General features: G+C 65.2%; 59 protein-coding genes and 3 pseudogenes (2 of these 62 cut by a window edge). 38 read left to right on the top strand and 24 right to left on the bottom strand.

Going from position 1 to position 54957, the window contains the following annotated elements; genetic code table 11:
• Positions 1-586, top strand: the 3' portion of a protein-coding gene (locus tag H5J25_RS16045; protein ID WP_202092786.1) for a trimeric intracellular cation channel family protein. The gene continues 44 nt to the left of window position 1, outside the view; 586 of the gene's 630 nt are visible here — the last part of the coding sequence; the start codon falls outside the window, past its left edge; its stop codon occupies positions 584-586.
• A gap of 55 nt (positions 587-641) precedes the next feature.
• Positions 642-1307 (top strand): hypothetical protein, encoded by a 666-nt coding sequence (locus H5J25_RS16040; RefSeq protein WP_225883182.1) that lies wholly within the window; start codon positions 642-644, stop codon positions 1305-1307.
• 32 nt (positions 1308-1339) lie between these two features.
• Here the strand turns inward: H5J25_RS16040 and H5J25_RS16035 are convergent, their stop codons facing one another.
• Positions 1340-1888 (bottom strand): GNAT family N-acetyltransferase, encoded by a 549-nt coding sequence (locus H5J25_RS16035; RefSeq protein WP_318781327.1) that lies wholly within the window; start codon positions 1886-1888, stop codon positions 1340-1342.
• Positions 1885-3793: pseudogene (gene sppA, locus H5J25_RS16030) on the bottom strand (signal peptide peptidase SppA). The gene H5J25_RS16035 and the pseudogene sppA overlap by 4 nt, the downstream one beginning before the upstream one ends.
• Before the next feature lie 169 nt (positions 3794-3962).
• On the opposite strand from sppA, the gene H5J25_RS16025 reads away from it, so the two are divergent.
• The 3 genes from H5J25_RS16025 to groL all read left to right on the top strand — a co-directional run bounded on the left by H5J25_RS16025 (position 3963) and on the right by groL (position 7533).
• Positions 3963-5378: an MATE family efflux transporter gene (locus H5J25_RS16025; protein WP_202092783.1), complete on the top strand. Its 1416-nt coding sequence runs from the start codon at positions 3963-3965 to the stop codon at positions 5376-5378.
• A 137-nt stretch (positions 5379-5515) separates the two neighbouring features.
• Positions 5516-5803, top strand: coding sequence for a co-chaperone GroES (groES, locus tag H5J25_RS16020; protein ID WP_202092781.1), 288 nt, complete (start codon positions 5516-5518; stop codon positions 5801-5803).
• 83 nt (positions 5804-5886) lie between these two features.
• Positions 5887-7533 (top strand): chaperonin GroEL, encoded by a 1647-nt coding sequence (gene groL / locus H5J25_RS16015; RefSeq protein WP_202092779.1) that lies wholly within the window; start codon positions 5887-5889, stop codon positions 7531-7533.
• A gap of 457 nt (positions 7534-7990) precedes the next feature.
• Here groL and H5J25_RS16010 read toward each other — a convergent pair whose 3' ends face one another.
• The 11 genes from H5J25_RS16010 to coxB form a co-directional block, all read right to left on the bottom strand.
• Positions 7991-9187: an acetyl-CoA C-acyltransferase gene (locus tag H5J25_RS16010; protein ID WP_202092777.1), complete on the bottom strand. Its 1197-nt coding sequence runs from the start codon at positions 9185-9187 to the stop codon at positions 7991-7993.
• Between the two features lie 61 nt (positions 9188-9248).
• A complete protein-coding gene (locus H5J25_RS16005) occupies positions 9249-10118 on the bottom strand; it encodes a class I SAM-dependent methyltransferase (RefSeq protein WP_202092775.1) in 870 nt (289 codons plus the stop codon).
• A 1-nt stretch (position 10119) separates the two neighbouring features.
• On the bottom strand, positions 10120-11523 hold the full coding sequence (thrC, locus tag H5J25_RS16000) for a threonine synthase (RefSeq protein ID WP_202092773.1): 1404 nt from the start codon (positions 11521-11523) through the stop codon (positions 10120-10122).
• 60 nt (positions 11524-11583) lie between these two features.
• Entirely contained in the window at positions 11584-12228 is a 645-nt protein-coding gene (locus H5J25_RS15995) for an SURF1 family protein (protein WP_202096428.1), read from the bottom strand.
• A gap of 4 nt (positions 12229-12232) precedes the next feature.
• Entirely contained in the window at positions 12233-12589 is a 357-nt protein-coding gene (locus H5J25_RS15990; protein WP_225883539.1) for a DUF983 domain-containing protein, read from the bottom strand.
• Positions 12590-12645: 56 nt separating this feature from the next.
• Entirely contained in the window at positions 12646-13575 is a 930-nt protein-coding gene (locus tag H5J25_RS15985; RefSeq protein WP_202092770.1) for a cytochrome c oxidase subunit 3, read from the bottom strand.
• 34 nt (positions 13576-13609) lie between these two features.
• Positions 13610-14143: a cytochrome c oxidase assembly protein gene (locus H5J25_RS15980; protein ID WP_202096427.1), complete on the bottom strand. Its 534-nt coding sequence runs from the start codon at positions 14141-14143 to the stop codon at positions 13610-13612.
• 26 nt (positions 14144-14169) lie between these two features.
• Entirely contained in the window at positions 14170-14319 is a 150-nt protein-coding gene (locus H5J25_RS15975) for a hypothetical protein (protein ID WP_202092768.1), read from the bottom strand.
• 4 nt (positions 14320-14323) lie between these two features.
• Positions 14324-15217 (bottom strand): heme o synthase, encoded by an 894-nt coding sequence (locus tag H5J25_RS15970; RefSeq protein WP_202092766.1) that lies wholly within the window; start codon positions 15215-15217, stop codon positions 14324-14326.
• A gap of 240 nt (positions 15218-15457) precedes the next feature.
• Entirely contained in the window at positions 15458-17122 is a 1665-nt protein-coding gene (ctaD, locus tag H5J25_RS15965; RefSeq protein WP_202092764.1) for a cytochrome c oxidase subunit I, read from the bottom strand.
• 3 nt (positions 17123-17125) lie between these two features.
• Complete coding sequence (gene coxB, locus H5J25_RS15960; protein WP_225883181.1) at positions 17126-18265, bottom strand: cytochrome c oxidase subunit II; 1140 nt, start codon at positions 18263-18265, stop codon at positions 17126-17128.
• Positions 18266-18459: 194 nt separating this feature from the next.
• On the opposite strand from coxB, the gene pyrE reads away from it, so the two are divergent.
• The 6 genes from pyrE (at position 18460) to maiA (ending at position 23034) form a co-directional block, all read left to right on the top strand.
• Positions 18460-19044, top strand: a complete 585-nt coding sequence (gene pyrE / locus H5J25_RS15955; protein ID WP_202092762.1) for an orotate phosphoribosyltransferase — start codon at positions 18460-18462, stop codon at positions 19042-19044.
• On the top strand, positions 19041-19769 hold the full coding sequence (locus tag H5J25_RS15950; RefSeq protein ID WP_202092760.1) for a pyridoxine 5'-phosphate synthase: 729 nt from the start codon (positions 19041-19043) through the stop codon (positions 19767-19769). Before pyrE ends, H5J25_RS15950 begins: the two co-directional genes overlap by 4 nt.
• 196 nt (positions 19770-19965) lie before the next feature.
• A complete protein-coding gene (gene acpS / locus H5J25_RS15945; RefSeq protein ID WP_202092758.1) occupies positions 19966-20382 on the top strand; it encodes a holo-ACP synthase in 417 nt (138 codons plus the stop codon).
• Positions 20379-21329 carry a signal peptidase I gene (lepB, locus tag H5J25_RS15940; RefSeq protein WP_202092756.1) on the top strand — a complete coding sequence of 317 codons (951 nt, stop codon included), beginning with the start codon at positions 20379-20381 and terminating at the stop codon, positions 21327-21329. The genes acpS and lepB overlap by 4 nt, the downstream gene beginning before the upstream one ends.
• Positions 21326-22408, top strand: a complete 1083-nt coding sequence (locus tag H5J25_RS15935; protein WP_202092753.1) for an AI-2E family transporter — start codon at positions 21326-21328, stop codon at positions 22406-22408. The genes lepB and H5J25_RS15935 overlap by 4 nt, the downstream gene beginning before the upstream one ends.
• Positions 22405-23034, top strand: a complete 630-nt coding sequence (gene maiA, locus H5J25_RS15930) for a maleylacetoacetate isomerase (protein WP_202092751.1) — start codon at positions 22405-22407, stop codon at positions 23032-23034. The genes H5J25_RS15935 and maiA overlap by 4 nt, the downstream gene beginning before the upstream one ends.
• Here the strand turns inward: maiA and H5J25_RS15925 are convergent.
• Positions 23031-24116 carry a glycosyltransferase gene (locus H5J25_RS15925; RefSeq protein ID WP_202092750.1) on the bottom strand — a complete coding sequence of 362 codons (1086 nt, stop codon included), beginning with the start codon at positions 24114-24116 and terminating at the stop codon, positions 23031-23033. The two genes, maiA and H5J25_RS15925, sit on opposite strands and share 4 nt — an antisense overlap.
• A gap of 190 nt (positions 24117-24306) precedes the next feature.
• Here H5J25_RS15925 and H5J25_RS15920 point away from each other — a divergent pair, with 190 nt between their 5' ends.
• Genes H5J25_RS15920 through H5J25_RS15910 form a run of 3 tightly spaced genes read left to right on the top strand, consistent with a single transcriptional unit; the run spans position 24307 to position 26990 of the window.
• Positions 24307-25242 (top strand): hypothetical protein, encoded by a 936-nt coding sequence (locus tag H5J25_RS15920; protein ID WP_202092748.1) that lies wholly within the window; start codon positions 24307-24309, stop codon positions 25240-25242.
• On the top strand, positions 25239-25778 hold the full coding sequence (locus H5J25_RS15915) for a DUF2141 domain-containing protein (protein ID WP_202092746.1): 540 nt from the start codon (positions 25239-25241) through the stop codon (positions 25776-25778). Before H5J25_RS15920 ends, H5J25_RS15915 begins: the two co-directional genes overlap by 4 nt.
• 3 nt (positions 25779-25781) lie before the next feature.
• On the top strand, positions 25782-26990 hold the full coding sequence (locus tag H5J25_RS15910; RefSeq protein WP_202092744.1) for a glycosyltransferase: 1209 nt from the start codon (positions 25782-25784) through the stop codon (positions 26988-26990).
• 206 nt (positions 26991-27196) lie between these two features.
• Here the strand turns inward: H5J25_RS15910 and H5J25_RS15905 are convergent, their stop codons facing one another.
• Both H5J25_RS15905 and ubiG read right to left on the bottom strand, forming a co-directional pair.
• The gene (locus tag H5J25_RS15905) at positions 27197-28654 is read right to left on the bottom strand and encodes a glycosyltransferase family 39 protein (protein ID WP_202092742.1); all 1458 of its coding nucleotides are present in this window, start codon (positions 28652-28654) and stop codon (positions 27197-27199) included.
• A 3-nt stretch (positions 28655-28657) separates the two neighbouring features.
• Positions 28658-29407, bottom strand: coding sequence for a bifunctional 2-polyprenyl-6-hydroxyphenol methylase/3-demethylubiquinol 3-O-methyltransferase UbiG (gene ubiG / locus H5J25_RS15900; protein ID WP_202092740.1), 750 nt, complete (start codon positions 29405-29407; stop codon positions 28658-28660).
• A 51-nt stretch (positions 29408-29458) separates the two neighbouring features.
• On the opposite strand from ubiG, the gene H5J25_RS15895 reads away from it, so the two are divergent.
• The 11 genes from H5J25_RS15895 to H5J25_RS15845 all read left to right on the top strand — a co-directional run bounded on the left by H5J25_RS15895 (position 29459) and on the right by H5J25_RS15845 (position 37911).
• On the top strand, positions 29459-30730 hold the full coding sequence (locus H5J25_RS15895; protein ID WP_202092738.1) for an aspartate kinase: 1272 nt from the start codon (positions 29459-29461) through the stop codon (positions 30728-30730).
• 51 nt (positions 30731-30781) lie between these two features.
• Positions 30782-31813, top strand: coding sequence for an NAD(P)H-dependent flavin oxidoreductase (locus H5J25_RS15890; protein WP_202092736.1), 1032 nt, complete (start codon positions 30782-30784; stop codon positions 31811-31813).
• A gap of 58 nt (positions 31814-31871) precedes the next feature.
• Positions 31872-32339 carry a YbgC/FadM family acyl-CoA thioesterase gene (locus H5J25_RS15885; RefSeq protein WP_202092728.1) on the top strand — a complete coding sequence of 156 codons (468 nt, stop codon included), beginning with the start codon at positions 31872-31874 and terminating at the stop codon, positions 32337-32339.
• Positions 32339-33031 carry a protein TolQ gene (gene tolQ / locus H5J25_RS15880; protein ID WP_202092726.1) on the top strand — a complete coding sequence of 231 codons (693 nt, stop codon included), beginning with the start codon at positions 32339-32341 and terminating at the stop codon, positions 33029-33031. Before H5J25_RS15885 ends, tolQ begins: the two co-directional genes overlap by 1 nt.
• Before the next feature lie 10 nt (positions 33032-33041).
• The gene (tolR, locus tag H5J25_RS15875) at positions 33042-33533 is read left to right on the top strand and encodes a protein TolR (protein ID WP_202092725.1); all 492 of its coding nucleotides are present in this window, start codon (positions 33042-33044) and stop codon (positions 33531-33533) included.
• A 16-nt stretch (positions 33534-33549) separates the two neighbouring features.
• Positions 33550-34452, top strand: a complete 903-nt coding sequence (locus tag H5J25_RS15870; protein WP_202092722.1) for a cell envelope biogenesis protein TolA — start codon at positions 33550-33552, stop codon at positions 34450-34452.
• Positions 34453-34463: 11 nt separating this feature from the next.
• Positions 34464-35849 (top strand): Tol-Pal system beta propeller repeat protein TolB, encoded by a 1386-nt coding sequence (gene tolB / locus H5J25_RS15865; RefSeq protein ID WP_225883180.1) that lies wholly within the window; start codon positions 34464-34466, stop codon positions 35847-35849.
• An 81-nt stretch (positions 35850-35930) separates the two neighbouring features.
• Positions 35931-36434: a peptidoglycan-associated lipoprotein Pal gene (pal, locus tag H5J25_RS15860; protein ID WP_202092719.1), complete on the top strand. Its 504-nt coding sequence runs from the start codon at positions 35931-35933 to the stop codon at positions 36432-36434.
• Between the two features lie 120 nt (positions 36435-36554).
• Positions 36555-37454, top strand: a complete 900-nt coding sequence (locus H5J25_RS15855) for an SPFH domain-containing protein (protein ID WP_404829547.1) — start codon at positions 36555-36557, stop codon at positions 37452-37454.
• Between the two features lie 9 nt (positions 37455-37463).
• Positions 37464-37682, top strand: a complete 219-nt coding sequence (locus H5J25_RS15850; protein WP_202092716.1) for a toxin-antitoxin system HicB family antitoxin — start codon at positions 37464-37466, stop codon at positions 37680-37682.
• On the top strand, positions 37672-37911 hold the full coding sequence (locus tag H5J25_RS15845; protein WP_202092714.1) for a hypothetical protein: 240 nt from the start codon (positions 37672-37674) through the stop codon (positions 37909-37911). Before H5J25_RS15850 ends, H5J25_RS15845 begins: the two co-directional genes overlap by 11 nt.
• Positions 37912-37913: 2 nt before the next feature.
• Here the strand turns inward: H5J25_RS15845 and H5J25_RS15840 are convergent, their stop codons facing one another.
• The 3 genes and pseudogenes from H5J25_RS15840 to H5J25_RS15830 form a co-directional block, all read right to left on the bottom strand.
• Complete coding sequence (locus H5J25_RS15840; protein ID WP_202092712.1) at positions 37914-38759, bottom strand: S1/P1 nuclease; 846 nt, start codon at positions 38757-38759, stop codon at positions 37914-37916.
• A gap of 10 nt (positions 38760-38769) precedes the next feature.
• Positions 38770-39718, bottom strand: a pseudogene (locus tag H5J25_RS15835) (isoaspartyl peptidase/L-asparaginase family protein).
• Between the two features lies 1 nt (position 39719).
• A complete protein-coding gene (locus tag H5J25_RS15830; protein ID WP_202092710.1) occupies positions 39720-40889 on the bottom strand; it encodes an acyltransferase family protein in 1170 nt (389 codons plus the stop codon).
• Between the two features lie 91 nt (positions 40890-40980).
• On the opposite strand from H5J25_RS15830, the gene ispG reads away from it, so the two are divergent.
• From ispG to H5J25_RS15795, 7 genes are all read left to right on the top strand, one after another.
• Positions 40981-42105, top strand: coding sequence for a flavodoxin-dependent (E)-4-hydroxy-3-methylbut-2-enyl-diphosphate synthase (gene ispG / locus H5J25_RS15825; RefSeq protein ID WP_202092708.1), 1125 nt, complete (start codon positions 40981-40983; stop codon positions 42103-42105).
• Between the two features lie 36 nt (positions 42106-42141).
• Complete coding sequence (locus H5J25_RS15820) at positions 42142-42387, top strand: AbrB/MazE/SpoVT family DNA-binding domain-containing protein (RefSeq protein ID WP_202092705.1); 246 nt, start codon at positions 42142-42144, stop codon at positions 42385-42387.
• The gene (locus tag H5J25_RS15815) at positions 42384-42764 is read left to right on the top strand and encodes a type II toxin-antitoxin system VapC family toxin (RefSeq protein ID WP_404829546.1); all 381 of its coding nucleotides are present in this window, start codon (positions 42384-42386) and stop codon (positions 42762-42764) included. The genes H5J25_RS15820 and H5J25_RS15815 overlap by 4 nt, the downstream gene beginning before the upstream one ends.
• Before the next feature lie 68 nt (positions 42765-42832).
• Positions 42833-43660 carry a DMT family transporter gene (locus H5J25_RS15810; protein WP_404829545.1) on the top strand — a complete coding sequence of 276 codons (828 nt, stop codon included), beginning with the start codon at positions 42833-42835 and terminating at the stop codon, positions 43658-43660.
• The gene (locus H5J25_RS15805; protein WP_202092700.1) at positions 43657-44154 is read left to right on the top strand and encodes a GNAT family N-acetyltransferase; all 498 of its coding nucleotides are present in this window, start codon (positions 43657-43659) and stop codon (positions 44152-44154) included. Before H5J25_RS15810 ends, H5J25_RS15805 begins: the two co-directional genes overlap by 4 nt.
• Complete coding sequence (locus tag H5J25_RS15800; protein ID WP_202092698.1) at positions 44154-44474, top strand: DMT family transporter; 321 nt, start codon at positions 44154-44156, stop codon at positions 44472-44474. The genes H5J25_RS15805 and H5J25_RS15800 overlap by 1 nt, the downstream gene beginning before the upstream one ends.
• Position 44475: 1 nt before the next feature.
• Entirely contained in the window at positions 44476-44835 is a 360-nt protein-coding gene (locus tag H5J25_RS15795) for a TfoX/Sxy family protein (RefSeq protein ID WP_202092696.1), read from the top strand.
• Between the two features lie 61 nt (positions 44836-44896).
• Here the strand turns inward: H5J25_RS15795 and ppa are convergent, their stop codons facing one another.
• The 3 genes from ppa to H5J25_RS15780 all read right to left on the bottom strand — a co-directional run bounded on the left by ppa (position 44897) and on the right by H5J25_RS15780 (position 48117).
• On the bottom strand, positions 44897-45445 hold the full coding sequence (gene ppa, locus H5J25_RS15790) for an inorganic diphosphatase (protein ID WP_202092694.1): 549 nt from the start codon (positions 45443-45445) through the stop codon (positions 44897-44899).
• A 39-nt stretch (positions 45446-45484) separates the two neighbouring features.
• Positions 45485-47392 (bottom strand): M61 family metallopeptidase, encoded by a 1908-nt coding sequence (locus H5J25_RS15785; protein ID WP_202092692.1) that lies wholly within the window; start codon positions 47390-47392, stop codon positions 45485-45487.
• 89 nt (positions 47393-47481) lie between these two features.
• Entirely contained in the window at positions 47482-48117 is a 636-nt protein-coding gene (locus tag H5J25_RS15780) for a DUF1345 domain-containing protein (RefSeq protein WP_202092690.1), read from the bottom strand.
• Positions 48118-48258: 141 nt separating this feature from the next.
• Here H5J25_RS15780 and hisS point away from each other — a divergent pair, with 141 nt between their 5' ends.
• From hisS to H5J25_RS15760, 4 genes and pseudogenes are all read left to right on the top strand, one after another.
• Positions 48259-49584, top strand: a complete 1326-nt coding sequence (hisS, locus tag H5J25_RS15775) for a histidine--tRNA ligase (protein ID WP_225883179.1) — start codon at positions 48259-48261, stop codon at positions 49582-49584.
• Positions 49581-50654, top strand: coding sequence for a peptide chain release factor 1 (gene prfA / locus H5J25_RS15770; RefSeq protein WP_202092688.1), 1074 nt, complete (start codon positions 49581-49583; stop codon positions 50652-50654). Before hisS ends, prfA begins: the two co-directional genes overlap by 4 nt.
• Before the next feature lie 145 nt (positions 50655-50799).
• Positions 50800-51566 (top strand): annotated as a pseudogene (prmC, locus tag H5J25_RS15765) (peptide chain release factor N(5)-glutamine methyltransferase).
• Positions 51567-51843: 277 nt separating this feature from the next.
• Positions 51844-52899 (top strand): DUF4167 domain-containing protein, encoded by a 1056-nt coding sequence (locus H5J25_RS15760; RefSeq protein ID WP_202092686.1) that lies wholly within the window; start codon positions 51844-51846, stop codon positions 52897-52899.
• Between the two features lie 105 nt (positions 52900-53004).
• Here the strand turns inward: H5J25_RS15760 and H5J25_RS15755 are convergent, their stop codons facing one another.
• Positions 53005-53850, bottom strand: coding sequence for an SDR family oxidoreductase (locus H5J25_RS15755; RefSeq protein ID WP_202092684.1), 846 nt, complete (start codon positions 53848-53850; stop codon positions 53005-53007).
• An 89-nt stretch (positions 53851-53939) separates the two neighbouring features.
• Here H5J25_RS15755 and H5J25_RS15750 point away from each other — a divergent pair, with 89 nt between their 5' ends.
• Entirely contained in the window at positions 53940-54326 is a 387-nt protein-coding gene (locus tag H5J25_RS15750) for a winged helix-turn-helix transcriptional regulator (RefSeq protein WP_202092682.1), read from the top strand.
• 153 nt (positions 54327-54479) lie between these two features.
• Entirely contained in the window at positions 54480-54908 is a 429-nt protein-coding gene (locus H5J25_RS15745) for a CBS domain-containing protein (protein ID WP_202092680.1), read from the top strand.
• 6 nt (positions 54909-54914) lie between these two features.
• Here the strand turns inward: H5J25_RS15745 and H5J25_RS15740 are convergent, their stop codons facing one another.
• A protein-coding gene (locus H5J25_RS15740; protein WP_202092678.1) for a lipopolysaccharide biosynthesis protein crosses the window boundary here: on the bottom strand, positions 54915-54957 show its end. Its footprint extends 1445 nt past the window's final position; the window shows 43 of its 1488 coding nt (coding positions 1446-1488); its start codon lies off the right edge, out of view; it ends in the stop codon at positions 54915-54917.

The following is a 54957-nucleotide window of genomic DNA, read 5'->3' as shown; positions in this document are numbered from 1 at the left end:
CGATCTGGCCGGCCTTGCCGTGTTCGCCGCATCGGGCGCGCTGGCGGCGGCGAAGCGCGCACAGACGATGGTCACGCTCGCCTTCTTCGCGCTCGTCACGGGTGTAGGCGGGGGGACGATGCGCGACCTGCTGATCGGCGCGCCGGTATTCTGGACGCATGACAGCCGCCCGGCCGCGATCTGCCTGATCGTCGCCTTCGCGATCTGGGCGACGCCGGAACGCTGGTGGAAGGGTGCGGCGCTCGACTGGTTCGATGCGGTCGGGCTCGCCGCCTATGCGGTGTACGGCGCGGCAAAGGCGCTGGGCTACGGCATCCCGCCCGTGCCCGCCTTCGTCATGGGCGTCGTCACCGCCTGTGTCGGCGGTATCATCCGCGACGTGTTGGCGGGCGAGCCGTCGATCCTGATGCGCCCCGAACTCTACGTCACCGCCGCCGCGCTTGCCTCGGCACTATACGTCGTATTGTTCCTGCTCGGCGCGCCGATCGCGATCGCCGCAGGGGTCGCCGCCACGGCCGGCTTCACGCTGCGTGCCGCCGCGATCCACTACCGCCTCGCGCTCCCGGCCTATCGCGGGCGGCGCTGACGGGTTGTTAACCCGCCGCGCGGTACCGCCTCGCGTCACCCGGGGGGAATCGATCATGCGCATCTGGCCTAGTCTGTTGATGGTGATCGGTCTGTCATCAATGCCGGCCTGGGCGTCGGACGCGCCATATTACGGGCCGATGAAGCCTTTGAGCCTCTTCAGCTACGAAGTCGGATATAAGGACAATCTGCAAAAGGACGGGTCGTACCGCATCGTCGCGTCGGTTCGTTCGGGCCAGGCGATCGACATGGCGGTGTATCGTGCAGCGGAACTTGCGGGCCAGCTCGGCTATTCGCATGTTGAAATGCTGGGCGGATCGGAAAGCGCGACGCCCGGATACAGGTCCGCTACGCTCTACGCTCGCCCCAGTCGCAGCGCGGCCGCGCCCACTACGTGCCGATCGAAGCGTCCGCACACATGTTACACCGCCGACGTGCGGCAGGTGTTGCGCACCCTGTCCGGGCCGGACGGTTTGCAGCCGGGCGTGGCGATCGTCGACCACGTCGACCGGTATGGACGTTCGGTCTATCGCGGCGGATACGGCGCAGGTGCGACCTCGCCCGCGCCGCCGGTGCCCATTCCGTCGCGAGCAGCGCCGGCGCTACGGGGTGTCCCCGCCGCGCTGCCTATCGATCCGCAGACCAGGCTCCGTGCCGCATTGCAAGCGGCCAGACCGGTCCAGGGCCGGGACCAGAAACAGGGGTGGACGGTCAGCGACTAGAGATTGGTCGCCGGTCCGAACCTACGCCCGGATCACGCCCACTTCGCTGAACGGCTTCGGCTCGACCGGGGGATCGTCGACCGATTCAGTTCGCATTGCCAGAATCCGACATCGATCCAGCGCCCGTTCTTGTATCCGATCTCGCGGTATACGCCCTGACGCCGGAACCCGACCGCTTCGTGCGTCGAGATCGATGCCTCGTTCGGGAGCGAGATCACGCCGATCGCCTGCGTGAAGCCCTGTTGTCGCAGCGTGTCGATCAACGCCTCGTACAGCAGCCGCCCGGTGCCCTGCTGTTGCACCATGCCGCTGACATAGATCGATGTCTCGACGGCATATTTGTACGCCGGGCGATCGCGGAATTTGGTCGCATAGGCATAGGCCAGCACGCCGCCTTCGGCATCGCCATTGGTCGCGACGATCCACGGATACAGCCCGTCCGACGCCGCCATGCGGTTGCGCATCGCCCGCGCGTCGGGCGCATCGCTTTCGAACGAGACGGTCCCGGTCAGCACGTACGGCGCGTAGATTGCGGCGATGGCGGCGGCATCCTCGGGCCGCGCGGCGCGGATCGCGATCATCGGCCGAAGCCTCCCGCGACCTTCGCCATCAACAGGTCGAGCAATGTCATGTCGCCCTGTAGCGGCGCCGGCACCGGACCCAGCCCGGCGCATTCCAGACAGCGCGCCTGGATCGACGATGCCCGCGTCAGCCGCTGCATGTCACCCAATGCGCGCGCCAGCACCGCCTTGCGATCCGCCGAGACGCGCGCGAACACGTCGCCGCCGGCCGCCGCATCCTGCGTCATATCGTCATCGTCGCTGCCCGCGGCCAGCTGCGCCGCGAACCGCGCCAGCCAGCTCGGCTGGCGTTCCAGATACACCGTCTGCACCGTGGCGGGGTCCAGCCCGGCACGCTTCGCCGCTTCCGCCACGGCATCCGACAGCCCGCCGAAGCGATCGACCAGCCCGATCTGCCGCGCCGTACCGCCGTCCCAGACGCGCCCCTGCGCGATCTCGTCGACCCGCGCGGGCGTCATCTTGCGCGCCGCCGCGACGCGCGCGATGAACTGCGCATAGCCATGCTCGATGCCCGATTGCAGCAGCCGGTCCATTTCCGGCGTGGTGCCGGCCAGAACGTCTGGCTGCCCCGACAGCGGCGTCGTCTTCACGCCGTCGGTGGTCACGCCGATCTTGGCCAACGTGTTTTCGAACGTCGGGATGATGCCGAAGATACCGATCGACCCCGTGATCGTCGTCGGTTCGGCGAAGATCATGTCGCCCGCCGTCGCCACCCAATATCCGCCGCTCGCCGCGATCGACCCCATCGACACGATCACCGGCAGCTTCTGCCGCTTCGCCTCCAGGATCGCGGTGCGGATCTTCTCGGACGCGAGCGCCGACCCGCCGGGGGAATCGACGCGCACGACCAGCGCCTTCAGCTTGTGCTTGGACAGCCCGTCCAGCACCGCCTTGGCGATCGTGTCTCCGCCCGCCGTGCCGGGCTTGGCGCGTCCGTCGACGATGTCGCCCGCAACCGTCAGCACGCCGATCTTCTCCCCGCTGGCCGGCAGCGGATTGGCGGCAAGATAGGTTTCGTACTTGATCGCGTTGAAATTGCCCGCAGGCTTTTTCGCGTCGAAGCCCGCGATCTTGGCGACCCTTTTGTCGAAATCGACGCGCTCGGCCAACTGGTCGACGATCCCCGCAGCCAGATTGGCCTTGGCGATATCGCCCCCGGCGGCGGCGATCGTCGCATCGGGCGCGGTCAGCAGCGGCATGACCTTCGCCTTGGGCCGCAACTTCGCGATCTGCTCCTGCCACTGGCCGAACAGAACGCCCTGCAATGCTTGGCTTGCCTCCTTGGCTTCGGGCGACTGGTCGGCGCGCGTATAGGGTTCGACGAACGACTTGTACTTGCCGACGCGGTAGATGTGCGCGTTGACCCCCCAGTTTGTCGATCAACCCCTTATAATACAGCTGCGATCCGCCCGGGCCGGTGAACACCGTGCCGCCCATCGGGTTCATCCAGATCTCTGACGCCGCCGCCGCCAGTCGGTATCCGGAATCGGTGTAAGCCGTCGCATAGGCCAGCACCGGTTTACCGCTGTCGCGCACGCCGCGGATCGCATCGGCGACCTCGGTCAGCGCGGCGGGATAGCCGCCCGCGAATGTGTTCAGGTCCAGCACGACGACCTTCACCGCCGGATCGGTCCTGGCGCGGTTCAACAGCCGGATCACGTCGCGCAGGCGGTATTCCCGCAGCGGCGCATTCCCGCCCAGTGCCGCGATCGGATCGCTCTCGCTCGGCTGCTCGACGATCTGGCCGTTCAGGTCGAGGACCAGTGCGCCGGTCTTCACGGTCGCCGGGCTGGGCCGGGTGTTCAGCCCCGCGAACAGCAATCCGAAGAACAGCAACATGGCGGCCAGCACCAGCGCGTCCTTGATCCCGACCAGAATCTTCCACGCTCCCCGAACGAGTCTCACGAAAACAGTCTCCTCGAACGGCCCCCCAGGCGGCCGCCTAAGCTTCAGCCTTAGCCCGGCGTGTATCGTTTCAGCAATACGGCTTTCCCCCGGAGCCCCGAACCGGTGTCAGCCGAACCGGTCGGAGACACGGTGACGAAACTCCCGCACCGGGCTAAGGCCGGCCACAATGGACACCCCCGTCGCCATCCCGGTCCTCAGTGGCCCGCCACCTGCGAGCGCGGGCGACGAACTGCGCGCTCTGCTGCGGCTCGCCATCCCGCTGGCGGCGGCGAACCTGTTGCAGATGGCGGTCTATGCGATCGACGTGATCTTCGTCGCGCGGCTGGGGCCGGTCGAACTCGCCGCGTCGACGCTCGGCGTCTATCTCTATTCGGTGATGATGTGGGCGATGTCGGGGCTGGTCGGGGCCTGCGCGCCGGTCATCGCGGCGGAACTGGGCGCACGGCGGCATGCGGTGCGGCAGGTGCGCCGATCGTTCCGCATGGCGATGTGGTTGTCGGTGCTGGCGACGCTGCCGTTCATCGTCGTGCTGGCGATGGGCGAGCGGTTGATGCTGCTGGCCGATCAGGATCCGGTCGTCGCCGCGCGCGCGGGGGCGTTCCTCGACATCCTGTTGTTCGCAATGATCCCTGCGGTCGCCAGTACCGCGATGCGCGTCACCGCATCCGCGCTCGGCCGCGCAGGCTGGGCGACGGCGGTGACGGCGATGGCGCTTGCGGTCAATCTGGCGGGCAACTGGCTGCTGGTCTTCGGCAATGCCGGCTTCCCCGCGCTCGGTCTCGAAGGATCGGCGATCTCCAGCGTCGTGACCAGCGTGGCGATGATGCTCGCTTATGTCGCGATCCTGCGCTTCGATCCGAAGATTCGCCGCTACCGCCTGTTCGGCAATTGGTGGCGCAGCGAATGGAGCCGCCTGCGCGAAATCGTCAAGCTGGGCGTCCCGATCGCCCTGATCTTCACGCTGGAAGGCGCACTGTTCAGCGCCGCCGGCTTCCTGATGGGGCTGATCGGCGTCGAACAGGTCGGCGCGCATGCCCTCGCGCTACAAATCGCTGCGATCGCGTTTCAGGTGCCGTTCGGCGTTGCGCAGGCGGCGACGATCCGCGTCGGCATGGCGTACGGCGCGGGCGATCATCGCTGGGTCGGCCGCGCGGGGTGGGTCGCGCTGGGTGTCGGGATCGGCTTCATGGGCGTCACCGCCAGCCTGCTCTGGGGATTCCCGCGGCTCGCGCTCAGCCTGTATATCGACGTCGATGCGCCCGCCAACGCCGCGCTCGTCGGACTGGCATTGCAATATCTCGTCATCGCAGCGCTGTTCCAACTGTTCGACGGCGCGCAGACCGTCGCGGCCGGCGTGCTGCGCGGCGTGCAGGACACGCGTATGCCGATGGTCATCGCGGCGTTCGGCTATTGGGTCGTCGGGTTCGGCGCCTGCATCTGGCTAGGCTTCGGATTGCACTGGCAGGGGATCGGCATCTGGATCGGCCTGGCGATCGGCCTGGCGGTGGTTTCCGCGCTGTTGGTCTGGCGCTGGTCCTCGCGCGAACGGCTCGGCCTGCTCCCGGCACCCTCTGCCCGCTAACGTCGCACCCCTGTAATTTTTGACTGGCAAGCATGTTGACGATCCATCGCGTCCACCACATATGCGCCGTGCTGGCACTCGACTCATTTGAGTGCTAACACCGATTTACACGACCACAGAAGTAAGGACTGGCACGCATGAACTTTCGTCCATTGCACGACCGCGTCCTCGTCCGCCGGGTAGAGGCGGAAGAGAAGACGGCAGGCGGGATCATCATCCCGGAAACCGCCAAGGAAAAGCCGCAGGAAGGCGAAGTCGTCGCCGCGGGCTCGGGCACGAAGGCCGAAGACGGTTCCGTCACGCCGCTGGACGTCAAGGCCGGCGACAAGATCCTGTTCGGCAAATGGTCCGGCACCGAAGTGAAGATCGACGGTGAAGACCTGCTGATCATGAAGGAAAGCGACATCCTCGGGATCGTCGGCTGATCTTCCGGGTCGCACACACGCACATGCGCATAGTGTGACCCTAGTGTGACCTTATAAACTCATTCAGAAAGGGTAGCCTCAACATGGCAGCCAAAGACGTAAAATTTTCGCGTGACGCACGCGAGCGCATCCTGCGCGGCGTGGATATCCTTGCCGACGCCGTGAAGGTCACCTTGGGGCCGAAGGGCCGCAACGTCGTGATCGACAAGAGCTATGGCGCACCGCGCATCACCAAGGACGGCGTCACCGTCGCCAAGGAAATCGAACTCAAGGACAAGTTCGAGAACATGGGCGCGCAGATGGTGCGCGAAGTCGCCTCGAAGACCAACGACATCGCCGGTGACGGCACGACCACCGCGACCGTTCTGGCGCAGGCGATCGTCCGTGAAGGCATGAAGTCGGTTGCAGCGGGCATGAACCCGATGGACCTGAAGCGCGGTATCGATCTCGCCGTCACCAAGGTCGTCGAGGACGTGAAGTCGCGTTCGAAGCCGGTTTCCGGCACGTCCGAAATCGCACAGGTCGGCATCATCTCGGCCAATGGCGACAAGGAAGTCGGTGAGAAGATCGCCGAAGCCATGGAAAAGGTCGGCAAGGAAGGCGTCATCACCGTCGAAGAGGCCAAGGGTCTCGATTTCGAACTGGACGTCGTCGAAGGCATGCAGTTCGACCGCGGTTACCTGTCGCCATACTTCATCACGAACCCGGAAAAGATGACGGTCGAACTGAACGACCCGTACATCCTGATCCACGAGAAGAAGCTGTCGAACCTGCAGGCGATGCTCCCGATCCTGGAAGCCGTCGTCCAGTCGGGCCGTCCGCTGCTGATCATTGCGGAGGATATCGAGGGTGAGGCGCTCGCCACGCTCGTCGTCAACAAGCTGCGCGGTGGCCTGAAGGTCGCAGCGGTCAAGGCACCGGGCTTCGGCGATCGTCGCAAGGCGATGCTGGAAGACATCGCGATCCTGACCAAGGGCGAGATGATCTCGGAAGACCTCGGCATCAAGCTGGAAAGCGTCACGATCGGCATGCTCGGCACCGCCAAGCGCGTCACGATCGACAAGGACAACACCACCATCATCGACGGTGCTGGTGAAGCCGACGCGATCAAGGGCCGTACCGATGCGATCCGCCAGCAGATCGAGAACACCACCAGCGATTACGACAAGGAAAAGCTCCAGGAGCGTCTTGCCAAGCTCGCCGGCGGCGTTGCCGTGATCAAGGTCGGTGGTGCTTCGGAAGTCGAAGTGAAGGAGCGCAAGGACCGCGTCGACGACGCACTGCACGCAACCCGCGCAGCCGTCGAAGAAGGCATCGTCCCCGGTGGTGGTACGGCTCTGCTGTACGCGACCAAGGCGCTCGAAGGCATGACCGGCGTCAACGAAGACCAGACGCGCGGCATCGACATCGTCCGCAAGTCGCTGACCGCTCTGGTGCGCCAGATCGCGGCGAATGCCGGCCATGACGGCGCGGTCGTCTCGGGCAAGCTGCTCGACCAGTCGAACACCTCGTTCGGCTTCAACGCGTCGACTGACGTGTATGAGGATCTGGTCGCAGCCGGCGTGATCGACCCGACCAAGGTCGTCCGCACCGCGCTCCAGAACGCGGCATCGGTCGCCGGCCTGCTCATCACGACGGAAGCCGCCGTGTCCGAACTGCCGGAAGACAAGCCCGCAATGCCAATGGGCGGCGGCGGCGGCATGGGCGGCATGGGCGGCATGGACTTCTGATCGAGAACGGCCTGATCTAGCGCCGCTAGATCAGGACTCGTTCCGATCCGGCCGGCGGGCTGGCGGCGATGCCGCCAGTCCCGTCCGACGAAAGACGCGGGCTTTGCCCGCGTCCGGCCGAGCATCCGAACCGCCCCAGCCCCGCGCTGGAACAAAGAAAAGGCCGGGGAGCAATCCCCGGCCTTTTTCTATGCCTAAACAGATGGTTAGGGCACGATGATTCTACCCAGACCCGTTCGTTTCGAGCGAAGTCGAGAAACCATCGTCTCGCCACGCCAACATTTCTCGACTGCGCCCGAAACGAACGGGGACGGGAGAGGACACCACCCTAAAAAACCGTTCGTGCTGAGCCTGTCGAAGCACCCCGCGCCACCGACCGCCAGATGCCGGGAGTATCGCACCCGCGCTTCGACAAGCTCAGCACGAAAGGGAGAGGCGAGGCACCACGACCCTCATGTCACACGATCTCGAACAACCCCGCCGCACCCATCCCGCCGGCGGTGCACATCGATACCACCACATAGCGAACGCCGCGTTTGCGCCCCTCGATCAGTGCATGGCCCACCAGCCGCGAGCCCGTCATCCCGAACGGATGCCCGACCGCGATCGCGCCGCCATTGACGTTATACTTGTCCGGATCGATCCCCAGATGGTCGCGGCAATACAGGCATTGCGACGCGAACGCCTCGTTCAGTTCCCACAGCCCGATGTCCGCGACGGACAGTCCGGCGCGTTCCAGCAGCTTGGGGATCGCGAAGACCGGGCCGATCCCCATTTCATCCGGCCCGCACCCGGCCGCCTGGAAGCCGCGATAGATGCCCAGGATCTCCTTGCCCTCCGACTCCGCGGTCTTGCGATCCATCAGGATCTGCGCCGATGCACCGTCCGACAACTGGCTGGCATTACCCGCGGTGATGTTGCTGCCCGGCCCGGTGAACTCGCCACCCGGCCATACCGTCTTCAGTCCGGCCAGTCCCTCGGCGGTCGTCCCGTCGCGAATGCCCTCGTCCTGCGACAGGGTGATCGTCTCGGTCCCGGTCTGCGCGCCCGTCTTGTCGAACAAAGCCTTCTCGACCGTGATCGGCGCGATCTCCTCGGAGAACGCGCCGGCCTTCAGACCCGCAACCGCACGCTGCTGGCTCTGCGCCCCGTATGCGTCCTGCGCCTCGCGGCTGATGCCGTAGCGGAGCGCGACGATTTCGGCCGTCTCAATCATCGGGATGTACGCCGCCGGCTCGTTCGCGATCACCGACTGGTTGACGTAGCGCGGCATGTCCTTGGTGACCGTCAGGCTGATTGATTCCATCCCGCCGGCCAGCGCAACGTCCATTTCGTCGCACATGATCGACCGCGCGGCGAGCGCCACCGCGGTCAATCCGGATCCGCATTTACGGTCCAGCGTGAACGCCGGAACGCTCTGCGGCAGGCCCGCGGCGAACACCGCCATCCGCCCGGCATTGCCGCCCTGCGTCCCGAACTGACCGCCCACGCCCCAGAAGATCTCGTCGATCCTGCTCGGGTCGATCCCGGCCCGCTCGACCGCGGAATTCATCACATGCCCGGCAAGCACCGGCGCCTCGGTCATGTTGAACGCGCCGCGATAGGCCTTGCCGATCGGCGTACGGGCGGTGGCGACGATGGCGGCTTCACGCATGGAACTGACCTCTCCGTTGGTTTCGGAGAGGCTTACGGCGCAGCAACGCCCTTTGCAAAGCTCAACGGTGCCAGCGCGCCCAGATCGCGGTTGGCATAATCAATCCGCGCGCTTCCTCCCGCACCGCCAGTTCGCCCGCCTCCACGGTGCCGCCCAGATCGGCGAACGTCTGGCGAAGCAGCTCGCCGATCGCCAGCGCCGACATGCGCACCGCATAGACGGTCAGGAACAGGAAGCGCGACTCGGCGTCGAGCAGCTTGCGGCAATCCTGGATCAAACCCGGCAGCCCTTCCTCCAGCTTCCAAACCTCGCCATCCGGCCCGCGTCCGTATTTCGGCGGATCGAGCAATATCCCGTCGTAACGCCGCCCGCGCCGGACTTCCCGGGCGATGAACTTGGTCGCATCGTCCGTCATCCAGCGGATCGGCTTGTCGGACAGGCCCGATAGCGCGGCGTTCGCCCGCGCCGCCTCGACCGATTTCTTCGATGCATCGACATGGACCATCTTCACGCCGCGCGCCGCCATCGCGCAGGTGCCGACGCCGGTATAGCCGAACAGGTTCATGCATTCGGCCTCGGCCTTGTCCGCCACCTGCTCGCGCATCCAGCTCCAGACCGGCGCCATGTCGGGGAAGAAGCCGAGATGGCGGAACGGCGTATTGCTGGCGTTGAACGACACGTCGTCCCATTTCAGCTGCCAGCCTTCGCGGGGAACCGGCTGGCTATATTCCCAGCGGCCGCCGCCATCCTCGTCCGATCCGGGGACGAATTCGCCGTGCGCCTTCCAGTCGGGGGAGGCGGGGGCCCATAAGGCCTGCGCCTCGGGCCGGATGAAGCGGAACCGGCCATAGCGTTCCAGCTTCCGCCCGTGACCCGAATCGATCAGGCCGTAATTCGCCCACGGCTCGCCGATCAGCGTCTGCAGGTCCATCTCAGCCGGCCTCGCGCGGCACCGCACGTTCGGCGATATAGGCCGTCACCGCCTCGAACGTGCCGGGCAGGCTGTCATACCGTTCCTCGCGGTCGAACAGGTCGCCGATCCGCTTCGGCAAGGCCGGCCGCGCACCCGTAGACCGCTCTACCGCATCGCGGAACTTGGCCGGATGCGCGGTCGCCAACGTCACGATCGGAACGTCTCCAACGTCGGCCCGCCGCGCCGCGGCCAGCGCGATCGCGGTGTGCGGATCGATCACCTGACCGGCATCCTCGCTCGCCCAGCGCATCGCCAGCGCCATATCGTCCAGATCGATCCGGTCGCTGGAAAACAAAGGCTCGGACCCGGCGCGCTGTGCATTGGTCAACCGCATCGCCTTGGTCGATCCGAACCCGCGCATCTGATCGCTCAGCGCCACGCCGTCGCGCCCACCCAGATCGAACAGCAACCGTTCGAAATTGCTCGATACCTGTATGTCCATCGACGGGCTCGGCGTCGGGACGACGGTGCCTTGCGAATAGTCGCCCTCGGACAGTGCGCGGTGCAGAATGTCGTTGACGTTGGTCGCGACGATCAATTTGGCGATCGGCAGCCCCATCTTCGCCGCGACATAGCCCGCGAAAACATCGCCGAAATTGCCCGTCGGCACGGAGAACGCCACCGGCCGCTCGGGCGCGCCGAGCCGGACTGCGGCATAGAAATAATACACCACCTGCGCCATCAGCCGCGCCCAGTTGATCGAATTGACGGCGGACAGGTTGAACCGCCCGCTGAAGTCGGGCGAATTGAACATCGCCTTCACCAGCGCCTGCGCATCGTCGAAACTGCCGTCGATCGCGATATTGTAGATGTTGGGCGCCAGCACCGTCGTCATCTGGCGCCGTTGCACGTCGGATACGCGCCCTTTGGGATGCAGCATGAACACATCCACGCCGGTCCGCCCGGCAAGCGCGTCGATCGCCGCCGAACCGGTATCGCCGGACGTCGCGCCGACGACCGTCAGATGCTTGTCCGTACCCGACAGGAACCGTTCGAAAAGGAGGCCGAGGAATTGCAGCGCGACGTCCTTGAACGCCAGCGTCGGGCCATGAAACAGTTCCAGCAACCAGTGCTGACCGTCCAACTGCACCAGCGGCGTCACCGCGGCATGGCTGAACCGGCCATAGGCCTGCATGCACAGGTCGCGCAGTTCCTGACGGTTCAGCGTGCCCTCGACGAATGGCGCCATCACCTCGACCGCGGTATCGACATAGGACAGGCCCTGCAGCCCCGCTATCTGTTCGCGCGACAGCGTCGGCCAGGCTTCGGGCAGATACAATCCGCCATCGCTGGCAAGACCGGCAAGCGTCACCGCCTGGAAATCGAGGATGGGCGCGTCGCCCCTGGTGCTTACGTAGCGCATAGGGGTCAAGCGCGTAGCGGGGCAGGGCGGCGGCGGCAACCTTTCGTCCCGCAGACCTTGTTAATCAGCGTCAAGAAGACCGGGTCGCGCCGGCTTGATCCGCCAATATACTGCCAGCGCATAGATGATCCCGGCGATCGCGGCGAAGATGAACCATTGCACCGCATAGGCCAGATGATTGTTCGGCACCGCCGACAGGTCCGGCCCGGGATTGGCGTCGAGCCCCGGCGGCGTCGTATCGCTCACCAACATCAACGTCTTGGGTCGCGACGTTCCGAACAGTGACAGGATCAGCGGCTGATCGTCCGGGGCATGGGTGATGTATCCGTGGACTTCGCCGCCCTTCCAGTCCGGTTTGCCGCCGGCGCTTCTCGCCACGCCGACCTGCACCGCCATGCCGGGGCCCTCGGCTCCGGTGCGGCACTGCGCGATCTGCCGCCAGCCCGATCCGCCCGCCGCATTGCGCCCCGACCGCTCCGACCAGCTCACCGCTTCCAGGCACATCCCGCTCGCGCGTCGGAACAGCAGCGAATCGTCGACCGGGATCGAAGGAAAGGCGATCGCCGGGCGCGTGATGTTGGCGGCATATTGCCTCAGCAGCGCTTCCTTCTCGCCGCGCCGCTGCAATTGCCAGAAACCCAGCGCGATCATCAGCGCGATCGCGGCGACCACCACGATCGTCGCGACGACGGGGATCCGCTTCATCGTGTCAGACGTCATCGGCGTTCTGGACTATCCGTCCCTCATGCGCCGCGTTGCGATATTCCGCGGCGATCAGCGCGCCTTTCGCGGCCCTCAGCGACAGCACGACGCCTGCCGCGGTTACCGGGATCCAGATCGCCATGTGCAGCCACAATGGCGGGTGCAGCGTCAATTCCAGCGTGATAGCCAGCGCCGTGACGATCGCGCCCAGGATCAGGGTCAGGAAAGCCGCCGGCCCGTCGCCGACGTTGAAGGCAGAGAAATCCAGCCCGCATTTCGTGCATTTCGGTGCGAAACTCGCGAACCCGCCGAACAGGGTCTTCGCGCCGCAGCGCGGACACAGGCCGCCGATCGCGACCTGCATATGCGTCGGTGGCGCGGGATAAGGCGGCGTCCCCGCCTCGTCCCGCGCCTCCATCATCAGCCGCCGTGGACCGGTGCGCCCCAGCCGCCCCAGACATAGATGGTGACGAACAGGAACAGCCACACCACGTCGACGAAGTGCCAGTACCAGGCCGCTGCCTCGAAGCCGAAATGCTGCTTCGGGGTGAAGTCGCCGCGATAGGCGCGGACGAGGCAGACGATCAGGAAGATCGTGCCGATCAGGACGTGGAAGCCGTGGAAGCCGGTCGCCATGAAGAACGACGCGCCATAGTTGATGCCCTTGAAGGGGAACGGTGCCTCGGCATATTCATACGCCTGGATCGAGCTGAACAGCAGACCCAGCGCGACCGTGAGCCACAGGCCCTTCAGCACGCCGTCGCGATTGCCGACCCCGATCAGGCCCCACAGGCCCGTCTTCTCGCCGCCACGCTGGTTGTGGATCAGCGCATGGTGCGCCCAGGTGACGGTGGTGCCGCTGGTCAGCAGGATCAGCGTATTGAGCAGCGGGAACTTGAAGGCGTCGATCACTTCCAGGCCCTTGGGTGGCCAGGTCGCGGCGCCCGCGGCCGCATCGGTGATCAGGCCCGGAACGCCCGCCGCCAGTTCGACCGGTGCGGGGAAGAGCGAGAAGTCGAAAAACGCCCAGAACCATCCGACGAAGAACATGACTTCGGACGCGATGAACAGGATCATGCCGTAACGCAGGTGAAGCTGCACGACCGGCGTGTGATCGCCCGCATGCGCTTCCTTGATCACGTTGCCCCACCAGCAGAACATCGTCGTCAACACGCCGAGCAGGCCGATGAAGAACACGACGCCGCCGCCATTCGCCTTGTCCGGGCTGACATGGCCGCCATGCATCCACATGATGCCGCCCACCGCCATCGCGAGCGCCGAGAACGAGCCGATGATCGGCCACGGATCCGGAGCGAGAATATGATAATCGTGGTTCTTGGCGCCGGCCATGGTCGGTCCCCTGTTTAGCCTGTTTGAATCCGCTCTAGCTCGACGTCTTGCCGGAATCCACCGGGTAAAACGTGTAACTGAGCGTGATGGTGCGGATATCCTTCGCATCGGGATCCGCCATGATCTTCGGATCGACGAAGAAGATCACCGGCATCCGCGCGGTCTCGCCCGGTTTCAGCGTCTGTTGCGTGAAGCAGAAGCACTGGATCTTGGTGAAATACTTGCCCGCCTGCGCCGGCGTGACGTTGAACGTCGCGGTGCCCGTGACCGGCTTGGCGGACGTGTTGGTCGCCGTGAAGAACACCATGTCGCGCGCGCCGATATCGACCGTCTCGGACGGGTTTTCGGGCTCGAACTTCCACGGCAGCTTCGGGCTGACGTTCGTGTCGAAATCGATCCGCATCTTGCCGTCGACCGCGCCGGGCGCCTCCGTCCCGCGCTGCGTCGTGCCGTTCAGCCCGGTCACCTGGCAGAACATGCGGTACAGCGGCACGCTGGCCCAGGCGAGGCCGGTCATGAAGCAGATGCCGATCACCGCCAGCATCGCGGTCCGGCCGGTTCCCGTCATCCGCTTGCGAGGCAGGCCGGCGGCGGTCAATGCGGCATCCCCGCCTTGATCTTGGCAATGCTGATGCCGAACACCAGGATCACGAACGCGCCCAGGATCACCGCCATCACCATCGCACGGCTCCGCTGGCGGGCGCGGATCAGATCGTCTTCCTTGCGGATCGGGTCGTTGGTCATGTGGTCAGATCCAGCGGTCGGCAACCAATGCGCCGAACAGAATGAACAGGTACAGGATTGAATAGGCGAACAGGCGTTTTTCGGGGCGCATCGTGTCGTTGGGCTGCGTGCGCCGCGTCGCGACCTGCACCACCATCGCGGCAAACACCGCCGTCGTCGCGACCGCGACCCAGCCATAGATCGCGCCGGTCAGTCCCAGCGCCCAGGGGGCGATCGCCGCCGCCGCCATCGGGATCGTGTACAGCCCGATCTGCGTCCGGGTCGCCCGCTCGCCCGCGACGACGGGCAGCATCGGCACGCCCGCCGCGGCGTAATCGGTCTTCATGAACAAGGCGAGCGCCCAGAAATGTGGCGGAGTCCACAGGAATACCAATACGAACAGCAGCACGGGCAAGGTCGCGACGTCGCCCGTTGCCGCCGCCCAACCGATCAACGGCGGAAACGCGCCCGCCGCACCGCCGATCACGATGTTCTGCGGCGTCCGGCGCTTCAGCCACACGGTGTAGATCAACACGTAGAACAGGATCGACACCGCGAGGATCCCCGCCGCGACGACATTGTTCGCCAGCCCCATCAGGATCACCGAGAATGCCGCGAGGCCCACGCCGAAATGCAGCGCCGATCCGCGTTCCATCCGTCCGGCGGGCAGGGGGCGACCCTGCGTCCGCTTCATCTTCGAATCGAGATCGGCCTCATACCATTGGTTCAGCGCCCCCGCCGCACCCGCGCCCAGCGCAATGCACAGGATCGCCGTGAAGCCGAGGATCGGATCGATCAGCACCGGCGCCGCCAGCATACCGCACAGTCCGGTAAACACCACCAGCGTCATCACGCGCGGCTTGGTCAGCGCCAGGAAGTCGCGCCAGTCTGCGGGCAGGGGAAGAGTCGTCGCGGTCATGATCGTCTGCGCTATAGGCCCCTCTGTGCGCTGGGGAAAGCGGCATGGTTCGGGGAAGGCGGCAAGTGTCCGGTCCGACGCTAAAACCGCCAAGCACGGGCACCGACCCAGGGCGGAATGACGATCATCGCTGCCATCCCGGAAAGCGACCCGCCGACTTGCTCCGACGCCCCGGCCAAAAGAAAAACGCCCCGGCGATGAACCGGGGCGTTTCCTGTTTCGTCGATCTTCTTGCCGGGATCAGTCGATCCGCGGCAGCGTCTCGAACTGGTGGAACGGCGGAGGCGAGGACAGGGTCCATTCCAGCGTCGTGGCGCCTTCGCCCCACGGGCTGTCTTCCGCCTTCTTGCCCGCCATCAGCGACCAGAACAGGTTGATGAAGAAGATCACCATGCCGACGCCCATGATCATGTAGCCGACCGAAGCGACCCAGTTCCAGTGCGCCAGGCCGTCCGTATAGTCGGGCATGCGGCGTGGCATGCCCTGCAGGCCGAGGAAGTGCATCGGGAAGAACATGATGTTCACGCCGATGAAGAACACCCAGAAGTGCAGCTGGCCGAGGAACTCGTTGTACATCTTCCCCGACATCTTCGGGAACCAATAGTAGAACCCGGCGAACAGCGAGAAGACCGCACCCAGCGACAGCACGTAGTGGAAATGCGCCACCACGTAATACGTGTCCTGCATGTAATCGTCGACGCCACCGTTCGCGAGCACGACGCCGGTCACGCCGCCGACGGTGAACATGAAGATGAAGCCGATCGCCCAGACCATCGGGGTCTTGAAGCTCATCGAGCCACCCCACATCGTCGCGATCCAAGAGAAGATCTTGATGCCGGTCGGCACCGCGATCACCATCGTCGCCGCGGTGAAGTACATCTTCGTATTCACCGACAGGCCGGTCGTGAACATGTGGTGCGCCCACACGACGAAGCCGACCACGCCGATCGCGACCATGGCGTAGGCCATGCCGAGATAGCCGAACACCGGCTTCTTGGAGAAGGTCGAGATGATGTGGCTGACGATGCCGAAGCCCGGCAGGATCATGATGTACACTTCGGGGTGACCGAAGAACCAGAACAGATGCTGGTACAGGATCGGATCGCCGCCGCCGGCAGGATCGAAGAAGGTCGTGCCGAAGTTACGATCGGTCAGCAGCATCGTGATCGCTGCGGCCAGCACCGGAAGTGCGAGCAGCAGCAGGAATGCGGTGACCAGCACGGACCAGACGAACAGCGGCATCTTGTGCAGCGTCATGCCCGGAGCGCGCATGTTGAAGATCGTGGTGATGAAGTTGATCGCACCCAGGATCGACGAGGCACCGGCAAGGTGCAGCGCCAGGATCGCCATGTCCGTCGACGGTCCCGGCTCGCCATAGGTGGAGAGCGGTGCGTACAGCGTCCATCCGTTGCCGGCACCACCGAAGAACGGCGATGCGAGCAGCAGCATGAAAGCGGGGACGAGCAGCCAGAACGAGATGTTGTTCATGCGCGGGAAGGCCATGTCCGGCGCGCCGATCATGATCGGCACGAACCAGTTGCCGAACCCGCCGATCATGGCGGGCATGACCATGAAGAACACCATGATCAGGCCGTGCGCCGTGACCAGGACGTTCCAGAGATGCAGCGACTCGTCGAGGCTCGCCTCGCCGCCGTGCAGCATGCCGGCCCAGCCTTGCAGGTACTGGATGCCGGGATGCGCGAGTTCCGCGCGCATCAGGCCGGAAATCGACCCGCCGATGATCCCCGCGATGATCGCGAAGATCAGGTACAGCGTCCCGATATCCTTGTGGTTGGTCGACATGAACCAGCGCGCGAAGAACGCAGGAACATGTTCGACGTGCGCATGGTCGTCATGGCCATGATGCGCGTCGAAATGGCTCGGGCTGAGGGCGGTATCTGTCATGTCTTACAGTCCGGTGCCGGCGCCGGCGGGATTGCCCGATGCGCCCTGAGTGGTCGTGGTGGCGGGTGCGGTCGAATTTTCGACCGCGCCGTCGGTGGTGTTGCTGGTCGGCGCTGCAGCGGCGCCGGCCGCTTCCGGCGTCAGCGCGGCGGGGGCGACCGAAGGCTTGGCGCCCTTGATCGAGCCGCCTTTGGCGAGGACCCAGGCGTTGAACTGCTCGAGCGACACGGCCTCGACCGCGATCGGCATGTAATTGTGCCGCGCACCGCACAATTCGCTGCACTGGCCGAAATACACGCCGGGCTTCTCGATCGTGAAGCTCGTCTCGTTCAGGCGACCCGGAACCGCATCCAGCTTCATCCAGAAGGCGGGAACCGCCCAGCTGTGGATGACGTCGTTGGCGGTGGTGATCAGGCGGATCGGCACGCCGACCGGCAGCACGACACGGTTGTCGGTGGCGAGCAGGCGGGGACCGTCGGCATCGGTGCGAATGCGTTCGCCCTTACCGGCCTGGTCCTTCTCCTTCAGCATGTTGGCAGTGATTTCGAACCCGCCATTGTCCGGATATTGATAGGTCCAGTACCACTGGTTGCCGATCGCCTTCAGCGTGATCGCGTTGGCAGGGGCGGGCTTGAACTGCGCCTGCAGCAGGCCGATCGACGGCACCGCGAGCAGTACGAGGATCAGCACTGGGGCCAGCGTCCATACGATCTCGATCGCCGTGTTGTGGCTCGTCTTGGACGGCACCGGGTTCCGCGCGCGGCGGAAGCGGTAGACGACCCAGAACAGCAGCGCGAGCACGAAGAACGAGACGACCGTGATCACGGGGACGAGAATCGCGTCATGGAAATGCTGTGCGCGCTCGCCATTCTTCGTGACCTGCGGCTGGATGCCATAATGCCGGTCGGTCGGCATGCCGACGCCGGGCACCGGCGTCACGGCATACGCACCGTCCTGCGCCAGCGCGGCACTGCCCGGGGCGGGCGCGTTTGCGGGCGCGGCGGCAGCCGGATCGACCGTGACGGGCGCCGGTGCCGTAACGGCAGGCGCGGTCGGCGCGGCGGGCGGCGCCGCGGCGAAGCCCGCGCCGGCCACCAGCAGCCCGGCTGCCAGTGCGATCGATTTGAACCCCGTCATACGCATATGTGTCGTCACCCCTGGCGAATACGCTACGGCAAAATGGGGCCGCAGAGCTGGGCAGGATTCCACCCGTTTGACCCGCGCCTATACGCGCGACCCCGCTTTGCCTCAAGCGGCATGCGCGGAGTTTTTTCCTGTACACGTTGCACTTGGGCCCCGCGCGGCCCTATTTGGCGCGCGAAAGGTTGGGCCGGGCGATGACGGAAGACGAGGTTCTGGGTGAGTTCCGCGCGGCAGGGGCATTGCTGGAGGGGCATTTCATCCTCTCGTCCGGCCTGCGCTCCGCCCGCTACCTGCAATGCGCGCGCGTGCTGATGGATCCGGCGCGCGGCGCGCGGCTGGCCGAAGCGTTGGTCGCCCGCCTTCCCGCGGATGTCCGCTCGTCGATCCAGGCGGTCGTTTCCCCCGCCATGGGCGGCGTGATCGCCGGCCACGAAATGGGCCGCGCGCTGGGGGTGGAGGCAATGTTCCTGGAACGCCCCGAAGGCGTGTTCGAACTCCGCCGCGGCTTCCGCCTGGAACCCGGCACGCGCGTGTTCATGATGGAGGACGTCGTCACCACCGGTCTCTCGTCACGTGAAGCGATCGCCGCGATCGCACGCGCGGGCGGCGTGACCGTCGCCGCCGGCGCGCTGGTCGACCGCTCCAACGGCAGCGCGGACCTCGGCGTGCCGTTCCATCCGCTGATCCGCCTCGACGTTCCGACCTACGCTGCCGACGCCTTGCCCCCCGAACTTGCGGCGATCCCAGCGATCAAGCCGGGTAGCCGGGCGGCGGCATGACCGATATCCTGCGCCTCGGCGTCAACATCGATCACGTCGCGACGGTGCGGAATGCACGTGGCGCGGGCTATCCGGATCCGGTTCGCGCGGCGTTGCTCGCGGCGGAGGCCGGCGCGGACGGCATCACGGCGCACCTGCGCGAGGACCGGCGGCACATCACCGACGAAGATATCGCGCGCCTGTCCGAACGGCTGACGATTCCGCTCAACCTGGAAATGGCGGCAACCGACGAGATGCTCGCGATCGCGCTGCGTCATCGACCGCATGCCGCGTGCATCGTTCCCGAAAAGCGCGAGGAACTGACCACCGAGGGCGGGCTGGATGCGGCCGGGCAGCATGACCGCCTCGCCCCGCTCGTGTCGGAATTACGCAACGCGAACATACGCGTATCGCTGTTCATCGAGCCGGATGCGCTGCAGATCGATGCCGCGATCCGGCTTGGCGCCCCGGTCGTGGAACTGCACACCGGGCGTTATGCGCAACTGGAAGGCGAGGCGCGCACGCATGAACTACGCCGTCTCGCCGATGCCGCTGCGCTTGCCGCGAAGAACGGTATCGAGGTGCATGCCGGACACGGCCTGACCTACGACAATGTCGCGCCGATCGCCGCCATTCCTCAGGTGCGCGAGTTGAATATCGGGCACTTCCTCGTCGGGGAGGCGATGTTCGTCGGCCTGGGCGAGGCGGTCCGGCAGATGCGGGCCGCTATGGATCTCGCGCGGTGATGGATTTTGGAAGGAGTGTTCGCGCGGAGACGCGGAGACGCGAAGAAGAGGAGAAAGAGATCACGCGCGTCGCGCGTCTTCCCTCGACTGCCGTTTCCACCCGCCGCGCGCAGCGCAATACCTTCTTCCGTTCTTCTCCGCGTCTCCGCGTCTCCGCGCGAACAAACCTTCTTCCGACCCTCGCAGGGGCCTCGAAATGATCATCGGCCTGGGCTCAGACCTGTGCAACATCGAGCGCATCCAGGCGTCGCTGGACCGCTTCGGCGATCGGTTCGAGAACCGCGTCTTCACCGAAACCGAACGCGCCAAGGCGGCGAAGCGTCCCTTCACCAAGGCCGGAACGCTCGCCAAGAGGTTCGCCGCGAAGGAGGCCTTCTCCAAGGCGGTCGGCACGGGGTTTCGTGCCGGCGTGTTCATGAAGGATATCGGCGTCGTCAATGCGCGCTCCGGCGCCCCGACTTTACTGTTGACCGGCGGGGCCAAGGCGCGGCTTGACGCGTTGATCCCCGACGGACACGCCGCCAGGGTACATCTTACGATGACCGACGATCATCCCTGGGCACAGGCCTTCGTGATCATCGAGGCCATAAAGAAAACTGAGGACACGGAATGACGGCCGAAAATCCGGCAGTGAACGACCCCCGGACCGGGTCCGCCAGCCCGTCCCAGCCCCCCGCCACCAAAACCCAATCGACCTGGTGGGAAGAGGCCAAGGGGATATTCTGGCTCATCCTCGCCGTGCTCGGTTTTCACAGTTTCATCGCCAAGCCTTTCTACATTCCGTCGGAATCTATGATGCCGGTGTTGCGCACCGGCGACCGGCTGGTGGTGACGAAATATCCATATGGCTGGTCGTTCATCTCGCCGACCATTCCCAATCCGGCGGCGATCTTCCGCGGGCTGGTGCTGCGTCAGCCGGAGGAAAGCTGGGGCGTGCAATTGCCGTTCGTGAAGGGGCGCCTGTTCGGCCGCATGCCGGAACGCGGCGACGTCGTCATCGTCACCCCGCCGGGTCGCAACACCGATTACATCAAGCGGCTGATCGGCCTGCCGGGCGACCGGTTGCAGGTGCGCGGCGGGGTCTTGTACATCAACGGCGAAGCGGTGCGTCGCGGGCCGATCCACGACGTGCTGCTCCCGGTCGATGCCAACCTCCCCTGCACCGACAGCGAATATCCCGGCGCGCTGGAGACGGCGGCGGACGGCGCGCAAGTCTGCCGCCTGCCGATCGTGACGGAGACCCTGCCGAACGGCCGGCGCTACGACACGGTCGAGCTCGGCTATAGCCCCGGGGACAATTACGGTCCGATCACCATCCCGGCCGGCCATGTGTTCCTGATGGGCGACAATCGCGATCGGTCGTCGGACAGCCGCTTCTCGCTCGGTCAGCCGGATCTGGGGCTGGGCGGTGCGGTGCCGTGGGAATATGTCGGCGGGCGTGCCGAATTCATCACCTTCTCGCTCGACGGGACGGCATCGTGGAACCCGCTCAGTTGGTGGAGCGCTCTGCGATCCGGGCGCGCGGGCAATTCGCTGCATCCACAGGAAACCGCGAAATGACCGACGGGGCCGGCAACGGGGTGCAAATCGTCTCGGGTGCCAGCCCCAATGAGGTTCGCGATCCGGCGGTCCGCGCCGAACTGAAGCGGGCAAGCGTATGGTTCGGCATGGCGGTCGCGATCGGGCTGGTCATCCTGCTCGTCCAGCCGCTGCTGATCATCTTCGCCGGTCTGGTGTTCGCGGCGATGCTGGACGGCGGCGTACGCCTGCTCGGCCGCGTGTTGAACATCGGGCGGGGCTGGCGATTGGCGATCGTCGTCCTTCTGGTCGTCGCCTTCCTGCTCGGCACCTTTTACCTGACCGGCGTTCAACTGGTGCAGCAGGCGTCGCAGCTCGGCGCGACGTTGCAAAGCCAGTTCGACCGCGTCACCGGCTGGCTGTCCGACAAGGGGATCATGCCCGGCAAGTCCGATCTGGGCAGCATGGCGCGGCAGGCGCTGGGGTCGCTGGGCAAGATCGGCTCGTATGTCGGCATCGCATTGGGCGCAATGACCAGCCTGTTCATGATCCTGGTGCTCGGTCTGTTCATCGCGATGGAACCGCGGCTCTACGATCGCGGGCTGCAATGGATGATCCCGGTCGAACACCGCCCCGAATTCGCCCTGACGGTACAGCGGATGGGCGTGACGCTGCGCCGCCTGCTGGCCGGGCGCCTGCTCGGCATGGCGCTGGAAGGCGTGCTGACGTTTCTGGTCCTGTGGTTCTTCGGCGTACCGATGGCGCTCGTGCTTGGCATCATCGCCGGAATCTTGGCGTTCATCCCCAATGTCGGCGCGTTCATCACCGGCGTGTTGATGACGGCCGTCGGGTTCAGCGCCGGGGCGGACACGGGTATCGCCGCGCTCGCGACCTATTTCGTCGTGCAGACCTTCGATGGGTACGTGGTCATTCCGATGGTCGCGAAGAAGACGGTCGATCTGCCGCCAGCGCTGACGCTGGGCGCGCAGATCCTGGCCAGCACGCTGTTCGGCATCCTGGGGCTCGCGCTCGCCGATCCGATGACCGCGATGATCAAGGTCGCGCTGGAACGCAGTTCCGAACGCGCGGAGGAAGCGGACGGGGAAAGGCTGGCGGCATGATCCGGCTGTACGATTACTGGCGCTCGTCCGCGGCCTACCGCGTTCGCATCGCGCTGAACCTGAAGGGGCTGGCGTACGAATCGGTCCCGGTGAACCTGCTCGCGGCCGAACATACGGCGGAAGACAATCTCGCGCGCAATCCACAAGGCCTGGTGCCAACGCTGGAGATCGACGGCGCAACGTTGACGCAAAGCGTCGCGATCATCGACTATCTGGACGCGACCCGCCCCGATCCTGCGTTGCTGCCGAGCGATCCACTGGGCCGCGCGCGGGCGCTGGCCGGTGCCCTCGCCGTCACGTCGGATATCCACCCGATCGCCAATCTGCGCGTGCTCAAGCGGCTGGAAACCCAGTTTGGCGCGGATCAGCCGGCGAAGGAAGACTGGTATCGCCACTGGGTTCGGACCGGTTTCGACGCACTGGAGACGATCGCGAAAGCGGCGGAAGGCCCGTTCCTCGGCGGTCCGGCACCCGGGTTGGCGGACATCTGCCTCGTTCCGCAGATGTACAACGCGCGCCGGTTCGAGATGCAGGTCGATGCTTGGCCGACACTCGTCGCAGTAGACGCGGCCTGCACGACCCTCCCGGCCTTCGCCGCGGCGCACCCCGACCGCTGCAAACCCTAACCGATAACGCTTTCGAACAGTCGCAAATACTCGTCGGCCGCCCCCTCGCCCGGCTGCGGAACCGGGGCGGGGCGGGGTTGGCCCGGCGCGCCCCAATGGTCGATCGCGGCGATCAGCCCGGCCTCGTCGCCCGCCGCTAAAACTGTGCCGAGGTCCGGCCCGGTCACGATCTCGCGGACCGCAACGCTCGATCCGGTCGTCACGACCGGCGTTCCGAGCGACAGCGCCTCCCGCAACACGCTCGGCACGCCTTCGAAGTCGGATACCAGCACCACCGCGACCGCACGCGCGATCGTGGGCAGCGGATCGGCACTATGCCCTGGAAGATGCACGCGGTGCCCCAGCCCGAGCGCCGCGATCTGCGCCGTCAACGCCGCGCGCGCGTCGCCTTCGCCCAGTATCACCACCGACAGGTCGCGATCGGCGAGTTTGGGGACCGCAGCGATCAAGCGGTCCCAGCGCTTCTGCGGCGCCAGTCGCCCCACGCCCAGAATAAAGCGTCCGCCAGGCAGGACCGGCGGCGTCGCGCCCGGAATGGGCAGGACCGGCGGATTGGGGATGATGGCGATCGCGCCGCGGGGGATCCGCATCGCATCTGCGGCCTCGTCCGCCATTGCCGGGGTCATTGCCACCAGCCTCGACACGAAACGATGATGCAGCGCCAGCCACCGGCGATAGGCCCAGGCCACGGCGAAGCGTTGGTCCGGTCGCCCCAAGGCATTGGAAACCTTCGCAACGATAGGCGGGCATGTCCGGCCCAGACGCAGGCGTAGCCACGCCGCCGCCCCGGTATAATGATTGCCCGGACAGAAGATGACGTCCGGTCGCCGCTCGGCGACGATATCCGGCAGCAATCGCATCAGCGGGAGCATTCCCCCCGACCCGAGCGGCAGTATCTCCAGCCCGTCCGGAGCCTCGCTTGCCAGCGGCCCCTCGGGATCGCCCAAAACCAGCGTCACGCGCCATCCCGCCGCGATCCAGCCGCGTGCGAGGCGCAACTGAACCCGCTCCACACCACCGCCACGCCACGTCTCGGCATAGGTCAGGATGTGTCGCGGGCCGGCAGGGAAAGGTTTATCCATCGACGGACGCGGCCTTACCGCTTGTAGAAAAGTCACAAAAGAATTTACGTCCCAACCTGCGTCAGGTCGCCTTGCCGCAGATTTGTTGCGGCGCGATAACAGTGGCGTTAAAGGCGGCGCATAGCCCCAGACCTCTGCGGCATCAGCGGATGGTTTTCGCCAGGTGGACACTCCGAAAACCGGACCGAACATGCGCGACACGATCGCAGAACCGTCGATAGCGCTGGCGCCGGACATTGCCGGGCTGGAACCGCTCAAAAGGATTCGCAGCCGCTGGCCGATGATCATCGGCGCGCTGCTGACGATCGCAATGGTCGTCGGCCTGGGACGCGAGTTGCTCGGCCACGGTCTTGCCGGGCTCCACCGCGCGGTGCCTGCCAGTCCCGCCTTCTACGTCGCGTTCACATTGCTATATTTCTCCGCACCGACCGGGGACTGGATCATCTTTCGCCGCTTGTGGGGCATTCCGCTCGTCGGCGGCATGATCGCGCTGATCAAGAAGCGGATCGCGAACGAGGTCGTCTTCGGATATTCCGGAGAGGCGTATTTCTATGCCTGGGCACGCAGCCGGGCGCGAATGATCGCGGCACCGTTCGGCGCGGTGAAGGACGTCAGCATCCTGTCCGCCATCGCCGGCAACACGATCACCCTCGTCCTGTTCGCCTTCGCCGTGCCGCTCGGTTACCAGTTGCTCAGCGCCGCGGGGTATCTGGAGGAAGTGCTCGGGTCGATCGGCATCGTTATGTGCACGTCGCTGCCGTTCCTGATCTTCTCCAAACGCGTTTTCTCGCTCGCGCGGGGCACCTTGTGGTGGGTGTTTTCGATCCACTGCCTGCGCCTGATCGCAGGGTCCTTCCTCATCGCGCTCGCCTGGCATTTCGCTTTGCCGACCGCGCCGCTCGGCATGTGGCTGTTCCTCGCCGCCGCACGCCTGCTCGTGTCGCGCCTGCCGCTTGTGCCCAACAAGGACCTGCTTTTCGCCAACTTCGCGATCCTCGTCATCGGGCAGGATCAGGAATTGTCGGAACTGGTCGCGTTCACCGCGGCGATGCAGTTGTTGTTCCACGTCGTCTTCATCGTGATGTTCGGCGTGCACGGGCTGTTGGCTAGGAAGAAGACGCTATGAAGTTCGCTTCGACGTTGCCCCTCACCTCGATCGCGACGGCAATCGCCTTGTCCCTTTCGGCTCCGGGATCGGCGCAGACGCGGACATTGGGCAGCGATGCCTCGGCCTGCACGAGTGGTGGCCCTGCGATCCGCGTCAACGTGCTCGGGTTGAAGGATCGGACCGGCGACCTCCGCCTGGAACTGTATCCCGCGACCGAAGCGGATTTCCTGAAGGACGATCGCGACCTGATCGCGGAGGGCAAGGTGTTCCGCCGCGTCGTGGTCGATACGCCGGCCAGCGGCTCGGTCGCCTTGTGCATCCGGGTTCCGCGTCCGGGCCGCTACGCCTTGCTGTTCACGCACAATCGCGACGGCCGGAACAAGTTCAACTTCTGGTCCGATGGCGCGGGCCTTCGCAGCAACCAGAAGCTCGGTCGCTCGAAACCCACCTTGGCGCAGGCGATCATCGATGTGCCGGCGGGCGTCGAAACAACCGACATACGGGCGCAATATTTGCGTGGCTTCAGTGGATTTTCCCCGATCAAGGCGAACTGATCCATGCGTATCGTCGACGTGAACGAATTCTATTCGCCCACCGGCGGCGGGGTCCGCACCTATATCGACCGCAAGATGGGGATCATGTCCGAACTCGGGCACGAACTGATCGTCATCGCGGCGGGCCGCGAGGACAAGGTCGAGGAACGGCCGGGCGGCGGCCGGATCATCTACGTCAAGGCGTCGCGCCTGCCGTTCGACAAGAATTACGGGCTGTTCTGGGATGCTGCGCCGATCACCCGCCTGCTCGACGATCTGAAGCCCGATCTGGTCGAGACGTCGTCGCCGTGGCGCCCCGCCTGGATCGTCGGGCAATGGCAGCCGCAGGCCGGCCACGATCCGGTCCGCGTGTTCTTCATGCACAATGACAACGTGTCGGCCTATGCGCTGCGCTGGTTCGAGAAGCTCGCGCCGCAACAGCGTATCGAGCGCGCCTTCGCCTGGTACAGCCGGTATCTCACGCGTTTCCTGGGGAAATACGATGCGGTCGTCACCAACGGCCCGGCGCTGGAGAAGCGGCTGCGCGCGCGGGGCGTGCATATCGACAAGGCGATGCCGCTGGGCATCGAACGCGGCCACTTCTCGCCCGATTATCGCAGCGAGCCGCTTCGTCAGGCGCTGCTGAAGCAATGCGATCTGCCGCCGCATGGCCATCTGCTGCTCGGTCTCGGGCGGCATCACCCGGAAAAACGCTGGGATCTCGTCACCGATGCGGTGGTTCAGGCGGGGCAGCACGTACCCGTCGGCATGATCCTGCTCGGCACCGGCGTCGCCAGCCGCAAGATCGAACGCCTTATCGCCGGATCGCCGCATATCCGCATGTTCCAGCCGGTCTATGATCGCGAGCGGCTGGCGCGGATCATGGCAAGCTGCGATGCGCTGATCCACGGATCGGAAGCGGAGCCGTTCGGGCTGGTCGCGTCCGAGGCGATGGCGGCGGGGCTACCGTTGATCTCGCCCGATACCGGCGGCGTGGCGGAGATCGCCGATCCGATGACGTCGGAACTGTATGCCGCGCGCGATCCCGGCGCCTGCGCCGCCGCGATCCGCCGCCTGTTCGCGCGCGACCAGGCGATGCTTCGCCGCGCCGCCCGCGTCGCCGCAGGCCGCGTCCGCAGCGACCGCGAGCATACCGAAGACCTGATGGCCTATTATGCCGGGCTGATCGCGGCAAAGGCGGGACACGTCGCGACGGTCACCCGGGCGCAATAGATCGATCCTTTCCCCGCCCTTGCAATGTTGGGAACGAATTGCTCGGGTCGATCGATATGCCCGATGCCGTTCGCCCGACCCCGTCCTTCTCCGACACGAGATCCGTCGGGGAGCGCCAAAGAGGGGGGACGTGTCGTCAATATCGTCAACTTCGCCTTGGCGGACGCCGCTGCGACTCGGCGCCGCGGCTTATGTCGCGACGATCTTCAATTCGGCGCGTAGAGCGTGAATCGCCCGCCCGGCACTAAAATTCTGCGCCATCCGTTGCGTTGAGCCCAATCGGCCAGCACGCCGTCCAGCGTCGGGTCGCCGCTGGTCCAAGCACCCTCGCCGCCGGTCAGGATCGCGGCCGGGGGGTGTCGGAAGTGAATGCCGATCGTATCCTTCGCGACCACGCGGTTCACCGCCTCGTCCTTCGCGCCGATCAGCCCGCGACTACGGAAATAGAACGGCCCGGTAGCGAAACGAGCATCCGGCAGCCGCCCGGTCGCTGGCAGGAATTGCGGGGAAAGCGTCGCGACCGGGCCGTGCACACCCGCCGCATCCATCACCACGCGGATTGCGGCGCTCTGCCGCATCGCGTCGATCATCGGCACGCGGGGTACGGCGCGCACCATCGCCTCGATCGATGGCGCCAGTCCGGCGCAGGCGAACACGACCAGCGCGATCCGCGTGCGGCGCCCCGGCCAAACGGACTGCCAGCCGATCGCGAGACGCACGAAGAGGGGCGGCAGCATCGGCAGCAGATATTGCCGCCAGACGGGGGAAGGCATCAGCGCGGCGACCAGACCCGCGACGATCATCCAGTCGATCGCTCGCCCGCCCGTCGCCCGCCAGCGGAACAGGCTGGCCAATGCGAGGCACAAGAGCGCCGGGCCAAGCGCCAGGAACTTGATCAGGTCGATCAGCTTGGTCCCCGTGCTGAGCTTCCAGGCCTTGCCGATCGCCCGGTAATATTGGTCCGGCGCGCGAGCCGGAAAGTCGAACACGCCGAACAGGAAGCCCTGCGGCGCGATCAGGCCGGTCGCAATCAAAGTGATGGCCACGGGCAGGGCACCCGCGATCAGCCACGCTGGCCGATGCCGCCGGTCGTACAGCGCGTACAATCCATAACCGATGGCGGGCAGCGCATAGGAGACCTTTGCCGCCGCCGCCGCCGCAAGCAACAGTCCGGCCAGCGCTGCGCTCGACTGCGTTCCCCGGCCGTTGGCGGCGCGCATGATCGACGGCAGGGCGCTGGCGAGCAGGGCAACGGGCAGCGCGTCGTTCCGCGCCGTTCCGACGCTGAACAGCAGTATGTCGCAGCACGCGAACAAAGCGCAGGCCAGCAGCGCCGGTTCCGTCCGCGCGCCGCCGGTCCGCGCCGCCCGGTACACGCTGGATACCGCCACTACGCCGAGCACCGCGTTGACGATCCGCAGTCCCGGCCACGTCCAGCCGCCGAACAGCCAGGCTAGCGGCGCGAACAGGAAGGGTTGGAGCGGCGTCTGGAGGTAGGCGAAGTCGCGATACGGCATCTGGCCATGCGCGGTCAGCACCGCCGCCGCGACATACTGGCTCTCGTCATGGTCCAGCGGCCGGACCAGCGCGAGCAGGACCAATGCGACCGTCAGCCCCGCAAAAGCCCAAAGCGGGCGGCGCGGGGGCGATCCGGCAATGGACATCGATCAGGCGCGGATGGCGGTGACGAAATAATCGAGCTTGAGGTCGTCGCTCAGCACGAACCCGCGCGCCGGGGAGAAACTGAGCCCTCGCTTATCGATCACCGTCAGCCCTGCGCCTTCGATTATCGCCGTCAGTTGCTCGGGCGTCAGGAACTTGTCCCAGTCGTGCGTGCCCTTGGGGATCTTCGCAAAACCCTCGCCGATCGTGATCATCGCCAGCCGGGACAACGCCGTACGGTTCGGCGTCGAAACGACCAGAAGCCCGCCCGGCGCCAATGCGTCAGCCAGCCCGCGCACGAAGCCGGCCGGATCGCTGACATGCTCGATCACTTCCAGCGACGTGACCAGATCGAACGTCTTGCCGTCCAGCCCCTCGACGCTGCCGGCGCGATAGTCGATCTCGAGACCGGAAAGCCCCGCATGGATCCGGGCCGCGGCGATGTTCTCCGGCGCGGCATCCAGCCCGGTGACCGCCGCGCCCAACCGCGCCAGCGGCTCGCACAGCAGCCCCGCGCCACAGCCGACATCCAGCGCGCTCTTGCCGGCAAGCGGCGTGAAGCTGGTATCGTCCCCATGCCACTGCGCGTCGATCCGCTCGCGCAGGTAGCGCAGCCGGACGGGGTTCAGCTTGTGCAGCATCGCGGACGATCCGTTCGGATCCCACCACTCCGCCGCCATCGTGCCGAAATGCGCCGCCTCCGCCGGATCGATCGTGGTCGCGGGGTTCGTTACGGGTACGCTTGCGCTAATCATCCGGCGTTTCTATCAGCACGCGCTCCAAGCCAAAAGGACATAACCCACCCAATGTCCCGTATCGTGATGAAATTCGGCGGCACCTCGATGGCCGGCATCGAACGCATTCGCAGCGTCGCGCTGCGCGTGAAGCGCGAGGTCGATGCCGGGAACCAGGTTGCGGTGGTCGTGTCCGCCATGGCGGGCGAGACGGACCGGCTGGTCAATTTCTGTCGCGAGGCGTCCTCGCTCTACGATCCCAAGGAATATGACGTGGTCGTGTCCGCAGGTGAGCAGATCACCAGCGGGTTGCTCGCGATCGCGCTGCAGGCGGTCGGCGTCCCGGCGCGCAGCTGGATGGGGTGGCAATTGCCGATCCGCACGTCGGACGGCCACGCATCCGCCCGCATCGGCGAGATCGATACGACCGCACTGAACGAAAGCCTCGCGCGCGGCGAGGTGGCGGTGATCCCGGGTTTCCAGGGCGTCGCGACGGGCGAGCGCGTGACGACGTTGGGGCGCGGTGGATCCGACACATCGGCGGTGGCGATCGCGGCGGCGATGCAGGCCGATCGCTGCGACATCTATACGGACGTCGACGGCGTCTACACGACGGACCCGCGGATCGTGCCGCGCGCGCGCAAGCTGAAGCGCGTGACGTACGAGGAAATGCTGGAACTGGCGAGCGTCGGCGCGAAGGTGCTTCAGACGCGCTCGGTCGGACTGGCGATGAAGGAAAAGGTCCGCGTGCAGGTGCTGTCGTCGTTCACCGACGCGGACGCTCCGATGGCGGATACCTTGCCCGGCACGATGATCGTGGGGGAAGATGAACTTGGGCAGGAGGATATCGACGTGGAACGGCAGCTGATCACCGGCATCGCGCACGACAAGAACGAAGCGAAGATCACGTTGACGAGCGTCCCGGACAAGCCCGGTTCGGTCGGCGCGATCTTCACCCCGCTGGCGCAGGCCAACATCAACGTCGACATGATCGTGCAGAACGTCGCGCATTCGACCGGGTCGACCGACGTGACCTTCACCGTTCCCGGTGCGGATCTCGCGCGCTCGCTGGAGGTGCTGGGTAATGCGCAGGGCGAGATCGGTTATGCCGAACTGGTCCATGACACGCGCGTCGCCAAGATCTCGGTCGTCGGCGTCGGCATGCGCAGCCATGCCGGCGTCGCCGCGACGATGTTCGAAACCCTGGGCGCCCGCAGCATCAATATCCAGGCGATCACCACGTCGGAAATCAAGGTCAGCGTGCTGATCGAGGAAGATTATACCGAACTCGCCGTCCGCGTCCTGCACACCGCTTATGGTCTGGACTCGGAGGACGCCGCCTGACGCTCACCAAGCGCTTGCGGGACAGGCCTCCCGGGGGCTAGGCCCGCGGCCATGAACGAAATTTCCACCATCGGGCGCGATCGCCTGGAACGGCGCATGGCGCGCGGCGTCGAATTCCTGGGCAGCGAGGTCGCGATCCTGTGCGGCGCGATGTCCTGGGTCAGCGAACGCAACCTCGTCTCCGCCATGTCGAATGCGGGCGGGTTCGGCCTGATCGCCTGCGGCGCGATGACACCCGCATTGCTCGATACCGAGATCGCGGCGACCAAGGCGATGACGTCGAAGCCGTTCGGCGTGAACCTGATCACGATGCACCCGCAATTGTTCGACCTGATCGCGGTTTGCGCCAGGCATCAGGTGACGCACGTCGTGCTCGCCGGCGGTTTGCCGCCGAAGGGGTCGCTGGAAGCGATCAAGGCGACCGGTGCGAAAGTGATCTGCTTCGCCCCGGCGCTCAGCCTCGCCAAGAAGCTGATCCGTTCGGGCGTCGACGCGCTGGTGGTCGAGGGGATGGAAGCGGGCGGACATATCGGCCCCGTCTCCACGTCCGTCCTGGCGCAGGAGATCCTGCCCGAGGTCGCCGACCAGGTTCCCGTCTTCGTAGCCGGCGGCATCGGTCGCGGCGAGGCTATCGCCGGCTATCTCGACATGGGTGCGGCCGGCGTCCAGCTCGGCACCCGCTTCGTCTGCGCGGAAGAGAGCATCGCGCATGCCAATTTCAAGAAGGCATTCATTCGCGCCTCCGCCCGCGACGCGATCGCCAGCGTGCAGATCGATCCGCGCCTGCCGGTCATTCCGGTGCGCGCGCTGAAGAATGCCTCCAGCGAATTGTTCACCGCCAAACAGCGTGAAGTCGCCCAGCAGCTGGACGAAGGCGCGGTCGCGATGGGCGAGGCGCAGCTGCAGATCGAGCATTACTGGGCCGGTGCGCTGCGCCGCGCCGTAATCGACGGCGATGTCGATAACGGCAGCTTGATGGCAGGCCAGTCGGTCGGCATGGTGACGAAGGAAGAGCCGATCGCGGAGATCATCGCGACATTGATCGCCGAAGCCGCCCACGCTTTGGAGAAGCGCGCGGCCTGACTCCCGTGTGGCGCGAGCGGGGTTCCCCCGCCTCCAGCCATCGGCTAAAGGCAGCCCGATGCCGCCATCGTCACAGGACCAGCCCACCGAAGGCCGCTTCGTGGGATCGGAACATCGTTTCCCGGTGCGGGTCTATTTGGAGGACACCGACCTTTCGGGCGTGGTCTATCACGCCAATTACCTGCGCTACATGGAGCGGGCACGGTCCGATTTCCTGCGTCTCGTCGGCGTCGACCAGCGCGCGTTCAACGATGCGGGCGAGGGCGCGTATGTCGTGTCGGAACTCAATATCCGGTACAAGCGTCCGGCGAAACTGGACGATGTGCTGGTCGTCGTAAGTATCTTGACGAGGATCAGAGCCGCTTCGGTCGATATTCAGCAGAGAGTCATGATGGGTGACCAGATACTGAGCGAAGCCGACGTAACCGCCGCCCTTGTCGCGCCTTCGGGCCGGCCGCGGCGGCAACCGAGCGAATGGATCGCGGCGTTCGAGGCGCTGATGGTCCGGGGAACAGTGGAAGAGTGATGGACGCAATCGTGAACACAGATCCTGCCAGCATGTCGATGATCGGCCTGTTCCTGCATGCCAATATCGTCGTGAAGATCGTGATGGTCGGGCTGTTGCTGGCCAGCGTCTGGACCTGGGCGATCATCGTCAGCTTCGCGATGAAGATCGGCGGCACGCGTCGTCGTACCGAAACGTTCGAGCGCGATTTCTGGAAAGCGGAGGATATCGACGCCTTCTATCGCACGCATAGCAACAGCGACCTGCCCGTCGCCAAGGTGTTCGGCGCAGGGGTGTCCGAATGGCGCCGGTCGACGGTCGGTGGCTCGGTCGACCGCGATGGCACCCGGGAGCGGCTGGCGACGGCGATGGGGGCGTCGGTCGCGCATGAAATCGACAAGATGTCCGATCGCCTCAACATCCTCGCCACGGTCGGGTCGGTGGCGCCGTTCGTCGGGCTGTTCGGCACCGTGATCGGCATCATGGACAGCTTCACGCGCATCGCATCGGCGCAGAACACGTCGCTTGCGGTCGTCGCGCCCGGCATTGCCGAGGCGTTGTTCGCGACCGCGATCGGCCTGTTCGCCGCTATTCCGGCCGTGATCGCGTACAACCGGTTCAGCCATGGCATCAACAAGATCGAGGCGGCGCTGAACCGCTTTGCCGACGGTTTCCACGCGACGCTCAGCCGTCAGCTGGAAAGCGAACGGTGAGGACGGGTCGGTGTCGATAAACCTCCCCTCGCAACGCGGCCGCGGGCGGCGCGCGCCGATGGCCGACATCAACGTCACGCCGATGGTCGACGTGATGCTGGTGCTGCTGATCATCTTCATGGTCACCGCGCCGCTGCTCACGGCCGGAGTGCCGGTCAACCTGCCAGACAGCCGCGCCAAGCCGCTGGATCAGGATCAGAAGCCTGTTCAGGTCTCGCTGGACGCGTCGGGCAAGATCTTCGTCGACAAGGATGAGGTGACGGAAGCGCTTCTCCCCGATCTGTTCGCCCGGATCGCACGCAATACGCAGGACGGGCAATCGCCCCAGATCTTCCTGCGCGCCGACAAGGCGCTGGATTATGGCCGCGTCATGCGCGTGATGGGCGACCTGAACGCCGCCGGCCTCAACCGCGTCGCCCTCGTTACGGTCGGCGACAGCGATGTCGGAGCAGGGGCCGGAGCTGGGGCCGGGGGTGGCACCGCAGGTACGGCTGTAAAGTGATCGGGTGCGGCACCTGATGGAACGGACGGAAAAGATCGGTCTGGGCGTCGCGGTCGTCGGTCATGCGGCGCTGTTCGCGTTGCTCGCAATCGGGTTCCTGTCCGAGAAGCCGGCCGAGGAGATCAAGCCCAAGGCGATCGATATCTCGCTGGTCCCGGACGTCGCGCTCGAATCGAAGGCACCGCCCGCCGTCGAGGAGCCGGCGCAATCGAAAGCGCCCGAACCCGCACCGCCGGAGGATTCGCCCCCGCCCGAGCCTGAACCCGCACCCCAGCCGCAGCCTGCACCGCCGGCCAAGCCACCCGAACCGGTCCCGGCTCCCGCTCCGAAACCAGCACCCAAGGCCCCGCCGCCGCCGAAGAAGCTGCCGGTCGCCAAGCCCGAAAAGCCTGTCCAGACAAAGGCGCCACCCGCCCGCGTGGCGACCGCTCCGGCAAAGCAGCCGAGTGTCGCCAAGGGCACGGGCACCAATTCGGCCGCGAAGAAGCCGAAATCCGGCGGTTTCGTACTGGATCAGGAGACGTTGAAGGGCCTCGCCGCCGCGCCGTCCAAATCCAAGGCTCCGACACCGCCGGGCGCGACGATGGATGCGCAGGCCGCCGCCGATATCGGTTCTGCGATCAAGCGGCAGGTGCAGCCTTGCGCGGATCGACAGGTCAATCCCGGGCCGGGTGCTTCGAGGATCATCGTGACGATCCGACTGCAATTGAATCGCGACGGATCGCTCAACGGCCGCCCCACCGTGTCCGGCCAGCATAGCGGCGTCGATGCCGAAAACAGCCGGTACGTCGATGCGGTCGATCGCAATGCGATCGCGGCGTTCATGGGCTGTGCGCCCTTACGCGGACTGCCCCCCGAATTGTATGACGTGCCACGCGGATGGAAGACGTTCAGCCTCCGCTACAAGCTGCCCGATTGAGGATGACCAAGATGCTCCATTTTCGATATTCGGCCCTCGCCGTCGCGCTGTGCCTCGCAGGTCCCGCCGTTGCGCAAACGCCTGCCGCGCCCGCACCACAGCCGCAGACACCGCCTGCGGCCGGCGCGCAATCCGACGAACTGGTGGTCGATGTCGTCGGCGGCATCTCCGCGCCATTGGGCATCGCGATCCCGCCGATGCCGGCCGCTGTCGTCACCGATACCGCCGCCGGGCGAACCGACGAGCTGGGGCGGCAATTGTCACAGATCGTGACCAACGACCTCAGGAATTCCGGCCTGTTCAATCCGGCCGGCGCGCAGGCGATGAAGGCGGTCGAATTCGGCGAAGTGACCGCGCCCGTGTTCGATTATTGGGCGAATGCCAGGGTGTCGGCGCTGGTGCAGGGCTTCGTCCGCGGCAATGGTGACGGCACGCTGACCGTCGGCTGCTATCTTTACGACGTCTTCTCCCGTGCCGAACTGGCTCGGCAGGGCTTCGTCGTTCAGCCATCCGACTGGCGTCGCGCCGGACATAAATGCGCCGACATGGTCTATGCCAAGCTGACGGGTGAGGGCCCGTATTTCGACAGCCGCATGGTCTACGTGTCGGAGACGGGTCCGAAGGGCAAACGCATCAAGCGGCTCGCGATCATGGATCAGGACGGTGCCAATCACCGGTTTCTGACCAACGGTCAGTCGATCGTGCTGACGCCGCGCTTCGCGCCGAACCAGCAGTCGATCGTCTATATGAGCTATCTGAACGAACGGCCGGCCATCTATGTCTATGATATCGGATCGGGGCGGCAGCGCCTGCTGGTCAACAATCCGAACCTGACCTTCGCGCCGCGTGTTTCGCCGGATGGGAAATGGGTCCTGTTCTCGATGGCAGTCGCCGGGAATACCGATCTCTACCGCGTGCCGATGTCTGGTGGATCGCCGCAACGGCTGACGGACAGCCCCGGTATCGATACCGGCGGCAGCTATTCGCCCGACGGACGCCGGATCGTCTTCGAAAGCGACCGGTCCGGCGGGCAGCAGATCTATACGATGAACGCCGACGGCAGCGGGCAGCAGCGTATTTCGTTCGGCGGCGGGCGCTATGCCACGCCGACCTGGAGCCCGCGTGGCGACCTGATCGCCTTCACCAAGATCCAGGGTAACTTCCGGATCGGTATCATGAGTCCGAGCGGTGGCGGCGAGAAACTGCTGACCGACGATTGGCAGGACGAGGGACCCAGCTGGTCGCCCAATGGCCGCGTGCTCAGTTTCTACCGTCAGGGACAGGGCGGCGGTGGCCGCGCCGATTTGTGGTCGGTCGATTTGACGGGGGTCAACCAACGCAAGATTCCGACGCAGCTGGATGGATCCGATCCCGGTTGGGGGCCGTTACGTCCCTGATCCGCTGTGCCTTTTCTACCGCCGTGGCTCTTTTCCGGGGCCGCGATATCCCGCAAGTGCAAAAAGCGAAGGAGATGCCCGATGGCAAAACTGACCACGACGTTGATGGTAACGAGCGCACTGCTCGCGACCGCCGCGTGCACCAAGAAGCGGCCTGCCGTGCTACCACCCGCCCCCGGCGAAACCGTTAGCGGCTCGACGACGACGACCGACAACGTGATCCCCGGCTCGCGCGCCGACTTCGAACGATCGGTGACGAGCAACACGATCAACTTCGGCCTGGATCAATACGATATCGATCCGCGCGCGCGTGAAATCCTGGACAGCCAGTCGCAATGGCTGTCGCGGTATCCGAACGTTGCGATCACGCTGGAAGGCCATGCCGACGAACGCGGCACGCGCGAATACAATCTAGCGCTGGGCGACCGTCGCGCCAACGCCGCCAAGAACTATCTTGCGGCGCGGGGCGTCAACCCGGCGCGCATCTCGACCATCAGCTACGGCAAGGAGCGCCCCGTCGCGCTCGGTTCGGACGAGGCGAGCTGGGCGCAGAACCGCCGCGCGGTGACGATCGCCGTGAACTGATTCCCGGTTTCATACGCAGCGAAAGGCGGTCCGTGCATCACGGGCCGCCTTTTTCGTTTCGGCTTGCGACTCACGGAGGTCTGATATAAATGTGATATCACATTAACAGAGGGCATGACGATGAACACATTGACTGGGGACCGGGCGATCATCCGATCGGCGGAACGACCGGCGCATACGTCCAGCGGCTATCTGATGTTGCTGGTTCTGCTTGGCTGTATCGTCGCGGGCGCGGCGGGTGGCGCGCTGGTCGATCTGAACGCGGTCGCGGGGGGCGCGATCATCGTCGTCAGCGCGATCGTTTTCCTGTTCGTCTCCTGCGGCTTCTACATGCAGCAACCCAATCAGGCGACCGCCATCACCCTGTTCGGGGCGTATAAGGGCACGGATCGGCATGAAGGGCTGCGCTGGCTGCTGCCGTGGCTCGGCCGTCGCAAGGTATCGCTGCGCGCAAACAATATGATCTCCGAACGGCTCAAGGTGAACGACCTGCGCGGCAACCCGATCGAGATTGCGGCGCAAGTCGTCTGGCGCGTCACCGATACCGCACAGGCGCTGTTCGACATCGACGATTACAAGGCGTTCGTCATCGTCCAGATCGAGGCGGCGGTGCGCACGATCGGCGCGCGCTATCCCTATGACGATTACGAGCATCAGGAGATCACGCTGCGTGGCAATCATGATCAGGTCGGCGTGGAACTGCGGCAGGAACTGATCGAGCGGCTGGTGACGGCAGGCCTGACGGTCGACGAATGTGGCTTCACCCACCTGGCCTATGCGCAGGAAATCGCCGGCGCGATGCTGCGGCGGCAACAGGCACAGGCGGTCGTCGCGGCACGGACGACCCTGGTCGAGGGCGCGGTCGGCATGGTCGAACTGGCGCTGGACCAGTTGTCGGCAAAGGGCGTGGTCGAGCTGGATGACGAGCGCCGTGCGGCGATGGTGTCCAATTTGATGGTCGTATTGTGCGGCGATCGCGATGCGCAGCCGGTCGTCAATACGGGGACGCTATATCAATAGGACGGTGGCATGAGCGCACCCCCGAAGAAGGCGTTTCCGCTGCGTCTCGACCCCGCTTTATACGCAGCCGTCGAGCGCGCGGCGACGGCCGATCTGCGCAGCGTGAATGCCGAGATGGAATGCCTGATGCGCGAGGCGCTGGCGAAACGGGGCATCAAGGTCGCGCAGAGCGATACCCCGAAGCGCGGGCGCCCCGCGAGACCGAAGGAGACCGACGATGAGCAGTGAAGACGGTATCTGGTTCGAACAGAAACGTGTCGGTTACGGCGCCGGATTGCCGGTCGCATGGCAGGGTTGGGCGCTGATTGCGGCGTATATCGCGCTGATCGTTGGCGTGTCCGCCGCGCTGATGCCGCGGCATCCGGTGCCCTATTACACGGTCGTCGTGGTCAGCACGATCGTGCTTGCCGTCATCGCGATGCGGCACACGCGCGGTGGATGGCGGTGGCGCCGCTGACGTCAGCCAAGCGCCTCGTCCAGCAACCGCGCGAGGCGTAACCCCCCGCGTTCGACCTCCAATCTAGCTGCCGGAACGATCCTGGCGATCGTCGCCTGATCGATCATCGCGCGCGGCGGAACGGGAGCGCAGGCATCGCCACCCAGTGCGCTGGCATAGGCCACGTCATGCGCGACCTGATAGCTTTCGCGGCTCCAGTCCTCGACGCTGCCGGCCTGCATTTCCGCTTTCTCGGCGGCCGAATAGACCCTTACGGGTGACGGCGGCGTCGTGATGGCGCGTTCGGCGAGATAGCCGTCCCAGACCGAATGAAGATTGAGCTTTGGCGGCGCATAGTCGCCATACGCCGCGATCACCTGATTCCCACCCAGGTCGCCGCGATCGCCCGCATGAAGCGGCTGGTGCAGATCGCCGACGAAATGGATCAGGAAGGCCAGCGCCTGCACGCGCTCGCGCACCGGGACCGTCTTGTCCTTCAACAGCTTCACGTCGCGTTCGATCTGCGCGGAAACGCAATTGCCGTCCTTGCACGCGCTTTTCAGGTCGAACGGCTTGCAGATGTTCACGTTCTGATAGTGCCAATTATAGGCGTAGCTGAACCGCGGACCCAGCGTCTTGATGCAATCCGCCCAGACGGATGCCTGCTCGATCGTCCGCGCGGGACAGGCTTCCGTTTCGAGCAGCTTCGACTTGGCCAGCAGCGCGTCCACCGCGTGCCGGGTATCCGGCTTTATGTTGCGATAGGCGATCTGCGCGACGGTTTCATGCCCGAACTCCCAATAGGCGGAGGCTGGCGTGGCAAGTCCGATCGCGACCAGGGTGAGCAGCGCGGTGAGGAAGCGTTTCATGGACAAGGCCTTAGAGTTCCGACGCGGGGTCGGTCGATGATTCTTCGTCGCCGTAGATCGCGACGATGCGGTCTCCGGACGACGTTACGCGACCGCGGTTCATGCCGAGCGTCGTGAAACTCCACACCGCGTCGCCTTCGGGCCCGGTGACGATCACGCCGCCGCTGCCACCCAGGGCCCGGACGTCCGCCATAACCGCGTCCGCCGCCGCCTGTAGCGACTCCCGCGTCAGACGCGCGCGGGCGCAGATTTCATGCGCCACGCCTGCGCGGATGAAGAATTCCCCGATCCGGTGGCGGAGATCGCGCCAGAGCGGTCGTCGGCATAGGTGCCCGCACCGATCAGCGGCGAATCCCCGATCCTGCCCCAGCGCTTGCCCGTCACGCCCCCGGTCGACGTCGCCGCCGCGACATGGCCGTGCGTGTCGCAGGCGACCGCACCGACGGTGCCATATTTCATCTCGACATCGAACGTCCCGCCGCGCGCCTTCAACTCGTCCAGTTGCGCGGCCCGTTCGGGCAGGACGAACCAGTCCGGCCCGGCCTGTTCGAGGCCCTGTTCCTGCGAAAACGCATCCGCGCCAGCGCCGGACAGGAGAACGTGCGTACCCTCGTCCATGATCGCGCGGGCAAGATCGACCGGACTACGCGCCGTCGTCGCGCCGGCCACCGCACCCGCCCGCCGGTCGCGCCCGTCCATGATCGCGGCATCCAGCTCGGCCGCCCCGTCCCAGTTGAGCGCCGCACCGCGCCCGGCGTTGAAATGCGGATCGTCCTCCAGCACGCGCACGGCCGCCGCGACGGCATCCAGAGCATCGCCGCCCGCCGCCAGGATCGCCCCCCCGCATCCAGCGCGGCATTCAGTCCCGCGCGAGAACCCGCATCCTGTTCCGGCGTGAGCCGCTGCCGCGTCATCATCCCGGCACCACCATGTACCAGCAGGGTCCAGCGATCCGCCATATCAACGCTCCTCGGTAGCTAAAGTCAGGCCGTGCGGCGGATGCACCGGCCCTTTCGCACGCAGGCCGATCAGCGGCCGCATCCATCCGATCCGGCGGCCGATCAGGTAGAATCCCCAGCATCCGGCGATCGTCGTAGCGACCAGCACGGCGAATTCCAGCCCGGCGGGCAGGTTCAAGGGAAGCAGCAGCCACTCCATGCCGACGATGATCGTCTGGTGGATGATGTAGAATGGGAATACCGCCTCGGTCAGCGTCGCGCGCCACGGGGCGTCGCGGTTCCAGTAACGATCGGCGATCCCGATCAGGGCGATGATCGCGCTCCATCCCTGCACACCGCGTGCGGCGGAGAAGATCAGGCCGAACGGATATGGCGGGATGACGTCGACCGGCCAGGCGAGTTCGATCGCCACGACCGCCGCGTAGGACAGCAGCGCCGCCGCCGCCGCCCACGGCCATAGCCGCGCGACGCCGGCAAAACCCCGCTTCGATCCCGCGAAGGCGAAACCGAACAGGAATGGCGGCAGATAGCTGGCATGCGCGACCCAGTCGCCGAACAAGGCATGCGTTTCGCGCCCGCCGGGGAACAGCCAGGCCGACACCAACACGAACCAGAGCGTCGGCCAGACCCACAGCCAGATGCCGCCGAACAGCATATCGAACAGGCGCTGCACGCTACGTCCGCGCAAGGCGTAGGCGGCGACCGCGATCATCATCGTGTAAAGCCATAGATACGCGACGAACCACAGATGTTGCCACGTCGGCAGCGGCAATCCCGCGATGGCCGAGAAACTGAAGTAATCGTGGGCGTAGAACGTCCAGAAATCGCCCAGATAGCCGTGCTGCGTGGACAGTTCGACCCAGGGCTGTATCGGCGTGACGACGATCATTCCGAACGCCAAAGGGATGAGCAGTCGCGCACTGCGCGAGCGGACGAACGCACTCACATCCGGTCGCTTGGCGATCAAGGCACGGCTGGCATATCCGGAAACGACGAACAGCAGGATCAGGCGCCAGGCGTTGATCGCCATCATCGGGATCGCGATCCAGTCGACCGGCGCCGCGGTCTTCACATGGAACGGCCAGGGGACGTAGACCAGGGCGACATGGTACAGGATCAGCAGCGCGAACGCGCCGATCCGAAGCCAGTCCAATCCATAATGCCGTGCCATGATTCGAACCCTTTAGAGGATCGTCCGGGCATGACCAGCGCGATGGCACGCGCCGTTGCCGCGGGCGTCGCGCGGCGGTATAGGGCGGCCCATGTCCATTCGTCCTTGGCGTGACATCACGCGTCGTCAGAGTCGCCAGATCATGGTCGGCAACGTCCCCGTCGGCGGCGACGCGCCCGTCACCGTGCAGACGATGACGAATACGCCGACCGACGACGTGAAAGCCACGATCGCGCAGATTCGCCGGTGCGAGGATGCCGGCGTCGATATCATCCGGGTGTCCTGCCCGGATGTGGAAAGCACGGCGGCGTTGCGGCAGATCGTTCGAGCCAGCCGGGTCCCGATCGTCGCGGATATCCATTTCCACTATAAGCGCGCGCTGGAGGCGGCGGATGCCGGTGCGGCCTGCCTGCGCATCAATCCGGGGAATATCGGATCGTCGGCGCGCGTGAAGGAAGTCGTCAACGCCGCCAAGGCGAACGGCTGCGCGATCCGCATCGGCGTGAATGGCGGTAGCCTCGAAAAGGACCTGCTCGAAAAATATGGCGAGCCGTGCCCGGATGCGCTGGTCGAAAGCGCGCTGGATCATATCAAGCTGTTGCAGGACCACGACTTTCACGAATTCAAGGTCGCGGTGAAAGCGAGCGACCTGTTCCTCGCGGTCGCCGCCTATCAGCAACTGGCCGAAGTGGTCGATTGCCCGCTGCATCTCGGCATCACCGAAGCGGGCGGATTCGTCGGCGGTACGGTCAAGTCGGCGATCGGGATGGGCAGCCTGCTGTGGTACGGCATCGGCGATACGATCCGCGTCTCGCTCTCGGCCGAACCGGAGGAGGAAGTGCGTGTCGGGTTCGAGATCCTGAAGGCGCTGGGCATTCGCAACCGCGGTGTCCGAGTCGTGTCCTGCCCAAGCTGCGCGCGGCAGGGCTTCGACGTGATCCGCACCGTGCAGGCGCTGGAGGAACGGCTTCAGCATATCCGCACGCCGATGTCGCTCTCCGTGCTCGGCTGCGTCGTCAACGGGCCGGGCGAGGCGCGCGAAACGGACATCGGCCTGACCGGCGGCGGAAACGGCAAGCATATGGTCTATCTGTCCGGCGTCACGGATCACACGGTGTCGAGCGACGACATGCTCGAACATATCGTCCAGCTGGTCGAGGCCAAGGCCGCAGAGATCGAGGCACACGACGAAGCGCAGGCCGTAGCCGCCGAATAGGTCCTATGCTATGCTTTAGGTCTTGGAGAAACTGTCATGACCTATCACGCGAAGGTGATCTCGGGCGGAAAGATCGTGTTGCCGGCGGAACTGCGTCGCGAACTCGGCATAAAGGACGGTGACTCGCTGGTTATCGATCGCGATGAATGTGGCGGCTTGATCGTGAAAACCTATGCTCAAGTCATCAAAGAGGGGCAGCGCAAATTTCGCGCGATGGCCGGCGACGATTATACGGTCGATACCTTCCTCCAGGAAAAGCGGGCGGACTGGGGCGAAAATTGAGCGTTGTTCTCGACGCATCGGCGGTATTGGCCGTCCTGCTCGACGAGCCGGGAAGCGATGTCGTCATCAGTGTGATGCGGGGCAGCGCGATATCTTCGCTGAACGCTGCGGAGTGTTTTCAGCGCGTCGTCGATAAGGGCTTTCCTGCCAGCGCCGTGACCGCGCTGTTGCACCAGTTCGAAATAGAAGTCGTGAGTTTCGACCTTACGCAAGCGGCGGCAGTTGCCGATCTGCGCAGCCGGACGAAATCGGTCGGAGCGTCGCTTGGCGATCGGGCTTTTTTGAATCTGGGCTTGGCGCGGGGACGGAGCGCTTACACCGCCGATCGTCGGTTGGGGGAACTCGACATCGATCTCGACATCCGCTTGATCCGTTGACCCGCCACTCCCCAACATCGGCGACCGCCTTTGCCGTCGCGTCCATCGGTATCGCCAGTTATTCGGTGATGGACGCGGTAATGAAGGGCATGTCGATCGCGCATGGCGCTTACAGCGCGGTGCTGTGGCGATCCGTGGCGGGCGTCGTCTTGATGCTGCCGATCTTTCTGGCGAGACGACGGCCTTGGCCCGGACGTGAGGCGATCATCCTGCACGCATCCCGCGGGATCGTGGCGGGGGCATCGGTGCTGTTATTCTTCTGGGGGCTGGTGCGTGTACCGATCGCGCAGGGGGTTGCACTGACCTTCCTGGCCCCGCTGATCGCCCTGTTCCTCGCGGCGGCTATGCTGGGCGAGACGATCCGCCGGGCCGCGATCGGCGGGTCGATCATCGCCAGCCTTGGCGTGCTGGCGATTGCGGCGGGGCAGTGGCAGGCACAGGCCTCCACCGAAACCGTCCTGGGATCGGTCGCGATCGTCGTCGCGTCGATCCTGTACGCCGGCAGCCTGATCCTGCTGCGGCGGCAGGCGCAGATCGCCGATCCGCTGGAGGTGGCCCTGTTCACCAGCATCGTCCTGGCGGCGTTGCTGATGCTGGGCGCGCCGTGGTTTTCGGCAATTCCCGGCATCGCGCTGCTTCCCGGCATCTTCGGGTCCGCCGTGCTGGGATCGGTATCGGCGGTGCTGCTCGCCTGGGCCTACCGCCATGCCGAGGCGCAAGTGCTGGCACCAGTCGAATATACCGCGTTCCTTTGGTCCGCCATTCTGGGCTACGTCGTATTCGGCGAATACGTCACCGCGTGGACGGTGGCAGGCGCGATCCTGATCATCGGCGGATGCCTGTTCGCCATTCGCGGCCCCGCCGCTCCCGCCCCGCAAACAGAGGCTGCCGCATGAGCATTATCATAAGACCCGCCACGCCTGACGATGTCGGCACGATCATGGGGTTCGTGCGCGAACTCGCGACGTTCGAGAAGGCGCCGGAGCAGGTCACCTCCACGGAAGCGACGATGCACACGGCGTTGTTCGGCGCACATCCGGCCGCGGAGGCGATCATCGCGGAACTGGACGGCGATGTCGTCGGGATGGCCGTCTTCTACCATAACTTCTCCACCTGGACCGGGGTTCGCGGAATCTGGCTCGACGATCTGTACGTCACGCCGGCAGCGCGTGGATCGGGTGCCGGGCGGGCGTTGCTGTCGCATCTCGCGGGAATCGCGGTCGACCGGGGATGCGCGCGATTCGAATGGTGGGTGCTCGACTGGAACGAGCGCGCGATCGAATTCTACCGGAAGGTAGGCGCGGAGCCGATGGACGAGTGGACCGCACAGCGCATGTCCGGCGACGCACTGCTGCGGCTGGCGGGACGCGATCCCGCCGGGCACGACTGATGGCCTGGATACTGTTGGTGGTCGGCGGGCTGTTCGAAATCGGCTTCACGACATGTCTGCGCTATGTCGATGGCTTCCGGAACGTCGGCTGGACGCTGGGCTTCCTCGCCTCCGTCGGCTGCTCGATGGGATTGCTGGAGGTCGCATCGCGATCGATCCCGATGGGCACGGCCTATGCCGTCTGGGGCGGGATCGGCGCGCTGGGTACGGTGATCGTCGGCATATTGTGGTTCGGCGAGCCCGCGACGCTGCCACGGATCCTGCTCATCCTGGGCGTGGTTCTGTGCATCGCCGGGCTGAAGCTGACGGCGGGGCATTGATATGGCGGTCGACGAAGGCCTGGTCGCGTGGGTGGAAGAGGCGATAGAGCCGCTCGGCACCGTCACGCGCCGGGCGATGATGGGCGGTGCCACATTGTATTGCGACGGCACGATCTTCGCGATCATCTCGCTGGATGCTTTGTGGTTCAAGGCCGATGCTGTCAGCGACGCCGAATGGGACGCGGCGGGATGTGTGCGCTTCAGCTACGAAATGGGCGAGGGGCGGGTAGGAACGATGAACTACCGCCGGGCGCCGGACGACGTGTATGACGATGGCGACGAGATGCGGCGCTGGGCGACCTTGGCGCTTGCCGCCGGGGCGCGGGCGCCGGTGAAGAAACCCAAGGCGCGAAAGTTGTGAGGCCCTGAAGGGAAGCCTTCCCGTTCGGGCCCGACGCGGGGCACGAACGGGAAGGTCCGGATTACTCGCCCTTCTCGGCCTTGGCTGCCTTGGCGGCTTCGATCGCTTCCAGAACGATGCGCTTCGCTTCCTCGGCATCGCCCCACTCGCCGATCCGCACCCACTTTTCGGACTCCAGATCCTTATAGTGTTTGAAGAAATGCTCGATCTGCGCGAGCACGATCGAGGGCAAATCACTGCGTTCGCCGATGTCGGTGTAATAAGGGAAGGTCGTGTCGACGGGGACGCAGACCAGCTTCTCGTCGCCGCCGGCCTCGTCTTCCAGCTTGAGCACTGCGATCGGGCGCGCGCGAACGACGCAGCCGGGCACGAACGGTGATCGGGCGATGACCAGTGCGTCCAGCGGATCGCCGTCGGGCGACAGCGTGTGGGGAACGAAGCCGTAATTCGCCGGATAGCGCATCGGCGTGTGCAGGATTCGATCGACGAACAGCGCACCGCTAGCCTTGTCGAATTCATACTTCACCGGCTCGCCGCCGACCGGCACTTCGATAATGACGTTCAGGCTGTTGGGGGGATCGTCGCCGATCGGAATCAAATCGATGCGCATGATAGTCCTCTTTCTAAACCCTGTGTCCGCCCGCCCCCGTCAGCGGGGTGCGAGCAGCCGATCGAGACCACCCTCTCCGGTGCCGACCTTTTCGAGGCGCGGATAGCGGAGGCCGCCATGATAGTCGATGGCCGCCGGCGTGATCTTCTCTCCGGTCTTGATCAATAACTGGATCGGATCTTTCGAGGTCTTCGCCGCCGTGATCGCTGCCTTGATCGCGGTGTCGCTATAGGCCGTGCCGTTGACCGCGACGATCTTCGTACCGACGTCGAGACCCGCCTTGAACGCCGGGCTGTCCCAGCCCACGCCGAAGATCTCGCCGTCTTTGTCCAGCGACAAACCGACCGAATAGGTCAAATCGGTGCGTTTCGAGGCGGTTTCCGACGTCTTGAACGCCTTGGTCGGTTCGTCGGTGTAAATCAGGCGATAACCGTTATCGATGAAGCCCTTGAGCGGCGCGGGAGCACCGGTCTCAGTAAGTCGGGTCTTCAGCATCGCGTTCCAGTCATAGGGCTGAACCGCGTTTAGCGTCGATACGACGTCGTCGAATGTATAGGTAACCTGACCCCAGTCACCGTCGTTGATGCCGAAGAACGCACGCGCGAAATCGTCGATCGACTTCGTGCCGCCCGATTGCCTGCGCAGGATCGAATCGACTTCCATCCAGACCAGCAGGCCCTCGTTGTAATAGTCCTCGCTGCGTTCGTAGCTGACCCAGCCCTTCGGCTTGCGCGAGGACATGACCGGATCGTTCGTCGTATCGACCAGCGGACGCCAGTTGCGCGCCGGGCGATTGTCGAGGCTCGCCAGGATCGACGCGTACATGTCGAGCGTGTCCTGCTTCGACACGATGCCGGATCGCGCCTGCAGCACATAGCCCCAGAATTGCGTCTGCCCTTCATAGACCCACAGCAGCGAGCCACGCATCGGCGTGCGGTAATCGGGCGTCCACAGGTCGGCGCCGCGGCGGAACTTGCCGTCCCAGCTGTGCGTGTATTCGTGCGGCAACAGGTTACGGCGGCCCGGGCCGTCCGCCCATTTCGTGAAATAGCCCGGCGTGACGCCGTTTTCGGACGAGCGATGATGCTCCAGGCCGATCCCGCCCAGCTGATCGGTGATCGACAGAAGGAATTCGTACGTATCGTAATGCTGCGCACCGAACGTCTTCACCGCCTGCGTCACGAGGTTCTTGTGGAAATCGACCTGTTCGGGGGTTGCCGCCAGTTCCTCGGGCGTGTCGGCAAACAGGTTGAGGTTCACCCGCGGCGACAGCGGCACGCGGCGATAATAGCGCCCCGCCAGCACGGGCGAATCGACCAGTACTTCGTAATTCGTGCGCTCGTACGAATAGGTCGATCCCGTCGCCCGTGACGGCAGTCCGGATGCCGCGCTCCAGCTCTCCGGATACTTTACCGTCGCCTTGACCGGGATCTGCCGCGTGAAATAGCCCGCCGGATACAGGCTCATGGAATTGAACTGCAGGCTCAGCATGTTCGGCGTCATCACGATGCGGCCCTGATCGGCCTTGGTCGCGGACAGGAACTTCAGGTCGATATCCAGCGTCTTCGCGCCGCGCGGCACGTCGATATGGAAGGCGAAGACGTCGACCGGATCGCGCGTCCACGGCACGGCCTTGCCGTTCGCCGTGATGACCAGACCGGCCAGCTTCTCGATCTCGCCGCGTGGGCTGTGCGCGCCGGGCAGCCATTTCGGATACAGCAACGTCATCGGCCCCGCCGCATCGACCGGGATCGTCTGCTTCACTGTGAAGATGCCGCGCATCACGTCGGTGGCATCGACGGCGATCGTCATCGTGCCGGGATAGGGCACGTCGCGCGCTTGCGGGATCGTATCGACGAACGGTACCGGCTGCGGCTTGGAATTCTCCGCGAACACAGGCGTCGCGACGGTGGCGAGCAAGCTCGCGGCAAGGGTCAGGCGGATCATGAACGGGCCTTTCGGCGGGAAGGAAGGATGATCCGGTCTAGCCGCGGGTCTTGCGCCGCGTCCAGCCCCCCCCGAAACGGATCAACGGATCAACCGCCCCCCAGCACGTTGATCGTAAACGCCAAAACCCCGATATTGAACACGAACGCGGCAAGGCACTGGCCGATCACGACCCGCCGTATCTCGCGCGATCCGATCTCGACGTCCGACGTCTGGAACGTCATGCCAAGCGTGAAGCTGAAATAGATGAAGTCCCAATAATCGGGTTCGTCGCTGCCGGGCACCGTTATCCCGCCGCTATCCTTCCCCTTGTCATTCCCGGTGTAGAACAGGTGCGCGTAATGCAGCGCGTAGATCGTGTTCGAGAACAGCCACGCCAGCGCCAGCGTCGTGACGATTAGCGCGATGCCTAGCGTGCTGCTTTTCCCGCCCATCATCTCGCTCGCGACCGAGACCAGGATCATCCCCATGACGATCCCGGTCACCGCCAGCAGCAAGGCGCGATTGGCGTCGTTCGATTTCGCGATGGCGCGCATTTCCTTCGGGCGCTTGCCGAGCAACGGGATGACCGCGCACAGGAAAACTGCGGCGGCTATATCGAACGAGGCCATCGCTCCGCGTCCGCGCCCCAGCATCGGGATCAATGCCGCCAGTCCGATCGCGAACAGGATGACGAAGACGACGAATCGCGTCGGGGCGATGCGGTGGCCGAGATTGAGCTTCATGAACCAAGGCTAGGCGCGGCCACGGACGCGTGTCACGTGACTTCCGTGTCATGCGCGTCCCGTGACGATGTCATCAAGACCAACAACCGCGAATCACGGGCGCTTTCCCTTCGCGCGCGGCTCGCATAAGACGCGCGCATTATGGCCCGTATCGAAACCCCCAAGCGCATCCGTGGAACGCAGGACATCTTCGGCGAGGAGCAGCGCCGGTTCGCGCATGTGCTCGAGACGTTCGATCGTGTTCGGAAGCTGTATTGCTTCCAGCGTGTCGATATTCCGGTGTTCGAAAGCACCGCCGTATTCGCGCGGTCGCTGGGCGAGACGACCGATGTTGTGTCGAAGGAAATGTACACTTTCGAGGATCGCGGTGGGGACTCGATCACGTTGCGTCCGGAATTCACCGCGGGCATTGCCCGTGCGTATCTGACCGAGGGGTGGCAGCAATATGCGCCGCTGAAACTGGCCACGCATGGCCCGGTCTTCCGCTACGAACGCCCGCAAAAGGGCCGCTTCCGCCAGTTCCACCAGATCGATGCCGAGGTGATCGGCGCGGCGGAACCGGCGGCCGACGTCGAATTGCTCGTTCTGGCGGATCAGTTGCTACACGAACTGGGCATTGCGGACGGCGTGACGTTGCAGCTTAATACGCTGGGTGACGCGGAAACGCGCGACGCGTGGCGGGCGGCGCTGGTCGCGCATTTCGAGGCGCATCGCGGCGAGTTATCCGATGACAGCGTGGCGCGGCTGGAGAAGAACCCGCTGCGGATCCTCGATTCCAAGGACCCGCGCGACCGCCCGATCGCGGACAGCGCGCCGGATATCGACGCATACCTGACGCCGGAGGCTCGCGCGTTCTTCGATGCGGTGACGGCCGGACTGGATGCAGCGGGCGTGGCATGGACGCGCAACGCCCGGCTGGTGCGCGGGCTGGATTATTACCGGCACACGGCGTTCGAATTCGTCACGGATCGGTTGGGCGCGCAAGGCACCGTGCTGGCGGGCGGGCGGTATGACGGGCTGATCGAGAGCCTTGGCGGGCCGGCGACGGCGGGTGTCGGGTGGGCTGCGGGTGTCGAGCGGCTGGCTATGCTTATTGAAGAACCTCAGCAGTTTCGACCCCAGGTCGTCGTCACAAGTGTCGCTTCCACTTCAGAACCCATAGTGCATCTTTTAGCTTCGAAGCTCAGAAAGTCCGGTTCGTCCGTCGATATAGTAGTCACTGGATCAATAAATAAAAGATTGGAGAAGGCACAAAGCCGTCTGCCCATGATCGTTTTGATCGTTACGCCGGCATCAAATGCATCCCAGATCGCGTTGGATGTTAAACGCGGCAGAGGGGCGGCTGAAGTAAGTTATCAAGAAACTGAAGATCGGGCCCGTGACTTACTAACGAAAGTCGGCACCGTTCAGCGACCGGCTGGGCCGACTGATTTTGGTGAAGATTTCCTCGTGACCCTGCCCGAATGACCACAATCTCCCCGGAACGGATCGCGCAGATCGAGGCGCGGCGGGATGAGTTGCAGGCGCTGATGGCGACCGGCGACTTGCCGTCGGATCGCTTTGTCGCAGTGTCCAAGGAATATGCCGAACTGGAACCGGTCGCGCGGGCGGCGGGGGAAGTGCGGCGGCTGCGCGCCGAACTGGAGGTGCTCGCCGGGATGGAAACCGACACGGATCCCGAGATCCGCACCATGGCGCGCGACGAGATCGCCGTGATCCGCGACACGTTGCCGCAGGCCGAACGCTCTTTGGCACTGGCGCTGTTGCCGCGCGATGCGGCGGACGAGCGTGCGGCGATGCTGGAAATCCGTCCCGGCACCGGCGGGGATGAGGCGGCACTGTTCGTCGGCGACCTCCTGCGCATGTACCAGCGCTTTGCCGAGACGCAGGGCTGGCGCGTCGAACTCATCTCGGCGAGCAGTTCCGAAGCCGGCGGATACAAGGAAGTCGTTGCCAGCGTGACGGGGCAGGGCGTCTTCGCCCGACTGAAGTTCGAGGCCGGGGTTCACCGCGTGCAGCGCGTGCCAGCGACCGAGACGCAAGGCCGCATCCACACCTCCGCCGCGACCGTCGCCGTCCTGCCCGAAGCGGAGGAAGTCGATGTCAAGATCGACGACAAGGATCTGCGGATCGACGTCTACCGGTCTTCGGGCCCCGGCGGGCAATCCGTCAACACGACCGACTCCGCGGTTCGCATCGTGCACATCCCGACCGGCATGACCGTCATCCAGCAGGACGAGAAGTCGCAGCACAAGAACAAGGCCAAGGCGCTGAAGGTGTTGCGAACCCGCCTGTACGAGGCGGAGCGCGAGCGGCTGCATCAGGAGCGGGCGGGCGCGCGCAAGTCGATGGTCGGCAGCGGCGACCGGTCGGAACGGATACGGACGTACAATTATCCGCAGGGGCGCGTGACCGATCACCGCATCAACCTGACGCTGCATCGCCTGCCGGAAATCTTGGAGGGCGATATGAGCGACCTGATCGGTGCTCTGATCGCGCAGGACGAGGCGGAGCGGCTGGCGACCCTGGATGACTAGTGGCCCCTCCCGCGTGCGTGAGGGGCCGGGGGGAGGGGCTTTCTTCAGGCGGGGCGCGCTCTTGACAGGCCCTCCCCCGACCCCTCCCGCGAGCGGGAGGGGAGTAAGAAAGGCGCTTTCGGAAGCCGCGTCGCAACTTGCCTCCGTGACCGAAACGCCGCGGCTCGATGCCGAGTTGCTGATGGCCCACGCGCTCGGCATGACGCGGGAGTCTTTGCTGCTCAGGCATCTCGACGACGCCGTGCCGCCTGCGTTTGCGAATTTGCTCAGCCGCCGTCTGGCGCATGAACCGGTCGCTTATATCACGGGCATGCGCGCCTTCTGGACGATCGACCTGCATGTCGGCCCCGGCGTGCTGATCCCGCGTCCCGACAGCGAGACGTTGATCGAAGCCGCCATCGTCCATTTCGGGCAGCGTCCGCCCGCCACGATTCTCGATCTCGGCACCGGTCCGGGCAGCCTTTTGCTGGCGGCGCTTTCGGAATGGCCCGGGGCGCGGGGGCGGGTGTCGACGTGTCGGACGTCGCGCTCGACTATGCCCGCCGCAACGCCGCCGACCTCGGCATGGCGGATCGGGCGCAATTCGTTCACGGCGATTGGGCGGCGGGGCTGGCCGGGCCATTCGACCTGATTCTGTGCAATCCGCCTTATATCGGTAATGACGAGGTGCTGCCCGAGGAGGTCCGCGCCTTCGAGCCAAACGGAGCTCTGTTCGCCGGGACGGATGGGCTTGACGATTATCGCCTGATCGCGCCGCAACTGAAGCCGCTGCTCGCGCCGGGTGGAGCGGCGATCCTCGAAATCGGTCATACCCAGTCTCAGCCGGTGACGGACTTGCTGATGTCGCAAGGCTTTTCGGTTGCTTTGGCGCGCGATCTCGCCGGGCGTTCGCGCGCGCTGGTCGCGACTTGAAACGTCGGTCAGCCGACACATATTTCCGCTTGGATATTGATGCACCAACCGCTAATGAATGCGCAGGGGCCTACGTTTTCATCATAAGCGGTTGAAAACGGGCAGTTGCCCATCTCCAAGTCATGAAGTCGCTGTTGTCCGGCGACCGTGGCAGGCCGGTTCCGCCTATCCATCTCGTATGGGTTTGGCGAAGACGGGCCCGGAGCATTACATCCACATCGTTGCGGAGCACGATTGGTTACCACGGACCCAAAATGAAAATCAGGGACAACAACACTTGATCAACAATCGTCAGGCCGGCCGCCGTCGCGGTCGTGGCGGGCAGCAACAGCGCCCGCAGGGTAACTCGGGCGCCCGGGATAACGGCAATCGGATCGACAACCGGTCGCGAGGCAACGCTGCCCAGTTGCTCGAAAAGTACAAGGCGCTCGCCCGCGACGCGCAGATGTCCGGCGACCGGGTGAACACCGAATATTATCTGCAGTTCGCAGATCATTATTTCCGCGTGCTGGCCGAAACGCGCTCGCGCTTCGAAGAAAACCGCGCACCGGCACAGGGTGGCGCGAATACCTTTCAGGACGACGAAACCGAATATGACGATGACGGCGCGCCGATCGTCGCCGAGCAGGTTCGTCAGCAGAACGGCAACCAGAATTATCAGGGCGACCGGCCGCAGAATAACGGCAACCAGCAGGATCGCGCTGAGCGGCAAGATCGTCAGGATCGCCCCGAACGTCAGGATCGCCAGGCGAACGACCGCGGTGACCAGGGCAACCGTGCCGACCGCGGGCAGCAGGACGATGATCGTCCGCGTCGTAGCAATTCCAATGCGAACGGCGGAAACGTCGGCAGCGGCGCCAGCTATGGCAACGAAGGCGAGCGCTACGTTCGTGAGGATCGCGGCAATCGTAACGACAATCGCGGTTACGAAGGTCGTGCCGAACCGCGTGCCGAACGCGGCGAACCCCGCGGCAATCGTGCTGAACGCAACGACCGGAACGATCGCTATCAGTCCGAAGACCGGGCGCCCGTGCAGCCGGATCGTGCGCCCATCCAGCAGGACGCCGCGCCGCAGCCGGTGGTCGCCGAGGAACAGCCGCAAGAGGCTCCACGCCGCCGCGGTCGTCCGCGTCGCGAACCGGTGGCCGAAGCGCCGCACACTTTCGACACTGCGATCCTGCCGCCGTCGCTGAATATTTCGGCCGTGACCGCCCCGCCGCCCGTGCTGAACGAAGCCGCGCCGGCAAACGACGTGGCGTTGGACGAGCCGGAGGAAAAGCCCCGCCGCCGTCGCGGTCGCCCGCCGGCAAGCGAAGTCACGAACGCCAGCTGAGGCGATCGGGCATCGAAACAATGGAAAGGGGTTCCGGACAGCCGTCCGGAACCCCTTTTTCGTTGATCGGGCTGTGTCTGTGGATCATCCGCGACTGTGCTCTCCCTACCTCAGTGCAGCAGCGACGACGTCGGATAGCGGCGTCGTCGGCCGGCCGATCAGCGCCGAAAGCTGGCGCCCGTCGTCGAACAATGCGCCTTTCGCGGCGGCCGCGTCCCACCCCGCGATCGCATGCGCAAGCGGTGAGGGCAGGCCGATATCGACCAGCGCCTGGGCATAGGCGGTTTCGGGCATATCGACGTAGCGGACGTCGCTACCGCTCTGGCGAGAGATTTCAGCGGCGAGATCCGTCAGCGTATACGAATCGTCGCCGGCCAGTTCGATCGTGCGCCCAGCCAGATCGTCTCGGGTCAGCGCGATTACGGCAGCGGCAGCATAGTCCCCGCGTGCGGCGGAACTGATCCTGCCATCGCCGGCGCTGCCGATCACCGCATTGTGTTCAAGCGCGGACGAGAGCGAACCCAGATAGTTCTCGGTATACCAGCCGTTGCGAAGGATGGTGAAGGGGACACCCGACGCCTTCAGCGCCGCTTCGGTCTCCAGATGTTCCTCGGCAAGATCGAGTGCCGACGTGTCGGCATGGAGCAGGCTGGTATAGACGATCCGTCCGACGCCCGCGGTCTTGGCGGCGGCGATGACGTTCCCGTGCTGCGTGATGCGCTTGCCGACTTCGCTCGACGATATCAGCAGCAAGGTGTCGATGCCCTCCAGCGCCGAGGCCAGCAAGTCGGGCCGCGAATAGTCGAATGCACGCGCGGAAACGCAAAGGTCGATCGCTTTGTCTGGCGACCGCACCAAAGCGACGATCTCATCCGACGGTATTTTGGCCGCAAGTTGCGCGACGACGTGTCGGCCGAGCTGGCCGGTCGCTCCGGTGATGGCAATAGTCATGTTCGCCCGTCCTTCTATCTGGGAGGATCGGGATTTAGGATGCTTGCTTACCCGAAGTAAGTACATACATCGAGGTAAGTATGGAAAGCATGTCGCTCAAATCCGTTAGCCTCGCCGATCGTATGGAGCGCGGCGACCTGATGGCCGCCGCCTGCCCGTCGCGCGAGGTTTTCAGGCACGTCACCAGCCAGTGGGGCGTGCTCGTCCTGATCGTTCTGGACGGCGGCACGCATCGCTTCAGCCAATTACGCCGCAAGATCGGCGGCATCAGCGAACGGATGCTCGCGCAGACTTTGCAATGGCTGGAAGGGGACGGCCTGGTCGATCGTGTCGCGTACAAGGTGGTTCCGCCGCATGTCGAATACAGCCTCACGCCCCTGGGACGCGAAGCCGCGGAAAAGGTCGCGGCGCTGGCGGACTGGATCGAGCGCAGCTTGCCGGAGATCGCGGCGATACGGGACGCGCGCGACCGATAGTCCGACCGGTCCGCGCGCGCGATGTGCGTGCCGGGCTTTCCACCCAACCCAGATTGCCTTCATCCGCCTTGCGCTTTGCCACGCAAAGGTGAACCCTCCAGATGCCAGATGACTCGGGGCGCACCCGGGCGGAATGGCAGAAGGAGATGGACGATGACGATCGCGACGATCCTGGGCGGCAAGGGCCGCGACATCATATCGGTAACACCGGATCACAACGTCCGCGACACGGTCGCCCTGCTGGCGGAAAAGCGCATCGGCGCGGTGCCGGTCATGGAGGGCGGCGACGTAGTCGGCATATTCTCCGAACGCGACGTGATCCACGCACTCGACGCACATGGACCGGTGGCGCTCGACAAGCCGGTACGCGACGTGATGACTTCGCCGGCCATCACGGTCTCGTCGGACCAACCCGTCATCGGTGCGCTATCGCTGATGACCCATCGGCGGATCCGCCACTTGCCGGTGGTGCAGGACGGGCAGGTAATCGGGTTGGTGTCGATCGGCGATCTGGTTAAATACCGCATCGACCGGATCGAGGCGGATGCGGAGGCGATGCGCACCTATATCCAGCAGGCCTGATGGCGTTCAGTCCTCCAGCGGCTGTTTACGCACGACCGCGATAAGTTCC

The sequence above is a fragment of the Sphingomonas aliaeris genome (assembly GCF_016743815.1).
GTDB classification, from domain to species: domain Bacteria; phylum Pseudomonadota; class Alphaproteobacteria; order Sphingomonadales; family Sphingomonadaceae; genus Sphingomonas; species Sphingomonas aliaeris.
Note: the sequence above shows the minus strand (reverse complement) of the source record. Positions and strands in the feature narration are given on the sequence as shown.

Excerpts from the sequence above, each read along its gene's own strand:
- tolQ (WP_202092726.1), top strand. The coding sequence starts at position 32,339 with ATGGACGCAATCGTGAACACAGATCCTGCCAGCATGTCGATGATCGGC.
- H5J25_RS15925 (WP_202092750.1), bottom strand. The coding sequence starts at position 24,116 with ATGGATAAACCTTTCCCTGCCGGCCCGCGACACATCCTGACCTATGCC.
- tolB (WP_225883180.1), top strand. The coding sequence starts at position 34,464 with ATGCTCCATTTTCGATATTCGGCCCTCGCCGTCGCGCTGTGCCTCGCA.
- H5J25_RS15985 (WP_202092770.1), bottom strand. The coding sequence starts at position 13,575 with ATGGCCGGCGCCAAGAACCACGATTATCATATTCTCGCTCCGGATCCG.
- lepB (WP_202092756.1), top strand. The coding sequence starts at position 20,379 with ATGACGGCCGAAAATCCGGCAGTGAACGACCCCCGGACCGGGTCCGCC.
- H5J25_RS15950 (WP_202092760.1), top strand. The coding sequence starts at position 19,041 with ATGACCGATATCCTGCGCCTCGGCGTCAACATCGATCACGTCGCGACG.
- ubiG (WP_202092740.1), bottom strand. The coding sequence starts at position 29,407 with ATGATTAGCGCAAGCGTACCCGTAACGAACCCCGCGACCACGATCGAT.
- coxB (WP_225883181.1), bottom strand. The coding sequence starts at position 18,265 with ATGCGTATGACGGGGTTCAAATCGATCGCACTGGCAGCCGGGCTGCTG.
- H5J25_RS15795 (WP_202092696.1), top strand. The coding sequence starts at position 44,476 with ATGGCGGTCGACGAAGGCCTGGTCGCGTGGGTGGAAGAGGCGATAGAG.
- H5J25_RS15975 (WP_202092768.1), bottom strand. The coding sequence starts at position 14,319 with ATGACCAACGACCCGATCCGCAAGGAAGACGATCTGATCCGCGCCCGC.
- H5J25_RS15920 (WP_202092748.1), top strand. The coding sequence starts at position 24,307 with ATGCGCGACACGATCGCAGAACCGTCGATAGCGCTGGCGCCGGACATT.
- H5J25_RS15780 (WP_202092690.1), bottom strand. The coding sequence starts at position 48,117 with ATGAAGCTCAATCTCGGCCACCGCATCGCCCCGACGCGATTCGTCGTC.
- pyrE (WP_202092762.1), top strand. The coding sequence starts at position 18,460 with ATGACGGAAGACGAGGTTCTGGGTGAGTTCCGCGCGGCAGGGGCATTG.
- H5J25_RS16025 (WP_202092783.1), top strand. The coding sequence starts at position 3,963 with ATGGACACCCCCGTCGCCATCCCGGTCCTCAGTGGCCCGCCACCTGCG.
- groES (WP_202092781.1), top strand. The coding sequence starts at position 5,516 with ATGAACTTTCGTCCATTGCACGACCGCGTCCTCGTCCGCCGGGTAGAG.
- H5J25_RS16010 (WP_202092777.1), bottom strand. The coding sequence starts at position 9,187 with ATGCGTGAAGCCGCCATCGTCGCCACCGCCCGTACGCCGATCGGCAAG.
- H5J25_RS15845 (WP_202092714.1), top strand. The coding sequence starts at position 37,672 with ATGAGCAGTGAAGACGGTATCTGGTTCGAACAGAAACGTGTCGGTTAC.
- hisS (WP_225883179.1), top strand. The coding sequence starts at position 48,259 with ATGGCCCGTATCGAAACCCCCAAGCGCATCCGTGGAACGCAGGACATC.
- H5J25_RS15850 (WP_202092716.1), top strand. The coding sequence starts at position 37,464 with ATGAGCGCACCCCCGAAGAAGGCGTTTCCGCTGCGTCTCGACCCCGCT.
- H5J25_RS15855 (WP_404829547.1), top strand. The coding sequence starts at position 36,555 with ATGAACACATTGACTGGGGACCGGGCGATCATCCGATCGGCGGAACGA.
- H5J25_RS15995 (WP_202096428.1), bottom strand. The coding sequence starts at position 12,228 with ATGAAGCGGATCCCCGTCGTCGCGACGATCGTGGTGGTCGCCGCGATC.
- H5J25_RS15990 (WP_225883539.1), bottom strand. The coding sequence starts at position 12,589 with ATGCAGGTCGCGATCGGCGGCCTGTGTCCGCGCTGCGGCGCGAAGACC.
- H5J25_RS15745 (WP_202092680.1), top strand. The coding sequence starts at position 54,480 with ATGACGATCGCGACGATCCTGGGCGGCAAGGGCCGCGACATCATATCG.
- H5J25_RS15830 (WP_202092710.1), bottom strand. The coding sequence starts at position 40,889 with ATGGCACGGCATTATGGATTGGACTGGCTTCGGATCGGCGCGTTCGCG.
- H5J25_RS16035 (WP_318781327.1), bottom strand. The coding sequence starts at position 1,888 with ATGATCGCGATCCGCGCCGCGCGGCCCGAGGATGCCGCCGCCATCGCC.
- H5J25_RS15935 (WP_202092753.1), top strand. The coding sequence starts at position 21,326 with ATGACCGACGGGGCCGGCAACGGGGTGCAAATCGTCTCGGGTGCCAGC.
- ctaD (WP_202092764.1), bottom strand. The coding sequence starts at position 17,122 with ATGACAGATACCGCCCTCAGCCCGAGCCATTTCGACGCGCATCATGGC.
- prfA (WP_202092688.1), top strand. The coding sequence starts at position 49,581 with ATGACCACAATCTCCCCGGAACGGATCGCGCAGATCGAGGCGCGGCGG.
- maiA (WP_202092751.1), top strand. The coding sequence starts at position 22,405 with ATGATCCGGCTGTACGATTACTGGCGCTCGTCCGCGGCCTACCGCGTT.
- H5J25_RS16040 (WP_225883182.1), top strand. The coding sequence starts at position 642 with ATGCGCATCTGGCCTAGTCTGTTGATGGTGATCGGTCTGTCATCAATG.
- H5J25_RS15885 (WP_202092728.1), top strand. The coding sequence starts at position 31,872 with ATGCCGCCATCGTCACAGGACCAGCCCACCGAAGGCCGCTTCGTGGGA.
- pal (WP_202092719.1), top strand. The coding sequence starts at position 35,931 with ATGGCAAAACTGACCACGACGTTGATGGTAACGAGCGCACTGCTCGCG.
- H5J25_RS15750 (WP_202092682.1), top strand. The coding sequence starts at position 53,940 with ATGTCGCTCAAATCCGTTAGCCTCGCCGATCGTATGGAGCGCGGCGAC.
- H5J25_RS15800 (WP_202092698.1), top strand. The coding sequence starts at position 44,154 with ATGGCCTGGATACTGTTGGTGGTCGGCGGGCTGTTCGAAATCGGCTTC.
- H5J25_RS15890 (WP_202092736.1), top strand. The coding sequence starts at position 30,782 with ATGAACGAAATTTCCACCATCGGGCGCGATCGCCTGGAACGGCGCATG.
- thrC (WP_202092773.1), bottom strand. The coding sequence starts at position 11,523 with ATGCGCTACGTAAGCACCAGGGGCGACGCGCCCATCCTCGATTTCCAG.
- H5J25_RS15820 (WP_202092705.1), top strand. The coding sequence starts at position 42,142 with ATGACCTATCACGCGAAGGTGATCTCGGGCGGAAAGATCGTGTTGCCG.
- H5J25_RS15755 (WP_202092684.1), bottom strand. The coding sequence starts at position 53,850 with ATGACTATTGCCATCACCGGAGCGACCGGCCAGCTCGGCCGACACGTC.
- H5J25_RS16005 (WP_202092775.1), bottom strand. The coding sequence starts at position 10,118 with ATGGACCTGCAGACGCTGATCGGCGAGCCGTGGGCGAATTACGGCCTG.
- H5J25_RS15805 (WP_202092700.1), top strand. The coding sequence starts at position 43,657 with ATGAGCATTATCATAAGACCCGCCACGCCTGACGATGTCGGCACGATC.
- H5J25_RS15915 (WP_202092746.1), top strand. The coding sequence starts at position 25,239 with ATGAAGTTCGCTTCGACGTTGCCCCTCACCTCGATCGCGACGGCAATC.
- acpS (WP_202092758.1), top strand. The coding sequence starts at position 19,966 with ATGATCATCGGCCTGGGCTCAGACCTGTGCAACATCGAGCGCATCCAG.
- H5J25_RS15785 (WP_202092692.1), bottom strand. The coding sequence starts at position 47,392 with ATGATCCGCCTGACCCTTGCCGCGAGCTTGCTCGCCACCGTCGCGACG.
- H5J25_RS15870 (WP_202092722.1), top strand. The coding sequence starts at position 33,550 with ATGGAACGGACGGAAAAGATCGGTCTGGGCGTCGCGGTCGTCGGTCAT.
- H5J25_RS15910 (WP_202092744.1), top strand. The coding sequence starts at position 25,782 with ATGCGTATCGTCGACGTGAACGAATTCTATTCGCCCACCGGCGGCGGG.
- H5J25_RS15970 (WP_202092766.1), bottom strand. The coding sequence starts at position 15,217 with ATGACCGCGACGACTCTTCCCCTGCCCGCAGACTGGCGCGACTTCCTG.
- H5J25_RS15980 (WP_202096427.1), bottom strand. The coding sequence starts at position 14,143 with ATGACGGGAACCGGCCGGACCGCGATGCTGGCGGTGATCGGCATCTGC.
- H5J25_RS15895 (WP_202092738.1), top strand. The coding sequence starts at position 29,459 with ATGTCCCGTATCGTGATGAAATTCGGCGGCACCTCGATGGCCGGCATC.
- ispG (WP_202092708.1), top strand. The coding sequence starts at position 40,981 with ATGTCCATTCGTCCTTGGCGTGACATCACGCGTCGTCAGAGTCGCCAG.
- groL (WP_202092779.1), top strand. The coding sequence starts at position 5,887 with ATGGCAGCCAAAGACGTAAAATTTTCGCGTGACGCACGCGAGCGCATC.
- H5J25_RS15840 (WP_202092712.1), bottom strand. The coding sequence starts at position 38,759 with ATGAAACGCTTCCTCACCGCGCTGCTCACCCTGGTCGCGATCGGACTT.
- H5J25_RS15905 (WP_202092742.1), bottom strand. The coding sequence starts at position 28,654 with ATGTCCATTGCCGGATCGCCCCCGCGCCGCCCGCTTTGGGCTTTTGCG.
- ppa (WP_202092694.1), bottom strand. The coding sequence starts at position 45,445 with ATGCGCATCGATTTGATTCCGATCGGCGACGATCCCCCCAACAGCCTG.
- H5J25_RS15810 (WP_404829545.1), top strand. The coding sequence starts at position 42,833 with ATGGACGCGGTAATGAAGGGCATGTCGATCGCGCATGGCGCTTACAGC.